Below are 56,205 nucleotides of genomic sequence, written 5' to 3' on the forward strand. Positions count from 1 at the left end.
GAGTAGGGAGTAGGGAGTAGGGAGTAGGGAGTAGGGAGTAGGGAGTAGGGAGTAGGGAGTAGGGAGTAGGGAGTAGGGAGTAGGGAGTAGGGAGTAGGGGTATTATTCCCTACTGACTACTGACTACTGACTACTGACTACTGACTACTCCCTATCCCTCAATTTCACGCCTTCGCCGTCCTGGCCCCTGCGCCAAGGGCGGCGGTGCGAAGGACGTAGTAGATGACCCCTGCAATGCCGACGCCGAAGAACCAGCCATAAACGCCCCACCATGCCGGTAGCAGGTTCGTGAAGTTCGGCAGGACCGAGGAGAAGATGGCGCCGATGCCGGCTGCTATGAAGGCGTTGACGTGCCAGCCGCCCTGGAAGCGGAACTCGCCATCTTCGCGGTACAGTGCCTCGACGTCGACCTCGCCCTTCCGGATCAGATAGTAGTCGACCATCATCACCCCGAAGATCGGCCCCATCGTCGCGCCGATGACGTTGACGAAAGATGCGGCACTGCCTTCCCACGGCGCGAAGGGATAGAGCACCAGCGCGATAACAGCCGCGATATAGCCGCCCTTCTTGAAGTCGATCTGCCGGGGAAAGACATTGGAGAAGTCGAAGGCCGGCGAGACGAAGTTTGCCACCACATTGATGCCGAGCGTCGCCACGGCAAAAGTCAGGGCTGCAAGCGCTGCCAGGAACCAGCTGTCGAATTTCGCCGAGATCTGGTCGGGATGCAGAAGCACTTCGCCATACACGTCGAAGGCAGCGATGGTGGTCACGCCGGCGACCAGCGAGAACAGGATGAGATTGATCGGCAGGCCCCAGATGTTGCCCTTGCGCAGCGATGCCTTGTCTGGGGCATAGCGGGCGAAATCGCAGAAATTGAGATAGAGCGCTGAGAAATAGGTGACCCAGATCGCCGCCACCGCAAACAGCGACGTCCAGGAGCCAGGGGTTCCGGGTACGCCGGCATCCTTTGTCTTGTCGAGCAGCACATCCATCGGGATGTCGCTGGTGAAGGCAAATCTCCCGGATTTTACACAGAGATAGATCGCCAGGATCAACATCATCACCCACACCGCCGGTCCGGCCCAATCCTGGAAGCGGCGCACCGTTTCCATGCCGTTCTGGATGATCAGCAATTGCAGTGCCCAGATGACCACAAAACAGATCACTTCCAGACCCGTGTGGCCGAGGAAATGCGTGTTGGCGTTGAAATCGGCGAACCATTGCGAGCGGATCAGCAACGCCACGATCGCGCCCGATGCCGCCGCCGTCTGCGCGCCGTACCAGAAGCAGGCGACGATGGCGCGCACCAGGGCCGGAATGTTGGCGCCCCAGATGCCGAAGGACGCGCGCGCCAGCACGGGGTAGGGCACGCCGGTCTTCACGCCGGCATAGCCGACCATGTTCATCAGCGCGTAGATGATCAGCGAACCGATGCCGATGGCGATGATGAAATTGACGAAGCCGCCGCAAAACAGGAACAGGCTTGCGGCGAGATAGTAGCCCCAGAGGCTGTGGACGTCCGACGTCCAGACGTTGAAGATCGAGAACGGCCCCCAGTTTCGGACTTTGGCCGGAGCCAAATCCTCATTGTATAGATCGGGTGATGCGCCTTGTATGGTCATTGCGATGTCCTCCCCTTGATGCCGCACGCGCCCTCACGCGTCGACTGCGCAGGTTATGCCTGACGCAGGGGAACCGGCAAGCAATCCATTTGCCGGCTTTGGCCTTAAAGATATTCAATGAGAACAGCGCTTATCGATCGGCTTTTGGCGAAGGTCGGCGCAATCGCGGCGATCTTGATTCGACCCGCAGACGGCAGGGATCAGGACGCTTTGCGGTTGAGGGCCGGTGATGCGTCGAAATTGGCGGCAAGCCAAGCTATCGCGCAGGTGACATCATCGAGCCTGTATTGGGCCACGGTCGGCCCACGCGGCTTGACCCGGATCGAGATGCCGCCGGCCTCGTTGATCGCCTCGAAACCGTTTTCGTCGGCGGTGTCGTCGCCGAGAAAGACCGGCCGCCGTCCGGCAAAGGGCGGGATTGCCATGAAACGCCGCAGGGCAGCGCCCTTGGCCGCTTCGAGCGGCATGAGTTCGACGCCGGCGTTGCCCGGGATAACCCGATAGCCCTTGGGAAGCTCGGTCAATGCCTGTTCGGCAAGATGCGTTGCCCTGGCCAGCAGATGCGGCGCCGCACGCGTATGGATGGCGAGGATCGGACCCTTGCGCTCGATATGAACAAGGCCGTCATCGAGTTCGGCCTCGATGGCGTCGGCAAGGGCAGCGATATCGGCGGGAGCATCCGCGGTAACGACCGGGCCGTCCGGCGTCAGCCGGTGTTCCAGCCCATAGAGACCGGCAACACGCAGCTTCAACGGATGAAACAGGCGGTCGGCGCCCTCGACCGAGCGGCCGGTGATAAAGGCGACGGCGCCGTCCAGCCGTTTGTCGACGGCGCCGAGGAGGTTGCGCAGTTCGTCGCTCACGGACACGGCGTCGGGGTGCGCGGCGTGCTCCAGCAACGTGCCGTCGATGTCGAGGAAAAGCGCCCATTGTCCTTCCGGCAGGTCGGGTGCGGTTGGCAGGCCCGGTGCTTTCGACAGGCTATTCATGACGCCACCTTCCGCATGCGGTCGAACAGCGAGACGATGTTGCTGCCGGTGTTTGCGGGCCGCTCGGCGACACTTGTCGCTCTTTCGAGGTCGCCGCGTTTGCGCAGGCGCGCCGCATCGAGCAGCATGCTGCCGGCCCAGCGAAAGACATTGTTGTCGCGCACTATTTCGCGCATCGGGCGCATGCGCTCGCGTTGTTCGTCCGGTGACATGGTCAGCGCCTGCAGCAGCACCTGGCTCATCATCGCCGCGTCGTAAGGATTGACGATCAGTGCTTCCAGCAGTTCGCGCGACGCGCCGGCAAACGTGCTGAGCAACAGCACGCCCTGTTCGTCGTCACGCGCGGCGACGAATTCCTTGGCTACGAGGTTCATGCCGTCATGCAGGCTGGTGACCATGCAGATGTCGGCGGCGCGATAGATCTCATAGACCTGTTGCTGCGAATGGTGCTCAGCCACCATGACCACGGGCTTGTAGCCGTCATGACCGTAGCGCTGGTTGAGCTCGTTGGCATAACGCAGGCATTCATCGTGCAATTGCTGGTACGCCGGCAGCGTGCCGCGGCTTGGGGCAGCAATCTGCAGGAACACTACCTTGCCGATCCACTCGGGGTGGCGCGTAAACAATTCGTCCAGCGCATGGAAGCGGTCGAGGATGCCCTTGGTGTAGTCCAGGCGCTCGACGCCGACGCACAGCTTGACGTCCGCCGACAGGCCGAACCGCTCACGCAGGCGGGCGCGGCTTTCCTCGACCGGTGGCAGTTTGGCCAGGAGTTCGGCCGGCCATTCGATGGAGATGGGATAGGCGTGCACCAGTGTCGTCCGCCCGCCATACGAGATCGCGGCGTCGGCGCGCTCGATCCGGCTTTCCAGGAACCTGTCTACGCTTTCAGTGAAATTATTGGCATGAAACTGGGTGTGAAAGCCGATGATCGAGCTCCCGAGCAGTCCATCAAGAACGCGTTCGCGCCATGGGCAGATGCTGAACACTTCGGAGTTCGGCCACGGGATGTGCCAGAAGGTGATGATGATCGCCTCCGGCAGGCGCTCGCGGATCATGCGCGGCAGGAGCGCGAAATGGTAATCCTGAACCAGCACGATCGGCCGCTCATTGCGCGCCTCGGCAACCACCATATCGGCGAATTTGCGGTTGACGGCCTCATAGGCCTCCCAGTCCGAGGCACGGAAGACCGGCCGTGTGAAGGCGATATGGCAGAGCGGCCAAAGCCCTTCATTGGCAAAGCCGAGATAATAGCCCTGATATTCGTCGTCGCTCAGCCACACGCGGCGCAGCGTATAGGACGGATTGTCCGGCGGCACCTGAACCCGATCGTTGCTGTCGACCGTCAGACGATCCGCAGTTCCGCCGCCATAGGCGATCCAGGTGCCGCTGCAGGCGCGGGTGATAGGCTCAAGCGCCGACACCAGGCCGCTGGCCGGCACCAGAAGCTCGACGCCGTCGTGCTTGATGTTGTGGATATAGGGTTCTCGGTTCGAGACGACGATGACCTGCGCGTCCGGCAGGTCGTCGGCAAGTATCTTGCGCAAGGTGTCGGGCGACCAGTTCACCAGCGCCGCGTCGGGAGATTGTCCGTTCTTCTCGAACTCCCGCAAGACCTTGCGCGTCGCTTCCGATGCGACGTCCTCGCCGGCAGTCGGTGCAACCGTCGAGCTATGGCTACGACGTTGCCTGGAGATCGATAACATAACGGCTAGAATCGAAAGGCCAAGGCTTGCAAGGATCAAGACCCAGAGCAGGGCCATGCCATAATCAGTCATTCCAATTCCAACTCAATTTTGGCCGCCAGGGCCTTTTTCTTCATGGTTCGATTTGAGTGTTCGCAGCCGACGATCGCCCGTGAGAACCTGTGTTTTTCGCAACGCACAAACCCTGGGTTCGGTTCCCGTTGAAGGCCGTTCAGATCATGTCCGCACGATCAGCGGAACCAGCCCTTCATGGCGGTCGGCGAGAAAGGCGACGACGCGGTCGCCGACGCGCTGGAAGGTAAGATCGACCCTCTTTTCGCCGACACCCAGATGCCTGAGCGTCAGCGTATCGATGCCGATCGGCAAACGGGGTCGAGTGACGTGGATTTCGCCGTTCCAGCCGTCGATTTCCAGACCGAGGCACGCCTGCATCAGCATGAAGGCCGAGCCTGCCGACCACGCTTGCGGCAGGCAGGCGACGGGGTAGGCGATCGGCGCTTCGCCCGGCGAGCGGGTGAAACCGCAGAACAGTTCCGGCAGTCGCATGTTGAAATGCACTGCCGATTCGAACGTACCGCTCATCAGCCGCACCACGCTGTCACGCTCGCCGAACCGCGCCAGGCCGGCGCCGCACATCGCCGTGTCATGCGGCCAGATGGAACCATTGTGGTACGACATCGGGTTGAACAGCACAGCATCGTCGGAAAGCGTTCGCACCCCCCAGCCGGAGTGGAAGGAAGCCGAAAGCAACTGGTCGGCGACCATCTTAGCCCGCGCCGGTTCGGGCAGGCCGACATAGAGCAGGTGTCCGGCATTCGAGGTGCGCACCTTGCACGGCTCTCCGGCGCCGTCGATCGCCAGCGCATAGAACCCGAGATCGTCCAGCCAGAAATCACGCTCGACGGCGATCCGCATCTCTTCGGCGCGATTTTCCCAGTGCTCGGCCTGCGCGAACTCGCCCCGGCGGCGGGCGAGAGCGGCAAGGCCCCTGAAGGCGGCGAAGACATAACCCTGCACTTCGACCAGCGCGATCGGCCCCTTGGGAATGCGCCCGTCGGCGTGGAAGACGGAGTCGAAGCTGTCCTTCCAGCCCTGGTTCGCAAGGCCGGATTCGGCAGCGCGCTGATAGGTGACGAAGCCGGTTGCGCGGCTCGCCTCTTCCGTCCACTTGGCGGCGGCGCAGAGAGACGGCCACAGGCTGGCGATGAAGTCCATGTCGCCGGTGCGTTCGGCATAGGCGCAGGCGAGGTGGATGTAGAGCGGCGTGGTATCGACGCCGCCATAGTAGCGGCCGAAAGGCAGTTCCTGCAGCGCCACCATCTCGCCCTTGCGCGTCTCGTGCATGATCTTGCCGGGCTGCGAGTCGCTGAAAGGCGATGTCTCGGTCGCCTGGTGCTGGGCGAGGAAGGCAAGCACGCCGCGCGCCAGGCCGGGGTTGAGCCATAGCATCTGCAGCGCCGAGATGACGCCGTCACGGCCGAAGGCCGTCGAAAACCAGGGGATGCCGGCATAGGGGTAGGGGCCGGTCGACAACTCGGTGGTCAGCAAGGCGACATCCGCGCGGGCGCGTTCGACCCAATCGTTGAAGACGCGACCCGAACTGTGCACCGTCGCGCCATGGCGGCGCTTGGCCCGCATGCCGAAACGGGCGCGCGCCGCGGCCGCCCGGAAGCGGTCGCGGTCGGGCGTTTCGGTCAGTTCCGCGCCGACCTCGACGTAAAGCATCTTGCTGCTGCGCTTGGTCACTGCGATGAGGAAATCCGCGCGCTCGGCGCTCAACTGGTCTGGCGGCTGCGAGAACGAGATCGCCGACACCCGCGCCAGCCCGTCCAGTCCGTCATAGCGCAGCAGCACCGAGGCAGGCGCGATCTCCGCTGCATGCGCCATTCCGCGCTTCGGCCGGGTCGAACCGCGCACCTCGAACATGTCGCGGAAATCGGCGGCAAAATGCAGCGAGACGCGGATTGCCGAATGCTCCTGGCTGTAGTTGGAAAGGGTGATGCGCTCGAACAGCCGGTCCTGCCACAACAGCCTGACGCGCTCGATATGGATGGCGCCCTGCGGGATGTCGCGGCCACCGACGCTTTGCATCGGCAAATTGGTCATATTGCTGGTGAACAGCACATTGTCCTGGCTGAGCGAGGCGCCGAGCAGCGATGTCTGCCGGCCGCCGACGGTGAGCCTGAACTCCGACAGCACCCGGGTGTCGTCACGGAAGAAACCGTCGCCCGCACCCCTGATATCGCCGTAGGCATCGGCCACGGCAAAACAGTCGCCTTGCTTTAGGGCAAACAGCCGGTGCGGCTCGCGCGGCGCGGTTTCGTCCAGGGAGGCAAGGGCCACGGCAGGGTCGAGCTTGCGCTCGTCAAGTTCGGTCATCAGTCACAAATCTCTGTTTCGGGCTCGGAACGTCCGCCGTCGTTCACGACGCTTTCGATTCAGCCGGGGCGCCGATGAGACGCGCATAGGCAGTGAGATAGTCGCGCGCCATCCTGTTGGCGGAGAACCGACTTTCGAAGACGGCGCGCACCTTTCGCCGGTCGAGTTGCAGCAAGGCCGGCACCGCGGCGACCGCGGCGTCGAGAGAATCGACGACAAATCCGGTAACGCCATGGTCGATGACTTCCGGCAACGCACCGCAGTTCCAGCCGATGGTTGGCGTACCGCACGCCATCGCCTCGATCGCGGCAAGGCCGAACGGCTCGGGCCAGTCTATCGGAAACAGCAGACCAGCGGCATTGCCGAGGAATTCAGTCTTCTCACCCTCGGCGATCTCGCCGACATAGTCGATGCGGTCGCCATCGATCAAGGGCTCGATCGTCTCATGGAAATAGCCGCGGTCATCGTCGCCGATCTTGGCCGCCAGCTTGAGCTTCATGCCCGAGCGCAAGGCGATGTCGATGGCCCGGTCCGGCCGCTTGTCGCGCGAAAGCCGGCCGAGAAAGGCAAGGTATGGTTCGCCCGCCGCCATCTCGAAGGTCGGCTGATAGAGACCCGTCGGCAGCCCGTGATGGATGGTGGCCAGCCAATTGGCATTCGCAAGCCCGGTCTTCTGGCTATGTGAGATCGAGATCAGCGGAAAGCGCGGAAAGCGCTCATAGGCTGGCGCCAGGTCGACATAATCGAGCCGACCATGCGGCGTCGTCACCGTCTTGTCCGGCATGGTCTCGAAGAACGAGAAATGCAGGAAATGACTGAGGTGAAAATGAATGATATCAAAGTCGTGGGCTCGGTTCCTCACATCGGCAAGCATCGCAAGATGCGCCGCCGTGTCCGATTTCAGTGGACGCGGATCGAGGCGTAGCGCGCGTTCGCGACCTGGTATCAGTCTGGCCGACGTCCGGCTGTCGCCGCTGGCGAACAGCGTCACCTCATGGCCGAGTTCGACCAGCCCTTCGGTCAGATAGGAAACGATGCGCTCGGTGCCGCCATAGAGAAGGGGTGGCACCGATTCGTGCAAAGGGGCGACATGGGCTATCCGCATGGTTTGAACGTGTCCCTCAAGGCAATCACGAGAGCGAAATGCATCAGCCGGCCTAACGTTCCGGACAAAAGCGGGCGTCGGCAACCCAAGCCCACCAGCGCAGATTTTTTGCAATAAGCGGAACAAACGCGCTATCCGCGAATTTAATAGGGTTGGTCCGCGCTGCGGCCGACCAGGGAGAGAACAAAATGGACCGCTTGCATTTCTTTACGCCCGTGCGCATTGCGCGCGGGCAGGGACACCCCGTCGAGGAAGTCGACAGCGTTGCCGAAGCGATGGTCTTTTTGCAGAAATGGCCATTGGGACGGCGTGGGCCTGTGTATCAATGCGCCGTGAATTGCTGCTCCGCGGCCCTGTCGGGCAGAATGTCGGCCGAAGCAGCCAGGAAGGCGTTTACGGGCTTTGCCCGCATCACCCGGCTGCTCGATGATGACATGGCCATGCCGATGGGCGGCGAAAGCATGGCGGAAGTCCACGCGCTGAGGCGCTAGACGCCGGTCCAGCCATTTGGCTATTGAACACCCGGGCTTTGGCGGCGCGGGCATCATCTTTTTCGCACCGGAGTATTCCGGCGCGACCCTTCACCTCATGGGCCACACTGTGCTTTCATGCGGCGTTTTGCATGACCGGTGGGTGACGACCATCCACGGCGGTCCGAACGTGGAGGGGTAGACAATGCCGAGACTGATCCTGGGAACACTCGGCGCTATCGTCATCGCCCTCATCTGGGCGGTCCTTGCCAGTTTGATGGGCGCGCCATCGATCGTGATCACGGTCGGCGCGGTTGCCATTGGGGCCGGCGTCTACACCTACGTCGACAGACGCTCGACTTGACGCGTCCCCGGTCTGCCGCGCGCTCGACCAATTGCACGCCGGTGTTGACGCGCGCGGCAGTCGCGGCGGGCATTCTTCAAGGATGAGCTTGCTGGCCGCATAGGGAGCAAAGGCGCAGACCGGGCGCCACACGTCGGACTGGGCTCCCCGAGAACTTGGGAGATCGTCAAAGATCTTTCCATCCGGCCAATGTAGATCGAAACGGCGAGTCCGTGGATTTGCCGTGGAACATCGTCGCCTCGAAACACTTCGGGCGTTGCACTGCCCCATCAGTGCACGTTCCCTTGTTCTGTTGGAACTGCCGGCTGCCGAAAGGTGGCCGGCTTTTTTGTATATAAGCGGAACCTGAAATTACGGGGCTTGTTCTGGATGCGGCAGCGAGCCCCTCGCTGCTGGTCGAGGGCCGTAACCCTTGGCCGGGCCCGCATCGCTCCGCCAGTGGTGCGGGCCCACCGTCTCCGGTTTTCGGCTGGACTCGCCGATCCATACGCTGGTCCGGCTAATGCATGTCGCTCAAAAGTGGACTCGGTTTTTGAGACAACGACACGCATAAAACAGAGATCTAAAGCGCGTCGCCTGAGCCCGTTCGGGCGCGGCGCGCTTTAAGCACAAATCATTCACAAAGCGTGGGTTCAACTGTTGCTACCCTTCTTGGCTAGATTGTGCGAATGATGACTGTCCTTTTCGCCGCCACCCCCTGAAACTCGGCTTTTGGATCGACGGTCTTCATCCGCCGGGGGCTTTTTGATCTGTAAGGGTTTTCTGGCGTTCTCGTGCGATGCGCCTGGCCCGCCCTGCCGGATCGTGTTCGGGTGTTTCTTCGATGTGGACATGATCACCGATCCTGCTGCCGGCCCTGATGAGTGGTGTTGACCTTGGTGTTGGCTTGCTGCCCTTGGCGCTCCGGATCCGGCGCTCCGTGAGTGCCGTGCTGGGCATCATCGTGGCTAACCTGTCGCCCTTCTCCCCGACCCTTCTGGCTCTGGTTCTCAGGCGGCACGGGCGGCATTTTGCTCGACATCTGCATCTCCTTGGGTTGGCATCGTGACTCCAAACCGTGATCGTGGGGGGAAGTTCCGTCTGCTTCGTCAGCACCTGTGCTTTTCGGTGCCGACGGAATCTGACTCCCAACGCGGATTTCAAGAAACGGCAGCGGCCCGCGTTACTGGTCGAGGACAGGCAATCTCTGGGCAGGTCCGCGTCGCCCCGCCAGTGATGCGGGCCTGCAATATAAACCCCAAGACTGGGCTGCTATCGCAGTTTATTGCGAGCTTCCGGCGACTTGCGTAGCGGGCTTCAGTGGCTCAATTTGGAGCGACCGAAATACAGTGCTGACCACGTTGCTGACATGATCGGTGACGAGCGCGGTGTCGCGCCTGGATCGCGGCCGCAGCCTCTGGTCCGATCTGCCTGCAGCTGATGGCAGCTAAAACGACGTCAAAAGACCTAAGTCTCTTTGATCGCTCTCGCTGCTCGCACGAGCGATGACCAGTCAGCTCCCATGGCTGCGACAAGGTCTCGAGCATCTTCGTCTGATATTCCGGTACGGTCTACGAGCTTCCGTGCCAGCAATTCGAATGCCAATTCTATGATCGTCATAGCTCAGCCCTTACGAGAGTACCCGTGACGATAGCTTGCAAATGGGTCTTCCGCATTTGCACATGTTAAGCGACCATCACGAATGTCTCAGGTACCGCAGAATGTCTGCAGGACGCGCTCATCCGGGCGTGGCGGCTCAGCATAGCGTTCCATTCCCGGCTGCTCATCGAAGGGACGGCTGACGACCGCCAGGATCTCCTCGAACGGTGTGAAGTCGCCGCCCAACGCCGCCTGGATCATCGCCTCGATGCGATGATTGCGGGGGATGAATTTGGGATTGACGGATTGCATGGCCGCCCGGCGCGTGGCCGTGTCGGCTGCTTCGCTTGCAATGCGCTGGCGCCACCGCGCCGACCAGGCATCGAATGCACCTGGATCCTTAAACAACTGCCGCGCCGTGCCTTGGCCGTCCGCAGCGTCGAGGTCATCGCCCAGGCGCCGGAAGCCGAGCGTAAAGTCCGCTTCGCCGCGAGCCAGCACATCCAGAAAGTCGGCAGCGAGCTGCAAGTCGCCTTCCGCTTCGGTCAGCAGTCCGAGTTTTCTGCGGAAGCCGCGCTGCAACACAGCCTCATAAGAGGCCTGGAACGACCTCAGCACCTCTTCCGCTTCAGACACTGCTTCATTCTCGTCCGTGCTCATGAGCGGCAGCAGGGTCTCGGCAAAGCGCGCAAGGTTCCATGTGGCCACACGAGGCTGGTTGGCATAGGCATAGCGACCGGCGCGGTCTATCGAACTGAACACCGCGCCGGGGTCGTAAGCGTCCATGAAGGCGCATGGGCCATAGTCGATCGTCTCGCCCGAGATCGACATGTTGTCGGTGTTCATGACGCCATGGATGAAGCCGACCAGCATCCAGCGCGCCACCAGATCCGCCTGTGCGGCGACAACGGCCTCCAGCAAAGCCCGGTACGGCCGTGCTTCCCCCGCCAGCTGTGGGAAGTGACGCTGAATGGCATAGTCGGCCAATATCTTGAGCGCCTCGGTGTCGTGGCGCGCGGCGAAATATTGGAACGTGCCGATCCTGATATGGCTTGCCGCCACCCGTGTCAGGACGGCGCCGGGCAGCCGGACCTCGCGATAGACCGGGTCGCCGGTGAGCACCGCCGCAAGGCTTCGCGTCGTCGGAATGCCGAGCGCCGCCATCGCTTCGCTGACGACATATTCGCGCAGGACAGGGCCGAGGGCGGCGCGGCCGTCACCGTTGCGCGAGAACCGCGTGGGTCCCGATCCCTTCAGCTGGATGTCACGGCGAATGCCGTTGACGTCCACCACTTCGCCAAGCAGCAGAGCGCGCCCGTCGCCGAGCTGAGGCACGAAGTTTCCGAACTGGTGGCCCGCATAAGCCAGGGCGATTGCCTGCAAGCCTTCCGGAAATTTGTTGCCGGCCAGCATCGCCACTCCATCCGGGCTGGTAAGCAGGTCGGCATCGAGCCCGAGTTCCTCGGCGAGGGGCCGGTTGAACCGGATCAGCCGCGGTTCGGATACCGGCTTCGGATGTGTTTGCGCGAAGAAGCGCTCCGGCAGTTGCGCATAGCTGTTGCTCAGGGCAGGAAGCCCCATCTGAATGACCGGGGTTTGTTCAGCAGTCGCAGGTGACGTCATGACGAGCTGTCTCTGAAGAGGAGGGGTTCAACAGATCCCGTTTCGAGGAGCCTGTGTTCATTTGTTCATATAGGGACGGAACGTCGTTGGTGCCATCCGGATCCATCAGGCCGGCACCGGATACAAGCTGGGAACCACCCGCCTCAACTATCGAGGTTCGGGCTGCCGTGGGACGACGGGCCGTGGCGGAATCCAGAGCTGACCCCCGCATCGCCACTGTCTCCGAACTGGGCACCCGGCAATCTAGTCAGTGCGGGCGTGCAATGCCGGGGCGGCGTCTGCCTTGGTTGGCAGCGGCTCTCTCGGGGCCGCTCCCGGCGACGATGTCGAACCCGGTTCGACTCGCTCCTCGGCGATGAGCCGGGCGCCACGCTCATAGGTCAGGTAGCGCCAGAGCCACTGGATCGAGACCTGAACGCGGTGCTGAAAACCGACGAGCAGGTAGACATGGATGAGCGCCCAGGCAGACCAGGCGAACCAGCCTTTCAGTTTCAGCCTACCCGATTCGAACACGGCAGCGTGGCGGCCGACAATGGCCGTGTTGCCTCGATTGCTGAAGACAAAAGCGGGCAGCGTATCGCCAGCATCTATCCGGCGTGCCAGTGCCTTGCCGAGGTGCTCGCCCTGCTGCTTGGCGACCTGGGCAAGACCCGGCAATGGCTGGCCGTTCCCATCGAGGACCAGTGCGACGTCGCCAAGCGCGAAGACATCGGGATGGCCGACGACCTGCAGGTCGGATTCGACCTTCACCCGACCGCCGCGGTCAAGCCCGACACCAAGCTGGGCGGCCAGCGGAGAAGCCGCCACCCCGGCGGCCCAGAGCGTCAAGGCCACCGGGATCACCTGGCCGCCGACGGTGAGCTGATGCGCTTCGATAGCCTCGACCCGGTTGCCGAGCGCGACCTCGACGCCCAGGCTTTCAAGGCGCAGACGTGCATATCTGGAAAGCTCCGGGGCGAATCCGGCGAGCAGACGCTCGCCGGCTTCTACCAGTATGATCCTTGTCTTCTCGGGCCGGATGTTGCGGAAGTCGCGCGCCAGTGTGTGCCGGCTGAGTTCGGCGATCGAGCCCGCCAGTTCGACACCGGTCGGGCCGCCGCCGATAATGGCGATCGTCATCAGCCGGGATTGCTCGACTGGATCGGTAGTCCGTTCCGCGTGCTCGAACGATAGCAGCAGCCGTGACCGGATCGTGCGCGCGTCCTCGATGGTCTTCAAGCCGGGACAAACCCGAGCCCAGCTCTCCTGGCCGAAATAGAATGGCTGCGAACCGGTGGCCAAGACCAGGATGTCGTAGGGGACCGTGGTCCCATCGGCCAGCACCAGTATCCTGGCCTCGGTGCCGATCTCGGTGACATCGCCGAAGAGGACCTGAACCGAGGGATAGCGGCCCAGGATCTTGCGGATTGGCTCGGCGATGTCAGGCGCCGACAAGGCGGCGGTTGCAACCTGATAGAGCAAGGGCTGGAACAGGTGGTGATTGTGGCGGTCGATGATCGTCACCCCGATTTCCGCCTTGCCGAGCGCCTTGGCAACCTCCAGACCGGCAAAGCCTCCGCCGACCACGACGATGCGCGGTGTCAGGCTCCGGCCGTGGCTGCTCTCGGTGGCGAATTGCATGCTTGATACTCCCCTATCCCTGTCCGGAAGTCATAGCCTGGCAGGAGTGCCACGCTGCTGGCTGGAGCTACTGCTCACTCCGGCGGCATCGGTCCAGGCAAGGCATCCGGCAATGACAGGCGTCGTGCTGACCACCAAGGCGCCGCGCGCGTGAAGGGCTACCAACCCGCGCCATGAGACGCGGTCGACCGCCCAGATGGTGCCGCTGGCGTCGACCCATTTGAGATGGGCGTCGGCGACTTCAACGGCCCGCATCATCGCCGCCGGTTCCATCCCGACACGAAAGACGATGATGGAATTGGCGGCGCCGTTGAAGAACGGGCCGGCGCCGGCTGCCAATCCCGCGAGCAGGACGATGCTGGTAAGCGCTGCCGAAGCACCGCGTGCCGGTCCGCCGCGGTTGGGCAGCACCAGCACCAACACAAGCGGCACGATGCCGAAGATGACCAGCCACGCAATATCCCAGGCGAGCGGCAAGTCGCTGTTCATCTTGATCCGGTGCAGACCCAGCAGCCAGTGAAACACGACGGCATCAACGACATGCCAGACGCCGAACCCGGCGAAGGCGAGCCGCAGGATCTCCGTGGTGGTCCCGGGCCGCGCGCCGGCCGCCCTCGCGGCCACCAGCAGCACCGTGCCGGCGACGGCGAGCACATACATGAAAAGATGGAAGAGGCCGTCGGCCATGATCTGGAAGCGCAGGTCGGAACCCGCCGGATCGGCGACGCCCGAGAGAAGATGATGCCATTGCAGGATCTGATGCAGGACGATGCCGTCGAAGAAACCGCCGAGCGCGAAGCCGAGCAGCAGCCAGCCGGCTCGCGTCCTCGGGTCGAGTGTCGCGGTGATCGCGTCCATGTCAGGACCACCGGCTCCAGGCCGGGGCGTTCAGTTGCCTGGGCACCGACATGTCCGGCGGCGTGGGGTCATGGAGACCATGACGCGCCTCGAGCCAGAAGGCGGATATCAGCCCACCAACCACCGTCGTCAGAACCAGGGTCGCAGCAATTATCGCCAGCATGGACGTCGATCCTCAGCCGCGCAGGGTCGGCCGCGCGGAACCTAACAGCGACTTCCGTGGAATGTTCCTACCGCCGGTTCGGTGGAGGGAACAATCAAGTTCCAGCACGGTTCGATGCTGGCGACGGACGGCTCAAGCGGAGAAGGTCATGAACGAATATACGGCGGCAGATCCGGACGGTCTCGACAGCCACCAGCCGACCGGCATCACCCGATGGCTGTTTTCGACCAACCACAAGGACATCGGCTCACTCTATCTGGTCTTCGCTTTCATCGCGGGGGTGATCGGCATGCTCTTGTCGGTGAGCATGCGAATCGAGCTGCAGCAACCCGGGATCCAGTTTTTCCCCGGACTGGCGTCGATGATCTACGGTTACCAGGGCGACGCGGCGATCGACGCCGGCAAGCAGCTTTACAACGTCTTCACCACGGCCCACGCGCTGATCATGATCTTCTACACTGTGATGCCCGCCCTGATCGGCGGCTTCGCCAACTGGATGGTTCCGATCATGATCGGCGCCCCCGACATGGCCTTCCCGCGCATGAACAACATCTCGTTCTGGCTGCTGCCGCCGGCATTGATGCTGCTTTTATTGTCGATCTTCATGCCCAGCGTCCCCGGCGGCTATGGCCCTGGGACCGGCTGGTTCCTGTACCCGCCGCTGTCGACCTCCGGCCATCCCGGTCCCGCCGTGGATCTGGTCATCCTGTCTCTGCACATTGCGGGCGCCTCTTCGATCCTGGGAGCCATCAATTTCATCACCACCATCTTCAACATGCGCGCGCCGGGGATGACCCTGCACAAGATGCCCCTGTTTGTGTGGTCGATCCTCATCACCGCCTTCCTGCTGCTGCTGGCTCTGCCGGTGCTGGCCGGCGCCATCACCATGCTCCTGACCGACCGCAATTTCGGAACCACGTTCTTCGCGCCGGACGGCGGAGGCGACCCGCTGCTGTACCAGCATCTCTTCTGGTTCTTCGGCCACCCGGAAGTCTACATCATGATCCTGCCGGTGTTCGGCATCGTCAGCCAGGTGATCTCGACCTTCTCGCGAAAGCCGATCTTCGGGTATCTCGGGATGGTCTACGCAATCGTGGCGATCGGGGTGATCGGCTTCGTCGTCTGGGCCCACCATATGTACACCAGCGGGATAGGCCTCGACACGCAGCGCTACTTCACCTTCGCCACGATGGTGATCGCAGTGCCGACCGGGATAAAAGTGTTCTCCTGGATTGCAACCATGTGGGGCGGTTCGGTCAGCCTGCGGACGCCGATGCTCTGGGCCCTCGGCTTCATATTCCTGTTCACCGTAGGCGGGGTGACGGGCGTTCAACTCGCAAATGCCGGCCTCGACCGTGAACTGCACGACACATACTTCGTCGTCGCGCATTTCCACTACATACTTTCACTGGGAGCGATCTTCGGCATCTTCGCGGGCTGGTATTACTGGTTTCCGAAAATGACGGGATATCTCTACAACCCGCTTCTGGCTGGGGTCCATTTCTGGACGACCTTCGTCGGCGTGAACCTCGTCTTCTTCCCCCATCACTTCCTTGGATTGGCTGGCATGCCGCGTCGTTATGTCGACTATCCCGACGCATTCGCCGGCTGGAACATGGTGTCCTCGTATGGATCGTACCTGTCGGCCGCGAGTGTCGTGATTTTCCTCTTCGGCATCTTGGAAGCTTTCTACCGGCAAAGAGCCGCCGGCATGAACCCATGGGGGCCAGGAGCTACCACATTGGAGTGGGAGCTGACCTCTCCACCCCCTTTCCATCAATGGGACAGGCTGCCGCAAATCAGATGAGGCCGGGTTGTCGAACTCCTTTGCGCAAGCCAGCCCGGTTCGCCGCTGAGGCGAACTTCAGCCTGCTGGTGGCAGACGTTGGCTGCAGCTGAGAACCGGATCGCTATCTGAAGCTGATTAACAGCACAGCGAACAAGCTTGCGAGCGCGACTGCCCAGCAGAATAACCAATTGGCGATCAGAAGAAGCGATTTGAGCACGGTGGCATGGCAGTAATCTTCGATGATCGATTGCATTCCAAGCCGCATGTGAACGCAGCTTACGAGAATGAAGCCAATAAGGGCTGGCGCGACATAGATCGATCCTACGACGCTGAGGACGGCGTCTCGAGGCTCACCGACCAGCATTATAACGACCGCGACGATGTAAATGACAAGGATCAACAGGGCAGCAGATGTCAGCCGCTCCAGCATGAACGTTTCGGTTCCGTGTTTCGCCGATCCAAGGCCCCGCACTCGAGCTAGCGGAGTTCTGATTGAGGGTCTGTCAGCCATGGCGTTTCCCCAAAACTACTTGGTTGCCTTGCGCGCAACTCAAGCTGTTGCTGTTTCGATGCCCGGGCCGTCGGTGCCGACGGATAGTGGGCAAGCACGGTCTCCAGTCGAACAAGGCGGGCTTTGTGGGCGTTCAGTTCGTATCCTGAACGCCATCCAATTTGCCTGGGTCTGCCATCTCTGCATAGCTCGCTTTCAAGCAGCGAGATACGAAGGCGGACCGCGTCGATCTCCTTGACGAGCGCGGCCTTCACCGATTTTCGACTCTGCATGGCTGTAGTTCCGGTGCAAGGATGGTTCCAAACCTGACGCGTCTGGAAATGTTCCCGGGTGCCGAAGGCGTGCTGAAGATTAATGCCTCAGTGCTGGACCCGCACAATGGGTCGCCATGAGCTAAAGCCGGGCACTAGCTCAACGGGCGCGATGTGCCCGGCGAATGCTTGTGAAAACGAGCGAATGCCTGGCCCGCCTCGTCCCGAGAGATAAGTAGCCCTCAGAACAGCGACCGCACGTGGCCGAGATGACCAGAGGGTGTTCTTGGGCCAACATATGTTAACGGCCACTTTTGTTTCTCTCTCCTGCAAAAATATTTGGGCTGAAAGAGCCGGGAACTAACCGATCCTCCGGATGTTGCGGAGTTAGTCAGGAGAAACGGACTATGTCGGACAAAGAAATTCATCGGGGCGCCTCGCGTTTTCGCCCTATCCGCGTCGTGGACGCCCGCGTGTTTCGCGGGCCGCACCTCTATAGTATGACGCCAATGGTCCAGATTCGGATCGACCTCGGAGCCCTTGAGGCGTTCCCGACAGACAAACTGCCCGGGTTTTCCGAACAAATCGTCCGACTGTTGCCCGGCCTTGCGGGCCATGGCTGCAGCTATGGCGCCGCCGGCGGCTTCGTCCGCCGCATGCAGGAAGGAACCTGGCTCGGCCACGTCGTCGAGCATGTCGCCCTGGAACTGCAGAGCATGCTCGGTCACCGGGTGACACGAGGAAAGACACGGTCGGTCAAAGGCAGTCCCGGCACTTATAACGTCATGTTCGCCTACAAGGATGAGCTTGTCGGGCTGCTCGCCGGACGCGTCGCGCTCGAACTGGTGGACAGCCTGCTGCCGGCCAATCTGCATGGTGTCGAGGGGCTCGGCGACATTGCGGAAACGCAGGGGCCATTCGAGTTCGCAGCCAGGCTGCAGCAGCTCAAGCGTCTGGCCGCCGAGCGTGCCTTGGGGCCTACGACTGCTTCCTTGGTGCGCGAGGCCGAGAGGCGGGGCATACCCGCCGCGCGGATCGACGACAGCAGCCTCGTGCTGTTTGGTCACGGAAAGCATCAGAAGCGGATCCGCGCCAGTTGCAGCGACCTCACTTCCGAGATTGCGACCGAGATCGCCTCGGACAAGGACCTGACCAAATTCCTGCTGCAACAGGCCGGCCTGCCGGTGCCACGCGGGGAGCTGGTGCGATCGGCGCAGGACGCAGTCGCGGCGGCAGCACGGCTGGGCTACCCCGTGGTCACCAAACCACTCGATGGCAATCATGGAAGCGGCGTCAACATCGGTCTGGCAACAGAAGACGAGGTCCGCTGGGGCTTCGAACAGGCGCGAGAACACAGCCGTAGCGTTATAGTCGAGCAGCATTTCGTCGGCTCGGACCACAGGATCCTGGTGATCGGCGGAAAGGTGGTGGCGCTCGCCGAGAGGGTTCCGGCCCATGTGGTCGGCGATGGCCGGAGTTCTGTCGCCGAGCTCGTCGAGGAGACGAACCGCGACCCACGAAGGGGAGAGGGCCATTCCTCGGTATTGACCCGCATCGAGATCGACGAATGTGTCGAGCATTTCCTGTCAAAATCGCAGCTCACCCTGGCGAGCGTTCCAGCGCCGGGTCAAATGGTGCTCTTGCGGCCCACCGCCAATCTCTCCACCGGTGGGACCGCGATCGACCGAACGGAAGAAATCCATCCCGAAAACGCGCTGATCGCCAGGCGGGCGGCACAGATCGTCGGCCTCGACATTGCCGGGATCGACTTCGTCTGTCCCGACATCTCACGGCCGGTGAGCGAAACCGGCGGCGGCATCATAGAGGTGAATGCCGGTCCTGGCTTTCGCATGCATCTCGAACCCTCGTCGGGGCGCGCCCGCAACGTCGCACGGCCCGTGCTCGATCTTCTCTTCAAAGGCGGCAAGGACGGCCGGATTCCGATCTTCGCGATCACCGGGACCAACGGCAAGTCGACCACTGCCAGAATGCTGGCGCACATCCTGCAGGCGAATGGCGCAACCGTCGGGCTCACCTCGACCACCGGCGTGTACCTGAACGGCGAACGAATCATCACAGGCGATTGCTCAGGCCCGCAGAGCGCCAGGATCGTGCTGCGCGAGCCGGGTGTCGATGTCGCGGTGCTGGAATGTGCACGCGGCGGCATCCTGCGCGAAGGGCTTGCCTTCGATGCATGCGATGTTGGCGCGGTGCTGAACGTCCACGGCGATCATCTCGGGCTGAGGGGCATCGACACAATCGAGGACCTGGCGGAGGTGAAATCGGTCGTGGTCGAGTCCGTCCGCCGCGGCGGATGGAGCATTCTCAATGCCGACGACGTCCATACGTCCGCAATGTCGCGCGATGCCGGCGGCAGGATCTGCTACTTCTCGCTGGCGAGCAGGAGCGAGTGGCCCGGTTTCTTGCGCAGCCACCTGGCGGAAGGCGGCCGCGCCGTGACGCGGGAGCCCAGCAGCGACGGCTGGGACATTTTCATCCACGAGGATGGGGAATCGATGTTCTTGATGAGCGTCGACGAAATTCCCGCGACCTTCGAGGGTTCGGCCGAATTCAACGTTGCCAACAGCCTGGCAGCCGTCGCCATGGCGCATTGCCACGACGTTCCGGCGGCAACGATCCGGGCGGCGCTGGCCGAGTTTGGCACCTCGTTCGAGCAATCTCCCGGTCGCCTCAACGTCTTCGACGGACATGGTTTCCGCACCATCGTCGACTATGCGCACAATCCGGAGGGGCTGAAGGCGCTCGGAAAGCTCGTTTCCCACATGAGGCGCGGCTATCAGCGCACGATCGGCCTGGTCGCCATACCGGGCGACCGCCGCGATTGCGACATACGCGAGATGGGCGCGATCGCTTCGCGGATATTCGACGTCATCGTCTTCAAGGAGGATGAGCAGGAGCTGCGCGGCCGAGCCCCCGGAGCGATCGCCGGCTTGCTGCGGGAAGGTGCCTTGAACGCCGGCTGCGCCCCAGGCCGCATTCACGCCGTCTGTCCCGAGAAGGAGGCCGTCGACGTGTGTCTCAGGCTTGCACGGGAAAACGACCTTGTCGTGCTGACCGTCGACGACGTTGAAGCCGTGTGGCGGCAGGTAACCGGCTTCGGAGGCGCGACGCCTTCGAGGGGAGGGCCCGATCAGACCCATATTCGCCATCTGAGGGCTGGCTGATGTGGTCGCTGATCCTGCACGGCGGCGCCAAGGAGATCGATCCGCAAGAGGAGGAGGCGCATCGCAACGGATGCATCGAGGCACTCGAGGCAGGTCGGGCCGTCCTGGCCGGCGGCGGAACGGCGGTCGATGCCGTGGAAGCGGCCGGTCGCATCCTCGAGGCGGACCCGACGTTCAATGCGGGATATGGAAGTGCCCTCAATTCGGACGGCGAGGTCGAGATGTGCGCTGGCCTGATGGAGGGCAGGGACTTCAATGTGGGTGCCGTCGCAGTGATCAAGGGCGTGCGCCATCCAATCAGTGTCGCGAAGGCAATGCTGCATGAGGAGCCGATCCTGCTGGCGTCGGAGGGGGCCCGGCGTTTCGCCGCCGACAAGCAGCTGGAGCTTTGCGATCCGGCGGATTTGATCACGCCGCAGCAGCGCGACGCCTCCAGCAAGTCGGAGGCGAAGGATACGATCGGTGTGGTTGCCCTGGATCAGTACGGGGACATCGCCGTGGGCACTTCGACCGGCGGACTGGACGGCAGTGCTCCGGGTCGTGTGGGGGATTCTCCGCAACCCGGTTGCGGCTACTATGCCGACAACCGGTTGGGAGCCGTCGCCTTCTCGGGAGACGGTGAGCATATTGCGCGAAAGGCTCTCGCGGCCCGTGTCATGCAGTCACTCTCGGCGCGGCAGGCATTGTCCTCGGGACAGGCTGAAGGCGGCCTGGAGCAGGTGCTGAATCCCGCGCTCAAGGAAGTCGAGGCGATCGGCGGCGAAGCCGGAGCCATCGTGCTTACCGCGACCGGCGTGTCTGGATGGGCGCATAACAGCAGGGAGTTCGCAGTCGCTTTCATGACCAGCGAGGACAACCACCCGCACGTTTTCCTGCGCAAGAAAGACGTGGGCAAATGACCGACAAGAAGAAAAAACGATCCTCGAACGGTAAAGCTGGAACGCTCGTCATCATCGGCGGCCACGAGGACCATGATGGCGATCGTGTCATCTTGAAGGAGGTAGCGAGCCTGGTTCCGAACGGCCGCCTGGTGCTTGCCACCATCGCGTCTCATGAGCCGGATGGCTATCTCGAGAAGTATCAGAGGTCCTTCGGTGAGCTGGGCATCAAGGATGTCATCGAACTCTACGTCAACGACCGCCTCGAGGCAGCTCATGAAAAGAAAATAAGTGCGCTCGCAAACGTGAGCGCGGTGTTCTTCTCCGGCGGCGACCAACTCCGGATCACCAGCCAGATCGGCGACACGCCCATCGACGAGCGGGTGCACGAAATCTATGAAGCCGGCGGCGTCATTGCCGGCACCTCCGCGGGCGCGTCGGTCATGAGCGACACGATGATGGTGAAGGGGCCGAACGCAGCCTCCTTTCGGATCGGCCACATTCGGATGGCGCCGGGACTGGGCCTGCTGCCGAATGTAATTATCGACCAGCACTTTGCGGAACGGGGCCGCATTGGGCGGCTCATCGGGGCGGTGTCGCAGAACCCGCGCGTCCTCGGCATCGGCATCGATGAAGACACCGCGATCGTGGTGAAGGGCGAGATGTTCAAGGTCATCGGCAGCGGCGCTGTCTATCTGGTCGATGCAGCCGGCGTGACGCATTCCAACATCGCGGAAGGTGAGCCTGATGCCGCCCTTTCCATCCATGATCTTAGGGTTCACGTGCTGAGCTCAGGCGACGGGTTCGATCTCGCGCTGCGACGGCCGGTAGGGCTTCCGTAAGACTTCGCCACACTCAAGCTGATGGTGCGGCGCGGTCCGCGTACCGCGAAAACCGCATATATGAAGCAGTTCTCCTATTTGAAGTCGCCCAACCAGAATTGTCGCATTGTTGCGGGTCCGGCAGGATTACAGACGGCCTCTCGTCGGCTCCAATCCCGCTAAGCTGAAGACCTTCGCTCGCCCGGCGTTCTGTCGGGCTAACCCCGCCGGCGACTGGCCTGAATGGCAGCAAAGGTTACCGGACGAAACCCCCATGCGTCGACGCCGACATCATGCTGGCGCGTCATCGGCTTCAGACGACCGTGCGAATGACCGTGCAGGTTTACCGACCTCTTGCCGATCTGGTTCCAGGTGCGAAAAGGATAGTGGCACAGAACCAGCAAGCTGCCCTCGACAAGAAGCTCCATGTAGTGGTGCACGCTCGCCCAGGCCGGGTCGCCAATGGTGGCGGCGCCATCATTGTTGCCAATTATCAGGTGCTTGGACCCGTTAAGAGACGACAGCAGTGAAGACACGGTCTCGGCTGGACCCTTGGCGAAATCGCCGAGGTGCCAGACCTCGTCGTTCGGGCCAACCGTTTCGTTCCAAAACGCAACCAGCGCCTGGTCATGATCGACCAACGAGGCGAAGGGACGCCGGTCGAGGCGCAGAATGCGCGGATCGTTGAAATGCGTATCGGAAGTGAAGAAGATCATGCGCCGCGGCCGGCTGCGACGCGCGACCGGCGATCGCGTCTAACTGCCGGAGCGCTCTTCGGCTTCATCATCGATCCCGATCGGGGCTTCCCTAAGCATCTTGAGTGCCTCTTCCTTCGTAAGGCCGCACTTGCGCGCGAAGTAGAGCGCCTCGATCGCCTTTTCGCGATCCGCCGTGGATTTTGCGTGCTGTTTGGGCTTTTTGCCCATCGTTCTCTGCCACCTTCCGAGGCCACCAAACCATCACAGTGCCGCGTTGTTCCCGTGCATCGGCTGACCTGCCGGACTGCGCGAATGCCGATGTCGCCGGCATCCCGCGAGCCCCGGACAGCGCGTATATCAGCCGGCTCGCGACAACGGCGGAGCGACTCCAACCCCGACAGCGTGAATTCAAACGAAAGCCCGCGCCGTGGGAGGGGCCGGCGCGGGCGATCGGGCTACCGATCTTGCAGCGCGGGGGTCGACCGCTGCATGGCTCGAACTGTGCAAGCGAGCATTTGTTCCGGGCCGCATGCAAAGCATCGGCGTTTCATTGCAATTCTGGGGGACACAACCAGCATTTCGCTTCAGTCCGCCGCCGATGTGGGAGGATGAATACCGCCTTGCGCTAATTCGTCCGCCCTGGACACGAAACCAACCGCGCATTGAGCGCGTAGCTTCGGCGATTTAAAAACACCTGCACTGGAATATTTCCGGGCGCATGGAACATCTCCGGCCGCTGATGTTTAGGCCGGAATGACGATGATCTCTGTTCTTACAATGATTTACTCTCTCGCCATCTTTATCGGCGCGAAGCGGCGCAACCTCTTGGTGAATGCGAAACTCGATAGAGTTTTGCGCAATATGGCTGGCGCAGAACTGAATCAACGTGGCCAGTAAACCGCAACACCGCCGGTTCCAGTTCACAGCCAGTGTCCTCGCGGCCGCTACCTCGGTTCGGGTGGCAAGCGGCTCGGCAGGACTGCAAGGGCCGCCCCCTCTGGGCTGGCTGGTGCGTGGTCGATCCGATTTCGTCGATGAGGGCGGAGCACGATGCTCCCGCAGTGCGCCGTGCTGGCTCGAATTGCGGGGCCGCGTCCACGATCCGCTCACGGGGCACGCACCTTTAGGTCCGGCCCACGCGAGTGGCTTCGGAGGACCTATCCATGAACGATGATGATCCTATAAATTCGCTCGCCAATGCAATTCGTCATCGCAGCGCAATTTTGTTTGTGGGGGCGGGGGTATCGATCAGCGTCGGACTTCCGTCTTGGGAGAAGCTCATCGAGCGAATGGCAAAGGAGCTCGGCGTCGACGATGAATTTTCCACGCGACGCGATCGTTTTCAGACCTTGGCCGAATACTATCGGATCAAGCATGGCAGCATCGGACCACTTCGCAGTTGGATGGACAGAAACTGGTCTGTCGCCAAGGAACGGATCGAGAAATCGGAATTGCACCGTCTCATCGTGACGCTCGATTTTCCCGTCATCTATACGACGAACTATGACCGGAACCTGGAACTCGCTTTTGAAATCCACGGTCGAGAGTACGTGAAAGTGGCCAACGCACGGCACGTTGCGCAGGCCCGTCGAGGCATAACGCACATCGTGAAATTTCACGGCGACTTTGACGAGGACTCTTCCCTTGTCCTCACCGAAACCGACTATCTTGACCGCCTGTCCTTCAATTCTCCCCTTGATGTCCGCTTTCGCTCCGACGCTCTCGGCAGCACGATCCTGTTCATTGGCTATAGCCTCTCCGATCCAAACATCCGGCTGCTGTTGCACCGGCTTTGGCAAACCTGGCACCGGTCTGGATATGAGAAAGATCGTCCCCCTTCGTTCATCTTCATGCCCAGCCGCAACCCTGTGGAGGAGGCCGTGCTTGGGCGCTGGGGTATTTCGGTGCTCGTTGGCGCAGGTGATGATCCTGAAGCCGGTCTGACGGATTTCCTCAGGCGTTTGGTGGAAGCGGTCGCGGTGACCTGAGGCGCGCTCCCCAGTGGACCGTGGTTGGGTTTTCGCAGGTGCGCGGTGACCGACGAACCGGGCGGTGGCCGACAGGCGCCAGATCGGCGACTGTTGGAGCCACGACTTCCACAATCAATCCCGCAGCGATCATCTTGGCGTGAAGTCGATCTCCGGCGTCAATTGCCGGCAATATGCACAAACCAAGTCAATCGTCGTTTGCACATCATCCAAGCAAACAACTTCGGACGGGGTATGCATGTAACGCAAAGGCACGGAGAGCACCCCACTTGCGACGCCGCCGCGGTTCTGCTGCATGACACGCGCGTCGGTAGGGCTTGAGCTGCCCACCGCCTGAAACTGATAAGGCAGGCCCTCTTTCTCGGCCACCGACTTCAGCAGATTGAACACCACCGGGTTGGTGTTCGCGCCTTGAGTGATTGCCGGCCCTTTCCCAAGGTCCAGTTTGCCCTGATCCTCGGCGCGAGCGCGCGGATAGTCCATCGCCACGCCCATATCGATTGCGAGGCCGGTTCGAGGCGCGATATTGAACGCCGAGGTCATCGCGCCTCGGGAACCGATTTCCTCTTGAACCGTACCCAGGATATAGAGCCCCACGCCGGGGTGAACGCCTCCCTCCTCAGAGAGGCAGCGCAGCACCTCGGCGCCGATGAGGAGGCCGACCTTGTTGTCGAACGCTCGTCCGACAGCAAGGTTGCCCTGGAGCGCTGCAAACTCGCCATGGATAGTCACCGCGCTGCCGACCTCTACGACCTTCAACGCTTCCTCTCGCGAACTCGCGCCGATATCGATCCACAGTTCCATCAGCGAGGGTGTTTGAGACGTGTCAGAGGCTTTGAAGGTCTGGATTGCTTTGCGACCCACGACCCCCAGGATCGGCTCTTTGCCGTGCACCCAGACACGCTGGCCGATTTCAGTGGCAACGTCCGTTCCACCTATGGTGCTGAAGAACAGAAAACCGTCATCGTCGATGTAGTGGACGATGAAGCCGACCTCATCCATGTGCCCGGCATACATGAAGCGCATAGACGCCTCAGGATTGATGATCGCTGTGACATTGCCCATGACGTCCGTCGTCAACCTGTGGGCATACGGACGAACATACTCGCGGAAAAGCTCCGCTACAGGTTGCTCAAAGCCGCTCGGCGACGGGGTCGCCACAATTTTCTTCAAGAACTTGAGTGATTCATCGCGCATGAAGCTGACTTTCACAGTTCATGGGTGGAGGGCCATTCGAGCATGGTCATACTCGTCGGGCTTCGCGCCAATTTTGGCCTTCTTCGGTGCGATCGCCCGCGAATTGGTCAGCCCAAGGCAGGTTGTGGAGCCAGGCTTCGCGCCGGGGGGTCCAAAGCTCGTATGCCGGGAGAAGGTCGTTTGGCGCATCATCGAGAGTGCCGATCATGATCTCGGCTTCGTCGTCGCGGAGGTTCACCACGCGCGACCCGCATGCCGGACAAAAACCTCTGCCGTTGAATGCAACAAGCTCGCCCTTGCACTGGTAAGCCGACCGCGGCCACACGGCAAAGGCACTGTAGGTGCTGCCGCTGGTTCTCTTGCAATCCTGGCAATGACACAAGCCAACGCGCAACGGCGCGCCGGTGACAACATACCTCACAGACCCGCAAAGACAGCCGCCGGTCCGCTCTATCTTTTCAACCTTGCCGTTCATGGTCGCCGGAGCCATGAGTGAGGGAAGCGTGTTGGACTCGGCTCTGCCGTTTGCATCCGAGGCGTCAAGTTAATCGGCAATGTCTTCAACAAGGCCCAACTCCAAAGCTCTGGCTGCCATCAGGTAGCAGTTGGTCAAGGCATGGTCGCGCAGCTCTTCCAGCGATGTTCGAGAACCTTGGACGAGATCGGCGAACCCTTCATTCTCGAGTCGCTCTGCCGTTTCCAACAGCGCAAGTTGTCCGCGAACGATCTGAAGACAGCTTCGAATTGGTCCATTCAGAACCAAGTCTTTCTCAAGCCTTCTTTCATGAATCAGCAGGACTGCTTGCGGGCAAAGGAACCTGCAGGCTTTCGGGAAAGCGGCAAGGACCGTTACCCCGGCAGAGTAAACCGTATTCTTGCCAATGATGTAGCCGTTGCGGCCCGAGTGTTTCAGAAAAAGCTTGAACTCTAGAGCTAGACGTCGCGCGCCGTCGGCGTCGCCTCCGGGCGTGTCGATTTCAACGTAGAGATCGTCTTCCCCGGAACGCACGGCTTTCAAATCGTCCAAGGCTTTGGTGACGACAGTGTCATCAATCAAGCCGTGTATACGCAAGTTTGGATCGAACAAAAGCCGGTGAAGGTCTGGAGCGGGCGGCGGGGAGACGGTGTGTTCGGCTGACTGGGGCAACAGATCCATATAGACATCCTCACTATGGGGCCGAACTTAGTTGGTACCCTTTTGTTCCCTTGAGGGAGTTCGAGCGGCGGTGATCACGACCGCGTCTCTCTGCGGCTGTTGAGCTCCCTCTTGCATTGCAGATCGTTTTCGCACCAGGCCCGGTAGAGGCACCTCAGCCGCTGGGTTGGCTCCATGGGCATATCGGGCATTTGCCGGAGCTGACGCAGTCGCTTTGCTGACTTCTGCCACGTCCGGGACCAGTCCTGTGGACGGTTGAACTCGACGGCCTCAATGGTTCCCGGCTGCTGCCTTCCGGACCCCCGCGGTCGGGCTGTTTTTCCTGGCCGTGCCATTTTTCCGGGGGGCTGAAACAAACAGCTTTGTTGGCAGTTCTAGCGTCCGGAGCACCGGCTCCGCGCGGCGCGGCCGAGCGGCCGGGGCTGTCCGGCAGGAGGTCCAGCAATGTCTCACGATATGCAAAGACGATTTGCAACGCGCTTGATCGCGGTTGCGCTGATGCTCTCGGCCAGTGGCGTGGCGCCTGTCCTGGCCCAGGATACCCCGACCGACTTCACGGCGATCATTCAGCAGAAATTGCCGGCCGTGGTCGCGATCACGACCCGGGAGGTTGTCCAGGAACAGACGACGGCGGGCGACTTTACAAGTCCGTTCGACGGCCAGGGCCTCGGACCCGTTCAGCCACAGGTGAGGGAGGCGCTTGGCTCCGGATTTGTGATCAGTCCCGACGGCTACATCGTCACCAACAACCATGTCGTTGCCGATGCGACAGAGATCCATGTCGTATTTTCCGACAAGGAAACGGCGCCGGCGCAATTGGTCGGCCGTGACCCCGCCACCGATATAGCGGTGCTGAAGGTCGACCCGCGGCCCAACATGACCACGACCAAATGGGGTGACTCGGATGCAATGCAGCCGGGCGCATGGACAATCGCGATCGGCAGTCCCTTCGGACTCGGAGGGACAGTCACTGTCGGCGTTCTGTCGGCCCGCTCGCGAGACATTCAAGCCGGGCCGTACGACGATTTTCTCCAGACGGACGCGTCGATCAATCGAGGCAACTCGGGCGGTCCGCTGTTCAACGCACGTGGCGAGGTGATCGGCGTCAACACCGCCATTGTCTCGCCGTCGGGCGGCAGCATCGGGATCGGATTTGCGGTGCCATCGCGCACCGCCCAGAGCATCGCCGACCAGTTGATTAGAACCGGCCGGATCGAGCGTGGCTTCATCGGGGTCCGCCTGCAGGACATCACGCCGTCGCTGGCTGAGGCCCTCGGGATGAAGGATGACAAGGGCGCGCTGGTTGCTTCGGTCGAGCCCGGCAGCCCGGCGGAGAAAGCCGGCTTGAAGCCGGGTGACGTGATCACCCGGTTCAACGGCAAGGGCATTGAGGGTGTCCATGACCTCACGCTTGCGACGGCTAGCCAGAAGCCTGGCAGCAAGGCCACTCTGACACGGAGTAACGGCGGCAAGGACCAGGAGATCGCGCTTGTCATCGGTGAGCGCAAGGATGCGGAGGTGAAGACCGGCGCTGTTCCCGACAAGAGGTCGGCGGCCGAAGGCCTCGGCCTATCGCTCAGCCAGATTCCGGATCAGGCGCGTCAGCAGCTCGGCATCAAATCAGGAACGACCGGCGTCTTCGTCGTGGAAGTGGTTCCCGATGGCCTTGCCGCCCGGAGCGGATTGCAGCCGGGCGATGTCATCATATCGGCCAACAATCGCCGCGTGACGGAGCCTTCGGACATCGTCGAGGAGTGGGCGAACTCTCGCCGGCAGAGCAAGCCCATCCTGTTTCGGCTGGAAAGGCAGGGGCAGTCCGTGTTCGTGGCGGTCGCCGGGAAATGACCGTCTCCAGGACGACCATGTGACTGCACCACGATCCGCTTGCGGATCCCGCTCCAAGGGTGTCGGACCCCAGGTGCACCGGGGAAGCATCGCCGCAGAAAGTCTGCGGGATGCGCTCATCGGCCGGGTGCGCAACGCGCACTGATTCTGCAGCGCCATCGTGCTCGAAGGCGCTCGCCATCCTCAGGCAGTTTCGCGCCTTGCCGTAAGCCGTGCCTGGAGAAGGACGACGACGAGCAAAAACAGCCCGCGGATCACCGACTGCCAGTAGGCTGACAGCGAAATCCAACCCATGCCGTTTTCGAAGTTCAGGACGTTGAAAAGGATCCCGAGCAACAGCACGCCGGCCAGCGTGGTCAACACCGAGCCCGAGCCGCCGGTCAGCAGCGTCCCGCCCACGACCACGGCTGCGATGGCAAACAGCTCCCAGCCGACGCCCTCGATCGGCTGGCCTGCGCCGAACTGAGAAGCGAGGACGACGCCGGCGAGCCCGGCCAGGCACCCGCTTGCGACATAGACGAGAAATTTGACGCGGTCAGTGCGCAGCCCCATCAGCCGCGAGGCATCCTCGCCACCGCCGATGGCCAGCACCGTCCGTCCCGTGCTGGTGTAGTTCAGGACCACTGAGCCGACGGCATAGGCAACCAGGGCGATGACTGCCGGAATCGGGAAAATCCAGAAATTCCCTTGGCCGATGGCGGTGAAACCCGAATCATAAGACACCGAAACGGTCTGGTTGCCGGCCAGAAGCAGCGCCGAGCCGCTTGCGGCCAGCATGGTGGCAAGCGTGGCGATGAATGGCATCAGGTTTCCGCGCGTAACCAGGAGCGCGTTGATCAGCCCGGCTGCCAGGCCGGCGCCAACGCCCGCTGCAAGGCCTGCCGCGATGCCGTGCGGGCTCGCCAGGGCGGAAGCGACGCTGCCCAAGGCGGCGACGGAGCCGACGGACAGGTCTATGCCGCCGGTCATGATCACGAAGCACATGCCGAGCGCGACGAGCGCGAACATCGAGTTGTAGCGCAGAACGCTCATCACGTTGAAGAGGCCGAGGAAGCGGTCGTAGCGCAGGAATCCGAACAGGACGAGGGCTGCAAGCGCGATGACGACACCGTAAGTGCCGATGATGCGAACCAGTCTGGCGCTGTTCATGGATTACACCCGGTGTTGCTGCTGCAGCCAGACGGCGAATGCGATGATGCCGGCCTTGACGACGAGCGCAGCGGCGTCGGGCACGCCATTGGCGAGCAGCGTGTAGCGCACCAACTGGATGGTCAGTGCGCCCAGCAGGGTGCCGATGATTGTGGCCTTTCCGCCACTCAACAGCGTGCCGCCCACCGCGACCGCCGCGATGGCGTCGAGTTCCATGCCCAGCCCCACGAGATTGGCGTCGCTGGAGGAGTTGATCGCAATGACGACGAGACCGGCCAGCCCCGCGCACAGGCCGCTGATCGCATAGACGGCGAGCTTGATCCTCGATACGGCGATGCCGGCCAGTTCAGACGCCTTTTCATTGCCGCCGACAGCCAGGATGCTTCGCCCGAACACCGTGCGGTGAAGGGCCCAAGCGGCCGCCGCAACCAGCACGGCCATGATGATGACCTGCGCGGGAATGCCGAGCGGGCGGGCAAGTCCGATCCACTGGAATTGCGGCACGCGGAAGGTCTGCAGATTGCCGTTGGTCATGACCTGCGCGATCCCGCGCCCGGCGATGAACAGCACGAGCGTTGCGACGATCGGTTGGATGCGGAAGCGCGAGACCAACCAGCCGTTGAACCACCCGAACAGGCCGGCGACGAAGATCGAGGCAACCATCGCGACGGCTACCGCCAGATAGATGTTTCCGACCGGGAAGATCGTGCCCATGAAGATCATCGGCGCCAATGCGCCGGAGATCGCCATCAGCGAACCAACCGACAGGTCGATGCCGCCGGTGGCGATCACCAGGGTCATCCCCACCGCGACGATCACAATCGTGCAGACCTGGGTTAGGTTGACGTTGAGTGTCTGCAGCGTCGCGAAATTGCGCGTATAGGCAAGGTTGAAGACCACCAGCAGCACAAGCGCGATCACCGTGCCGTAGCGCGCCAGGAAACCGAACACATCAAAGCGGCGGTTTCCAGCGTCGTTGGCTGCGGATGGTGTGGCCAGATCGCTCACGCTGCCTCCTTCGCCGCGCCGCCATGCGCCATCGCCGCGAGCACGTCCTCCTCGTTGGCTGCCTGGCCTTCCAGTTCGGCCACCCTCACTCCTTCGCGCAGCACGAATATGCGGTCGGCTCCTTCCATCACTTCCTCGAGTTCCGAGGAGATCATCAGCACGCCGAGCCCGTCATCGGCAAGCTTGCGGATGAGGCGCTGGATCTCGGCCTTGGCCCCGACATCGATGCCGCGCGTCGGCTCATCGAGAATGAGCAGCTTCGGGTTCATTGCCAGCCAGCGGGCAAGCAGCACCTTTTGCTGGTTGCCGCCCGACAACTCGCGGACCTTCTGGTTAGGCCCCGAGCATTTGATGTCGAGTTCACGAATGAAGCGCTCGACGATCTCCTTCTGCCGGGCCTCGTTCAGGATGCCATTGCGGCTGATTTTCGGCAGCAGTGCCAGTGTTATGTTCTCCGCGACGGTCATTTCCGGCACGATGCCCTCGGCCTTGCGGTCCTCAGTGCAGAAGCCCATCCCTGCGGCGATGGCATCGGCGGCACGTGCGGGATGGTAGGACGCGCCCTCCATCGTCATCTCGCCTGCGCTCCGGCGGTCGGCGCCGAATACGAGGCGGGCTGTTTCGGTGCGGCCGGCGCCGAGCAAGCCGGCAAAGCCGGCGATCTCGCCGCGGCGCAGGTCGAAGCTCACGTCACGCACCAACTGGCCGGCCGCCAGCCCTTGCGCGGTAAACAGCACATCACCGATCCTCGACCGATCGCGTTCACCGAACGCGGTCGCATGGCCTTCGACGGCTGCGACGTCGCGGCCGAGCATGGCCGCGACCAGCTCCAGCTTGCCGATGTCGCTCATCGCCGCGCTTCGCACCGTGCGGCCGTCACGCATGATCGTGACCCGGTCGCAGACCTCATACAACTCGTCGAGCTTGTGGCTGACGAACAGAACGGAGACGCCGTCGGCCTTGAGCTGACGGATAACGCTGAACAAGACCGAGACTTCACGCTCGTCCAGCGAGGAGGTCGGCTCATCCATGATCACGAGGCGGGCGGAAAAGCCGATGGCGCGGGCGATCGCCACCATCTGCTGCGTGGCGGTGTTGAAATCGCTGAGCGGGCGGCGCACGTCGATGCCGATCGAGAAGCGGCTGAGCAGGCGCTCGGCTTCCGCATGCATCGCGCTCCAGTCGAGCAGGCCGCGGCGGCGCTTCTCGCGTCCAAGGCAGATGTTCTCGGTCACCGAGCGCAGCGGTACGAGATTGATCTCCTGGTAGATGGTGCTGATGCCGCTGACCTGCGCCTGATGCGGAGACCCAACTTCGAACGGCTTCCGTTCGAACAGCACCTGCCCCGCATCCCGGCGGTAATAGCCGGTGAGCACCTTGATAAGCGTCGATTTGCCCGCACCGTTCTGGCCGATGAGTGCGTGGATCTCGCCCGGAAGAACCTGGAGCGAGGCATCGGCCAGGGCAGGGATGCCGGCAAAACGCTTCTGGATGTCACGCATGTCCAGGAGCAGCGCGGCTTGGTCCGGCTGAGCGGTCATCGTCAAACTCCCAAACCCTACCCGCCGAAGCGGGTAGGGCAACTGGAAAGAAAGTGGATATCAGAACGCAATATCGAAGTCTTTCTTCGCGTTCGTGGCGTCGAAGAAGGCATCCTCGTTCTTGATGAACGGCGGGATCTTCTTGCCGGCCGCATAGTCGGCCATCGTTGCGAAGGCCTTCGGCCCGAACAGCGGGCTGCAAGCGCAGATAGCGCCGATCTTGCCGTCAATGATCGCCTGGACGCCTTCCTTCTCGCCGTCGATCGACAAGATCAGCACATCCTTGCCCGGGGTCTTGCCGGCTGCTTCCAAAGCGGCGATGGCGCCCAGCGCCATCTCATCATTATGCGCGTAGATGATATCCGCATCAGGGTGCGCCTGAAGCAGCGTCTCGGCGACCTGCCGGCCCTTGTCGCGGGCGAAGTCGCCGGACTGCGACGCCAGGATGGTGAACTGCGAGTGCTTGGCGATGAAATCGTCGAAGCCTTTCTTGCGGTCGGTAGCGGCCGAGGCTCCGGTCGTGCCTTCCAGCTCGATGATCTTCGACTTGCCATTGGCGTTCTTGACCAGCCATTCGCCGACGCGGGTCGCCTCCTCGATGAAATCCGAACCGATGAAGCAGACATAATCCTCGCCCGGCTTGGCCATGGTGTGATCAACGTCGCGGTCGACCAGAAACACCGGTATGCCGGCATCGCGCGCGGCAAGAATGACCGGCACCAGGGGCTTGTCTTCGCGGGGCGGCAGGAAGATTGCGTCGACGCCCTGCGCGATCATCGAGTTCACGTCGGAGGCCTGCTTGGCCGACGAACCGGCGGCATCCGTGTAGACCAGCTGATGGCCAAGCTTGGCGGCTTCGTCCTGCATGCTCTTGGTCTCGGCAAGACGCCACGGATTGTTGCTTTCCGTCTGGGCGAAACCGACCTTGTACTTGTCCTTCTTGGCGAGCGGCGGGAGCGCCGCGAAGGCGCGTGAGCCGAGTGTCAGCGCGACCGCGCCGGCGGCGGAGCCAACCAGTAGTTTTCGACGGGTAATGATCATGCTCTTTCCTCCTTTATTGTCGCTTTCAGCGACTGTGTAATTTCCTCACGATATCGGCCCAGACGGCTTCGGCGATGACGCCGTCGGCAAGCTGGGTCAGGCGCTATGCCGCCTCCAAAATAAAGTCGGCGCAGCGGTCGCCCAGCATCATGGCGGGCGCCGCCGTATTGCCGGCATTGATGTTGGGGCAGGCCGACATGTCGGCAACCCGCAGATTGTCTATTCCGCGCACGCGCAGCGCCGCGTCCAGGACCGCCATCCGGTCGCTGTCCGAGCCCATCCGGCATGTCCCGGCCGGATGGTAGTTGGTCTTCACAAAGCGCTTGCAATGCTTTGTCATGGCTTCGTCGCTGAGATCATCCTGGCTTGGCACGGCAATGGCCTTGACCCGATCGGCGAGCGGCTTGGTCTGAAAAGCCTGCAGGAAATAACGCTGGCCGGAGATCATTTCCCTCATGTCGTCGGGATGTTTAAGGAGGTTCGGCGAAACGATCGGCATGTCCTTCGGATCCGCCGAACGCAGCCTTACGAAACCGCGCGACTTTGGCTTCACCACCACTGTCGTCACGGTAAGCCCATAGGTGTTCTCGACCAAGGTCAGGATATCGCGGTCCAGATAGACGTGCGGCACGCAGAAGGCCTGGATCGTCGGTTCGCCCTCGGGATCGGCCGGATTGACGAAGGCTCCGGCCTCTACCCCCGCTGACAGGATCGTGCCGGTGCCGAAGAGCTTGAAATGCAGGCCGTTCCTGATCATCCTCCAGCCTTGGCCCTGCCTGAAATAGCCGTATGGGCCGTTTGCGGTGGCGATGATCGGCACCTCTGGATGGTCGATCAGGTTTTCGCCGACCCCGGGCAGGTCGGCGACGCAGGAAATGCCGTGCCCGGCAAGCGCCTCGGCGGGGCCGATGCCGGACAGCATGAGCAGTTTCGGCGAGACGAGGGCACCGGACGAGACGATCACGTCGGCATCTGCATGGACGGTATGCTCGGCGCCCGACGCATCCGAATAGACGACGCCGGTGACCCGACCGTTTTCGATCAGCAGCCGGCTGACTGTGCAATTGAGTTTCAGCGTCAGCTTGGGATCATTCGTCAGCGGCTCGATGAAGGCATAGGCGGCGCTGCTTCGCTTTCCCCGCCGGTTCATGAACTGGTAGAAGCCGACCCCGCGCTGCGACGGTCCGTTGAAGTCATGGTTGTACGGCAATCCAAGGCCTTGGACGGCCTGGACGAACCAACGGGAAACATCATCGATGTGGCCTGGATCCGAGACCAGCAGCGGACCTTCGCTGCCATGCAGTTCGCCGCCGAGGCGGTTGTTTCCCTCCATGCCGGTGAAATGCGGCAGCACCGCCTGCCAGTTCCAGCGCACGCCGGCATTGTTGCCGCGCAGCAGTTCGTCCCACTCCTCATAATCGGCCGAGCGGCCTCGCATGTAGACCTGGGCGTTGACCGAGGTGCCGCCGCCCAGCACGTTGCCTTGCGAGATTTCATGGACGCGGCCGTCGAGATGGGCCTGCGGCTCGGTGCGGTGATAGCGCATGAATTTCGAGCCGTTGATCATCTTGAAGATGCCGGGCGGCATGTCGAGCAAGGGATGATGATGGGAATGGCCGGCCTCCAGCAGCAGGGTTCGCCGTCCCGCTTTGACAAGCCTTGCCGCCGCGACGCAGCCGGCTGCTCCGCCGCCCACCACGATATGGTCGTAGGACTGCGTCATGCTTCCGGCGCCTCACGGCTTTCGAATGTACCGCGGACATACTCCCAGGCCGCCGAGAGGTGGTTGAGCAGCGCCCGCTCGGCGCCGTCAGGATCTCGCTCAATGATGGCCGTGCAGATTTCACGATGGCTGAGGAAATTCACGCGGTTGCGCTCGGGCGACCGTGGCATGCGCATCCAATGCGGCGACAGCCAGGCGGTAAATGCCTTGTGCACGACAGGCAGCACCGGGTTGCGCGCGATATCATAGAGCGCTGCGTGGAACGCCACGTCCGTCGCATAGAATTTCTCGGAATCCGGGATCGCCGCCTCGTTCATCGCCAGCGCCGCCCTCAGGGCTGCGATGTCATCCTTGCGGGCATGGATGGCGGCGTTGCGCGCCAGCGACGCCTCGAGGAAGACGCGCATGTCGTAGAGGTTCTTCACGCCCGCCTGGTCGCTCAGCAGATGTCCTACGATGCCGTCGAGGGCGCCGAGCGCGGCATCCAGGCCAGGCCGGCGCGCCACGGGCCGGAACCGCGGACGCGCTTCCACCAGGCCGCGGCTGGCCAGGCGCGCAATCGCCTCACGCACAACGCCCCGGCCTACACCATACTCGATCATCAGTTCGCGCTCGGCCGGCAGGTAGCTGCCGTCGCCAAGCCTTCCGGACGTGATGTCGGCCTCTATGCCGGCCACCATCGCGTCGGCCGCGCGGGCGGCGAGAATAGCCGCGGGCATCTCAGGACGCTCTTCCGTATCCAGCAAGCCTTTTTCCTCCCAGATGGTCCTGTTATTAGAAGGTAAATCGGACCAAAGCACAAGCGGATTGATGCTTTTGTAGGACCAAAAATGACTGATTGGCTTCAGAATCGCTGAAAGATGAGCCACATTGTTGCCAGTCAGCGCTGCCGGTGCAATTATGGTCCGATGAAAAAGCCTGAATGGAGCGCAGCATGAGCCGCACCGAAATCAAGGAAGTCGAGACCCGGCTGTTCCGGGTCCCACTGCGTGAGGTGATGACCGATGCCAAGCACGGCGCGCACACGCATTTCGAGCTGGTCACCGTCACGCTGAGGCTTGCCGACGGCACCGAGGGCACAGGCTACACCTACACCGGCGGCAAGGGCGGCTATGCCATCAAGGCAATGATCGATCACGACCTCGCGCCGTTCCTCAAGGCACGCGACGCAACGCAAATCCACACGATCTACGACGGCATGCTCTGGCACATCCACTATGTCGGGCGCGGCGGCATCGCTTCTTTCGCGATCTCGGCGATCGACATCGCATTATGGGACCTCAAGGGCCGGCGTAGCGGCCTGCCGCTTTGGCAGATGGCGGGCGGGGCCGGGAAGAGTGCCAAGGCCTATCGCGGCGGCATCGACCTAAACTTTACCCTCGATCAGCTTTTGGCCAGCATCGATTCCTATCTCAATGCCGGCTTCACCGGGGTGAAGATCAAGGTCGGCAAGGACGACCTGGCCGAGGATGTGGCCCGGGTGAAAGCAGTTCGCGAGCGCATAGGACATCACATCACCTTTATGGTTGACGCCAACTACGCGCTCGACGTCCCGCGAGCGATCGAGGCAGCGAGAGCATTCGCCGCCTACGATCTGCTGTGGTTCGAGGAGCCCATCATACCCGACGACTATGAGGGTTACGCCAGCATTGCCAAGGCGACCGGAATGCCCCTGGCAATGGGAGAAAACCTGCATATCGTCGAGGAGTTCGAGCATGCCTTCGCTTGGTCGAATCTCGCCTACATCCAACCCGACGCCTCCAACTGCGGCGGGGTCACCGGCTGGCTGCGCGTGGCAGCGCTCTCACGGAAGGCTGGCATTCCGGTCTGCAGTCACGGGATGCAGGAACTTCATGTCAGCCTCGTTGCAGGTCAGACAAATGCCGGCTGGGTGGAGGCGCATAGTTTTGATATTGACCATTATACCACTGAGCCGCTGAGGCTTCAGGATGGTTTGGCGATAGCACCCGACGAGCCTGGAGTGGGCGTTGTCTTCGACTGGCGGAAATTGGCGGATTTTCGCCAATAGCGCCCCCTGAACGGCGGCACGGCCGCATGCATTTTGTCCAGATCCTGCTTCCTCGTTCCGGCAACGCGGAGAGCGCTTCGCCGAGGAAGACTTCGACCGTCTGAAGAACGAACTCGCCGCCGCCGCAGCCAGCGGGCATACCACTTATCGGATGCCACACTTACATTTGTAATTGCAGCGACGCTTCACCGGCTTTAACTCACGCGATCATAGCAGCGACACGACAAATGCAGGCGGCCGCCCGAAAACGGGCAGAAGCTGCAAGCATTGGGTGCGCCTGCAGGGAGGCGGCGATGGTTGCAACGCGTACGGACACTGCGCATGCGGTTATGGAGGACTTCATTCTATCACGGCACCGCTCACCGGTCCGCGAAGTTGGATTCTACGAGGCTATGAGTCAAACCCGACAAGCGATCGCCGCATCGCGCGAGGTGCTGAGGCGCTTTCGCGAACGTCAGGGCGACGACACTCCTCAAGCAAAGAATACAGACCGTGGTCCTGTCGCCGTGTCAGCCTTCGATGCCGACATCATACGCGCTGCATGCCGAGATCTGATCGCGGAGATGAACGTGCCCGAGTGTCAATGGCGCGAGCTGGCGCGAAGTCTGGTGCGCGAATTCGTGGCCTGCGAGCAGACCGAAGCCGGTTTGGTGGATTGGATCGTCCGCCGGCCAGCGATGACGGAGACGGACCAAGCCGGCTGACCGGAGCCAACTGGCGAGGCGGCGAATGAGCCAGGAGTCGGTCGACCGCAATTAACGCGAGCAAACAGTCCTCCCGGCGACTTGTTGCGCGGGAACTGCGGTGATCCGAGGATCGGAAACTTTGGCGAGCGGCTTGGACACATCTGATCCTCCTCGTTTTAGGCGTCCGGCCCCGTGTTCGTATTCGGAGACGAATGCGTCCAGCCGACTGTCTAAGGCAGACGGCGACGGCCATGTCGCGTTGCTCCCGGCCTTCGCACACAAAGGAGCCCAAGCCGGATGCTAACTGGCTGCATTAGGCCAATGGGAACAATTTGCGCGGGCCGAGCTTGGGCTAGCGTCGTACAGAGGTGCAAGTATGCAAGATAATTTTGACCGAGCTTCATCCGTCGCCGAGGTTGCGGAATCATTCGTGAGATCCCGGAGGCCGTTCTCTGTCGTATCGACCCGGGATGCGGTCACGATTGTCAGGAAACAGGCAGCTTTTTGCGAGCATACGGATGGCGAGCTTGCGGAGCTGGTGGCGGCAATTGCGGTCAGGCATGGTCGATTGGTCGCGTTCGATCTTGATCTCGACGACACAGGCTTGGAGATCGGTCGCGCAGCATAGCCAACGCCTCACGCAATGAGATAGCCACCGTCAACCGGCAGAATTGCCCCAGTGATGAACCCCGCGAGCGGAGAACACAAGAACAAGGCGGGGCCGGTCAGGTCGCCCGGCGTACCCCAGCGACCCATCGGAGTGCGTTTCATCAATTCCGCGTTGCGAACTGGATCGGCCCGTGGCGCGGCGGTCATGGCGGTCTCGATCCAGCCAGGCGCCAATGCGTTTACGCGGATGCCATCCCCGGCATAGGCGATGGCGAGCGACTTGGTAAGTTGCACGATGGCGCCCTTGGATGCGGCGTAAGCCGGGGCATGAGCCGCGCCGAAAAACGCGAACATCGAGGCGATGTTGACGATGGCGCCCCCGTTCGAGAGTGCCCCTCGGAACGCGCTCGCACTCCGCATGGAGCCGGTGAGATTGATATCGACCACCGTTTCGAAACCCTGGACAGTGAATTCGGCGGCGCGCAGGTTTACCCCTGCGCAATTTACGAGCGCTGCAACGGATGTGAACTGACTGGAATATCCTTCGACCGCAGTCATGTCCCGGACGTCGAGTACTGAATACGAGACGGCGGTGCCGTATGCACGAGCGGCCGCTACCTCGGCGGCCGTGGCCCCCGTCGCGTGGACAATTGCCCCGGCCTCGGCGAACGCCATGGCGATGCCGTTTCCGATACCTGTCGTGCCTCCGGTAATGACGACGGTCTTGCCCGCGAAGAAGGGCATGGCCCATATGGAGTCGGTCACCAATATCTCCTCGTTTCGCCTCTGTGGCGGACCGCGAACTCACCGCAGCGGAAGGCAAACGGGCGGATGTCTACCGTACGAATTGATCGACGAAATCGTCACCGAGACCCACGCTCGCATAGTGATTTCTGCACATGTCGATCTTGGTGAAAACGTCCTCGAAACCAATCTGCTTGTTATCCTTGTCCAGGTAAACCATGCAGCCGGAAATGTTGAAGAAGGTGATCATCTCGGGCACGTCGCTTGGAACCGTGAGCGTGTGGATTTCACCGGGCGGCTCGAAAACGTAAGATCCCGTCTCTGCCACCCAGTCGTGTTCAAGATAGTGCCAACGCCCCTTGATCACATAGCCATGCACGGGGGCCGGATGCAGATGACGGCTTAATATCCCGGCCCGGCGTACGCGGAGCAGATTGCACCACTGCCCTTGCATTGTGTTGAGCATAAGTGGTCGGAACCACACGCCCTCCGCCTGTGGGACCCAGACACGCTCGTCTTCGGGGACGGCAGCGATCGCGATCTCTTTCGGTGCCAGGGGATGGGCGGAGCCGTTGAAGGATTGATACATAGGAACCTCTGTCGCCAATTCATTGGAGTCCATATCAGCGCGATCCTAACAACTGGGCCGAGTTCTGCCGAGGCGCAATCGGGCGCCCACGCATTGGGAAAGTTGTCGGCGCGCGCCCGCCCGCTGCCGCGACCGCAAGCGGGAAGGGTTTCGGGATGGTCCGTTGGGCGTCGAAGACGATCAGTGGGTTCCTTCTTGCCTTATCATGCGGCTATCCGGGAGTGCACCGGGCTGGTCCTGGTCTGGAAGCCCCGGTTTCGGACTTCCAAGGCCAGCAAGGCGAGTTCGACCTCGTCCAATCGCGACGGGCGTGCATTTTCCGGCATGCCTTCGGCGGTGGCCAGGTCGATCAGGTACTCGTTCCAGGCCCAGTTCTTGAGCACAGCGCGTTTCTCGTCGGGTGCGAGCACCGGGTCATCCACAACCTCCATCGGAGAGGCGTAGAATGTCTCCGGCTCGGAAAGCGCCGTCTGTATGTGCGCTGCCTGTGCGCCGGCGCCATAGCCGTGGCTTGCCTGGAGCCAAGCCAACTGCAGCCGCTGCCAAACCAGGTCGGAAAAGGCCTGTTTCTCCTCCGATGCATGCTGGCGCGTGACCTTGGCCTGGGAAGCAGGAGGTGCAGCCTGCACGACATAGTTGAGGCCTTGACGCTCGGCATAACGGATCGCCGCTTCCAGCGTCGGAAAGTTCAGTTCAACCTGGGTCAGGGTGTCCCGGCCACCGGTATAGCCCATCAGCGGCTCGATGAACGGGGCTGTGCGGCGTTCGAAGACCAATCGCCAGGCCTTGCGGGGCTTTGCCGAGGTCATGGCCGGGCGGCATGGCTGGTAGATCCGCGCCGTTGCGCCGTCCGGAAACACTGACCGTCCCATTGACAAAGCCGGCCCGTCTAGACGAGGCCGATTGTCATTGTCCGGCCGGACGGACGTCTTGGTTAGGTTTCTGTTGTCGCTGCTTTGAACTGTCTCCATTGCCTGTCCTTCCCGTTATGAAGGGTCGCACGGGCAGCGGCCGTAAGGGCCGCCACCCATACTGCATCCGTCAGTTCTTCCCGTTGATTGCGATCCGCTTGGCCTTCGCCTGCGCCCGCTCGGTCTTGGGCAACGTCACGGTCAGCACCCCGTTCTTGAAGGCGGCGTTGACCTTGTCTTCTTCAACCTCGTAGCCGAGCGGAATGAGGCGCTCGAAGCGACCGTAGAAGCGCTCGGAGAACTGCCGGTCCTTGTCCTCGGTCTCGGAACGCTTCTCGCCTTTAAGCTTGAGCGCCCCATTTTCCAGCAGGACTTCTATGTCGCTCTCGTCCAGGCCAGGTATTTCCGCCATGACGCGGACTTCCTTGTCCGTGTCGGAGATTTCGACACTCGGCCAACTGGCGGCGAAAGAGGGACCGAAGGCCGGCAGTCTGGCGCCAAAGCTGCGGAAGGCGTCATCGAACAGCCGGTTTACCTCCCGGTGGAGGGAGACGAAGGGGTCTCGATCTCCGTCGGGGAAGAGACTGGGCGCCGAGTTTCCGTTGCCCCGGCCCCAGGGGATCAAGTCACGTACGCTCATTGTCTTTCTCCTTTCGTAGGTCTCTGAGCCGGACGGGACGCCCGGCTCAAGCGAAAGCCTTCATAGTGGATTGCTCAGGCGGCCAGCTTGTCGGTCTCGATCTTGGGAGCCTCGATCTTCGGCATGGGAGCCCCGCTGGAGATTTCGATCTTGCGCGGTTTCATCTCCTCGGGAACCTCGCGCTTGAGATCGATGCTCAGCAGCCCGTTCTCAAGGCTGGCGCCCTCGACTTTGACATGATCGGCCAGTTCGAACCGACGCTCGAAAGCGCGCCCGTTGATGCCGCGATAGAGATACTGGCCGTTCTCATCGCCGGATTGCGACCCGCTCAGAACCAGCATGTTGGGCTGGTGGGTGACGGTCAGCTGGTCCTGCGGGAAACCGGCGACCGCCATCGTTATGCGATACTGATCATCATCAACCTTGGCGATATCGTAGGGCGGCCAGTTGTCGAACGAGGCCACACGGCTCGCACTTTCAAGCATGTCGACCATGCGGTCGAAGCCGATGCTGGACCGGTATAGAGGGGTAAAATCGAGGTTTGTCTTCATAGCCACATCCTCCTTTGAGCAACATGGACAACAGAAGGCGCCCAAGAGCCTTGCCGCCTCCTGGTGTTGCCGGCCCCATTGGGCGGCCGGCGACCATCAATTTAGAATCGCGACTTGCACCTTCAAGAGCAAGAATAGGAAAATTTTCATCGGCAATCTGGGCGAACGCACCAATGCCACCCCTTCCGCCGGCGGGGTCACTCGCCGACGGGTCCATGGTGCAAGAACAACTACGTCGCCCTTAAATCCGATCGACGAATGGTACGAACGCGGCCACTGCCGCGCTGTCACTGCAGTCAGGACCGGCACGCTCATCCGATTGATCCAACTGTTGCAACGCATCCATGATCGTGTCGAAGCTGACCGGTTCACCCGCTCGCGGCAGCATGCGAAGCGCTGGCACGGATTCTACGGCGCAGGCATCCGATGCCCATGGCGAAAGAATGGCGCGCTTCTCCTGATCGTCCAGGGCAACATCGGCCAAAACGTCGTGGGGATGTTTGAAATGCCGCGCCGGATGCAGCAAGCGGTCCAGAAAACGTCAGGGCCCCACGGGTTCAATCGATGCAAAATAGCTCGAAATGGGTCCTTCCATGGATGGTCCTCCGCTTCAGACAATCTCATGCGTGTTTGGCGGCTCTCGCCAGCGGCTGTCGCGATCACGACCAGGCAGATCATCCAGGAACGACGCTCAACGACTTTCCCTAGGTGATGTCGATACCGAGACTCATCGTCCGGCACCCTGGGCGGCTCGATCACGACCGATGCGAACGAGCCGTTCGCGATCGAGGGTGGCGATGCTGCACTTCCCCAGATGTTCGGAGCATAGCGAGGGCTGCGGCCTTGGAGCGGCGAGGGGACTTGCCTACATCGCACATGTCGTCGATATGGAGGTCGATGAGTTCGCCGAAGGCTTCAGGCGCGCTAACAGGGCTTTGTCGGCGTCTCACTGCGATCGACTTGGTGTCGGTGCCCCGGCGCCGCGCAACGTCGCGTTGCAGGAAGGTCTTGCTGACGCAGCGTGTGCGGCAGGTTCTAAGGTTCTGATGTTAAACAGATGCTGAAAATCAAATCAAATGTTTATGAGGGTTCGTGTGCAAATACTGCACACGCAAGTTCCGCTTCTCTTCTTTTTTCGTTCCTACGAGGGAGCTGCCGAAAGGCCTTTTCGGACCCTCTTTTGCCGACGATACTATCCGCTCCAATGCGAATGCTCACCAGGATGTCCGTGAACCTGATTGTTGTCTGCGGCGTCCAGTTTGCGTCGTTTGCGTCGTCCAGTTTGTTGGGGGTCCTGGAAGCTTTTCGAGCTTTCTGCGTCGCGGGTCAGCCCGAATTGCGCTTGCTTATGGACTCGTTAAGCCTGTGGTCGGGAGGCTCGGACCGCACCGGCCCACGATATCGCGTCGGCGGCGCCGCACCTATTAGATCGCTTATGGCTGGCTGCTGCTCAACAGGGCGAACGTCTACGACGCCCGCCTTCCGCATGAGCCAGGCAGGACACAGTTCCTTCAGTACCGATTTGAGATAGTCGACCATGCAAAGGCAACGCGCGTTGCCGCCTGCCGGTTCCGCCGCCGACTTGGCGCTCACATACCGAGCGTTTGAGTGCTTCCGACAGGTCGAGCCGCCTCAGCGAACAACTCAGCCGCTGCTTGCACCTTATCGGCAGCCTCTTCGACCCGATCGAAGCGCGTCAACACACGACATTGGAGCATCGACAACCGCGCCGCATGGTAAAGCTCGCTGCGCTTGTGACCGTCCAAGTCCAAGGATTGAAACAGCATCGTCATGGCGAAACCCCTCCCTCCGGTGCCCGGCTCTCGTCGAAGGCCGGGCCGTTAGACTGCGATCAATAGTCGGTGTCATAATCGCTGTTGTCGTCCTGCTGAATGACGACGTGACGGCGGTGATGCATCGTACGGTTGATCGATCCGGTGACCACAAAGTCGCTGGACCGGTGATGATGCCGGCGCCAGGCGCGCTCGCCATTGTCGTAAAACGCCTGCTCGCCATGATGGCGGCGATGGAGACGGTGTCCGTTCCGATAGATGACCACACGGTCGTTATTGTTGTCGTCCCAATAATGGCGGTGGTGATGTCGCTGGGTCTGGACGACGATGCCTTCTTCTGCGGACGCGACCGCAGGCGCAGCCAAGCAAAGCGTCAATGCGCCAAGGATGATGGTCTTCATTTCGAGTTCTCCAAAAACCTAAAACGCCCTTCGGTAAGGAAACTTTGCTCAACGACTTTGGTTCCGGCATCGATCGAGACGTGCCCATGAGCACCGTGCGCAAACTCGCAGCGATCAGACGCCAACTCGCGCAAATAGCGGCGCTCGTCGCTGAGATCGAAACGGAGTTCGAGGATCGGAGTTCTGGAGATTGGGTCGAGACGGCGGTTGCCGCCGAGGCTCTCGGCGAGAAGATCGGAAAGGTTTCGGCCGGCGCGTCGGCGGCAGATGGAAAGCCGAGGTAGCGGCTATGCGGGAATATTTTCGGCAAACGTGACAAACGCGACGGGACGCATCGCGCTTGCGATGGACATAATGGCAATGAACATCGCTGCCAAGATATCTCGCTCTTCGAAAACGGCCAGCGCCGCTTACTTCAGATCAGCACTGAAGCTCCCGAGACCGACCTCGGAATTCGTCGCGGCGGAAATGCCTACCGCAAAGAACCGACGCTCGGCCGAGTCTGAGCGGCAGGCTCGAAGCACTGAAGATCGAAGCCAACATCGACAACCCTGCCACGGCGAAGATTCCGACGCCCGGCACCGATTCCTTCAAGGACCAGACCGGCGGCGGCCGGCACTTCGAGAAGATTGGGGTCACCAGTGCGCAGTCGGCCGTTACAACTGCAGGTCCAATCAGCCGGACATGCGCCGATTTCAACGGCATCACCAGCCAACTGATAGGCGCGAGCATCTCCAATTTCGTGAGGCTGTCGTCCGGCTTTGTGATCTGTTCGGGCTACATCGATGCCATCAACACCAACAACACCAACAACACTGGCGCAGGCAACGCCGCTAACAATGACATCCTATGGGGTGACGACGCTGGTTATTTGCAAATGGCACTTCTATCCCGGGGCCCATTGGCCAAGGATCGAATTTCGTGTCGTACCCTTGGCAGGTTCCCAGTACTGCCATTTCGACCGGCGTGCCTGTGGTGACGACATGGCGCCACGAAGGCGGGAGCCTCTATTCTCCGTCAATGGCGGCATCGAGGCGTCCGTGGCGTCGGGTAATACCATCAACGGTTTGACGACGCGCAAGATGTGCCTCGGCAAATCGGTTGGCGGCTATCTCGACCGCAAGATTTTTGAGCTTGCAACCTTCTCGACGGTACCGAGCGCACCCGAGAGGGACACCGTCATTGCCGATTTCATGGCCCACATCGGTGCAGTCTGATGGTTGCGGCAACCTTCTGGCCATGATGTGCAACCAATCGCGATGCGCTAGTTTATGAGTTTGAAGCCTGCGACTAGACCCACGCTGCGTTCAATCTGGGCAGTGTACAGCCCTTTGTTCGCCACGTTGTCCCAGATGTAGAACACGGCGACAGCGGCAAGGATCAACAGAAATATTCGCATGATCTGCGCCTCGGTAACGTGGTTTGCCCACGGCGCCTTAAGCGAGTTGAAGGTTTCGGCCCGAGTCCGCGCGCATCCTCAACACCAGCAGGCGCGTCGCTGCGAATGGCGTCAAAACAATAAGCGCCATCGTGGTGTTGACTAAGAGCGACAGCAAACAGATCGAGCTTTGGGCGTAGCAAACGGATTCCATGACGTTCCCCTTTCCATCGTTACTGGTGGCCTCCGTGCGGCAAGAATGATCCTGGTTCACGAGAAATACAAGCAGTTGCTAATACGTTGATATTTCCCCTAGGGTTGGGGCAACGATGCGAAATCGACGCCGGTCAGTTGTTTGGATAGCGATTGCCCTTGTCCTGGCGGCGTTGGCGATCACGGCGGCGATCATTGGCTTTCAGAATTTACGGCGCTCGTCACCGATCATGGTCTCGGCTGTCTCGGCCTTTAATAATGGGGGCTCGTCCCTGGCCCCACGGTTAAGGCGCCCTCGAAAAACCTTGGTGCTGTTGCTACCGGTAGGGATATCTGGCTCGAAGTCTCATGGAAGTTTTTCGGGGAGTTGCGGACGCTGGATACCGTAACTGTCGGCGACCTTCGGGCAAGGCGCCTGGTGCGCAGTCATGATGTGCCCTCAAGCGCCAATTCCGAGATCTGGCTCATATCAGCCGGCAGCGGCGACATATTGGAAAACACAACGTCGACCGACATCGGGTTCACTTTTGATGGCGGCAACCCGTCTGTCACGGCGCAGATTTACAGAGTGGTTGGAGCTTCTGAGATACCTGCCGCGATAGCTGCAGAAAGCGGCGACAGGATTACCATCACCATTCCAGCCGATGGCATCGCTTTTATCTCGCTCATCGCTTCCGGCACCACCTCCGGGTCCATGAGCAATGTCACCGAAGATTTTAGTGCCCTTTGTGGAAAGGATTTCCTTGGCATCCATGCATCAACAAGTTCGACCTCCGCTGAATCAGAGACTGCTACGTTTTCGGGAAACTCAACGGCAGATTTTGCTGCTGTCGCACTTAAGTCGGCCGCAGCGAGATAGCTAACCAGCCAGCGCCATTCCAAAGCAAACGCCTAGGCCGACAGCGAGGCCAAGGAACAGCTTGGCGGCAAGATCGAGGGCGAAGGCGCGGACTGGGCGCCACACGTCTGAGCGGGGCTCTCTGAGGGCGTTGGCGATATCATCGAACACCGTCTCCATGGAATGATTCTAAATCGGAACTCCGGGAATGGATCCTCAGTTTGTTCCACTGTCGCCCCATTGGGCAACCTGCACGGTTCGCCCGAAACCGTGCAGGCAGCAAAGGTGGCTTAACGCACCACTCTGAAGCCAGTCGACTCCAGCGACGCTAGTGCCGTCTCTGCAAAGGTCGCGCAATTGTCCAAAGGATCATTGTTTTCATAGAGCGTTGGCTTCATAGGCTGCTGCTATGCCTTCAAAAATGGCGGTTAGAACTTGGTCGCGGCCTCTGGCGGCGTCAGCGGCCGGTTCAACAGTCATCTTTGGTGTTTCTGGGTGTTTGCCTTCCATGAGGAACTCGAGGAGCGCCGACACCAGCCACTCGGTGCTGTCCCTGTCCAGGGTCCCGCGAGACTCGGCCGGGCTCGCATCACCTCGCCGGTCGGTGCGAGCCCACAATCGCGGCCATCTGGTCCGCTGCTTGAGCTTGGGCTTCATCAGAATGAAGGGCGACATGGTTCGTCCGAATGTAGAAATTTGCGTTGGGGGGAGGTGAGAATGAGGCTACCAGGAAATGTGTTGGCTGGGAGAACGCAGAGGTGCAGTGCGGTCCGCGAAAGCGATCAATGAGGTTGAATGCACAGAACGTGCCGCCAAGACAGCCAGGTTGAAATCGCTACGCTTGGGTCAGATCTTGCCAGAGGCCGACCCGCACTTTTCGTTCAACGAGGAACTCGACTGCTCGGTACTTGTCGCGGTGCTGGCTCGGGAACCGCATAATTATCCAAAGCGGCCCGAATCCCATTCTTTCCGGCGGCTGCCCCTGCGACGAGGCCTTTGATCTCCTCAAGCAGCGCCGTTAGGCTTTGTCAACAATCGGCTTTTTTCGCCGTGGCGACCCCACATGGCTCTCAACAACGCGCACGTGCTCGGCGTCGACAGTCACCAGTGGCCAGAGGCTGACGGTTACCTTGTCGCCGTCGATGCGCGTGACCGGGCCGACTAATTCCATATGCTGGCCGATCACGGCCTTCGAAGTCGAATCGACAACCGAATGCGGGAAGTCATAGGAGGAATCGTCACGCTTATGCGATCGGGTATCACCCGGCCCGGGGCGGGTGCGGCGTCAAGGATGAGAGGTTGCTAATAAATGAGCGTCCGTGGCCTGAAGTTTCTCGACAAGTGGGTAGCCAAACAACTGCCCATTGTGGGGCGGGGAGACCCCATCTCGGTTGGCGACTTGAAAGACCAGTTGATGACAGCTGCCGAGAAGGCCGGCATTCCTGCCGACCAGATCAACGGCGAGCTTGAAAGCGTCTTCGAATTGATTATCGAAGTGAATCGTCGTGGCGCCGAAAGGGCGGACTTAGCCTGAAGGCTTCCCCGACGTGCCGGCATGTTCTACATGCCGGACTGCCTGACAAGGGGCTCGCTTACCTAACCGGCCAGCGCCACGCCAATGCCATCTCAGAGCAAATGTAGATCGAAACCGCGAATCCGTGAATCCCCGGTTTGTTCTGGTCATGGCTTCTGCGCCGGTCCGGTCACACAGCGCTGGTGCGTTCACCCCTCCGGCTGGGTAGGGTCCGGTTCTTGGTGCCGCTCTCGTTGTTTTTCGAGGAACAGCTTGGCGAGTTCGCCCCACTCAGGATGATCCGTGGCTTTATGCTCTTCTACGAACTCGAGGAAAGCCTTGCGCAAAGCGTCAAGGTCGAAAACCCCAAGATGCTCGCCCATACCGTCGTCCATGCCCACGCCTCTCGAGGGTATTAGCTTGTCCTCTCGTTTGAGCCTTCAAGAGGGATCCCCTGAGTTTCGGCTTGGGATCGCCTACATGGTTAATTGCGTGATCGCTAATATGATCATATGCGGGGGGCTGGATCTTCCCGCGCGGTGGCCGGTGCGGCCCCCACACCCAAAGACTGCAGCGGCCATTTCTATGGATGGGTAGCGCTAGCCGATGCGACATCATGCTGCAGCGATATTTTAGAATCAGCTAATTGCGCAATCGCTAAATTAATGAAATGCGTGAGGAATGTATTTTCCACAGTTTCTGGTCGGCATGTCTGCCACTGCGATCATTGTGGCGATCTGGACCTACATCGAAGCCGGTTCAATTTGGACCGCGCTCGGCTGTGCGGTCCTTGCGCTGATCGTTCTGCAAGTCGGGTACGCCGGGCTGGTCGTTTGCTTGATATACTGGCGATCATCGGAAGCGGCTGACTCAACTAGTCGAATTTCGGTCGCTGCTCAAGAGAACGTCGACGGCATCTGATAGCCCGCGACCGTCTCGGCACGGTCACAACCTCTTTCTCACTGGCCTTTGCAAGCCGAACGCCGCCCTTCCGAACCTTTGCCGTCACAACAACTGCCTCGCCTTTGTTCTGTTCGGCAGAGCGAACCGCGAACCATTCGGCGATGTCGCGGTCTATAAACAGATACCCCACGCTGCCCCAGCGGCAATCAAGCCGCGAGCCCAAGGGGGGCAATCTCAATGTTGAAGAATATCGCCGCTTCGGCGGATGGCGAAGCTTTGCCTACAAACGTGGTCTCAATGCCGTGGCCCTGGGGCAGCAGTTTTGCCTCGCAGTGCCGCCAGCAAGTGGGCCTACAACGTGTTTGCGGTGACAGACACCTACCCCGAGCTTCGGGCTGAAAGCCTTATCATTGATCCAGACGCGGAACTGGAGGACGGGTGCGTTGTGGTCGCTATGTTTGGAGGCGGTCATCGCAACCCATGAGCTGGCGCAACAATCACGGGCGAGGCTATGGGGGTCGCTTTGCCGCCAAGGGAAGTCTGCACGAGACGTTCCTTCTCGATTCCCTGGTGTGCGGACGAGGGCCATCTTCTTGCATTCGCATCCTCGGCCGGGTGTTCGGCTACCGGCGCTTCCCGCGCTACAGAACCTGGAACGATCCAGTTTAATTCTCGAATAATTTGGCTCGCTGCCTCACGGTGGCGGGCTTTTTTGTTGCTCAGCCCCAACGTCTCGACGCCGGGCTGCGGAACGCAAACGTCGTGATGTCGTCACGGGAAATCCCGATGTCGCTGAGCATGTCGTCTGGTGACGCGCTCAACTCGTCCGTTGCCTTCAACAGCGCCTTCTGCTCGGCTCGATGACGGACCCAATCGGCAAGGGGACCAACTGCGACAAGAGGAAGATTCACAAGCATAGGAAGGTTCACAAGCATCGTACCACTCCCTTTACCGCTGCAGGAAACTGTACGTAGCCTACGCCGACACGTCGATGCGTCTGTGACAAACCTCACAGATCGATCCGAACGGGCAAAAACTGCCCGGATGCCTGACGGTGGCGGGCTTTTCATATATTAGCAATGCATAAAATTCGAGAAGGTTCATGGCATGGTTGTTAGCAAACTCGGTGCTATCGTGCGACGCAGGGCTCGGTGGATGGTGTGCTGGAATGCGCGGGGCTGGATGGATCAGGGGTCTGATGGAAGCTGACGCTCGCGATCTGCGGAGCGAGATCAGTCGGCTCCAAATAGACTTGATCGCTGCCGCCAACTCTCAGGGTAAATCCAGGCTGCATGACGTCGCGCACACACTGCGATGCCAGAAGGCGCGGCTGGAACGTCTGGAGGAGTGCCTCGCTTCAATGACGTCGAATGTCCGGCCAGAGGCATCCGCAACCCCGCCCCATGAAGGCCGGCCGTAAAAGGCAGCTCATCATTTCCGAAAGAGAACCCGCTGCCTCAGGTGGCGGGCTTTTTATTGCTCAGCCCCTACGTCTCGACGCCGGGCTGCGGAACGCAAACGTCGTGATGTCGTCACGGGAAATCCCGATGTCGCCGAGCACGTCGTCTGGTGACTGGCTCAACCCGTCCGTTGCCTTCAACAGCGCCTTCTGCTCGGCTCGATGACCCACCCAATCGGCAAGGGGAGCAACGGCGACAAGAGGAAGATTCACAAGCATAGGAAGGTCCCGACGCCATCATCAATTCCGTCATTGTGGATGATAGCCAGCAGGTCAATCTCGAGGTCCGCGTGCTGGAAGCCAAGCGCAATGCTGGCCGCGACCTCGGTGTGTCGATCAAGAGCACAAATCGCAGCGGCACGACCCGTACAGGCACGCGCGTTGCTGCCGTCGACGAAGATGATGTGGTGCTGGGGCCCGGCAGCCTGATCACCGGCCTGCTGTCGAACACCAATCCCTTCGCGGCGCTGATCACCCGCGTCATCGACAGCAACATCAAGGTCGACCTGATCATTGAAGCGCTTGAGGCCAAGGGGGTCGTGCGCACGCTGGCAGAACCCAATCTCACCACTCTGTCCGGTGAGCCAGCCAGCTTCAACGCCGGCGGCGAAGTGCCTATCCGTGTCGTGGGCAATGATGGCCAGATAACCATCACGTACAAGCAATTTGGCGTAAATCTGCTGTTCACGCCAGTCGTACTCGACGACGGCAAGATCCATATGAAGCTGGCGCCGGAAGTGAGCGACCTCACCGGTTTCACCACCGCCGGCGACCCGATCTTCACCAACCGCAAGCTGGAAACCGTCGTCGAACTCCGCGACGGCCAGAGCTTCGCGGTCGGCGGGCTCCTGTCCAGCAAGACCACCAAGCTGCAGAACCAGGTGCCGTGGCTGGGCCAGGTGCCGGTCATCGGTGCGCTGTTCCGCAATTCGAGCAACCAGAAGGAAGAGACCGAACTGGTGGTTATCGTCACGCCGCACATCGTCCGGCCGGTGAAGCCTGGCGAGCAGCTGGCGACCCCGTTCGACAAGACACGGCCGGCCAATGACCCGGAGTTCTTCATCCTTGGTCAGCTCGAGGTGAACAAGGACATGATCCGAAAATATGAAACGGGCGACGGCGTCACCGGCCCCTATGGCCACATGCTGGACTTCAAATCGAAGGACAAGATGCTCTATGTCAAGAAATAGCGCCTTGATCCTCTTTCTGTGCGCCGGCGCCCTATCGGGCTGCGCTGCGGACTATCTGAACCACTACGACACGGTCACCCTGGCCGCCGGCGACACGCAAAAATTCAATTCGCTGCTGCAGACGGTCGATCCGTTCAATCCGAACTCGAAGAACACACATATCGAAGGCGACGGCACGCGGGCTGCGCTTGTTGCCCAGAGCTACAAATTTCCACCGCCACCACCGCCACCGCCTGCGATAACGGTCAATGTCGGCGGGTCGGGTGTGACCAACGGAGCGAATTGAACAGAAGGATGCGGTTGCGTTGCGCTGGGTGAGCGAGGGCCCTGGTGCAAAGGAAGCAGAGAGTAAGGTCATGTTGGGGACCATTAGGGCGTTCTGGAATGATCAACGCGGCATAGCGATGATCCTTGTCGCAATCATGCTGCCTGTGCTCGTTGGCTTCGCGCTTCTGGCGATCGACATGAGCCGGGCCAATAGTCTTCACAACGATATGCAGAAAGGCGCCGATGCATTTGTGCTGGCGGCAGCGGCCGAGCTGGATGGCAATACGGATTACCAGGGCCAACCGGGCTCGCGACAATCTTCTGAAGACAAATGCCACGAAATTTTCTACCGCTGACTATCACAAGCTGGTTCCCGCCGACCTGACCGTCACCTACCTGTCCGGCATTCCCGCCAGTGACAGCATCGGGCTCAACGCCGCCGGCGTGGACGAAAACGGCGTTAACTGGAGCACCACAGATCCGAAGGCGGCGAGATTCGCTGAGGTAACCGTCAACTCCATCGCGTTTGCTACAATCTTCCCGGCGAGTTTTGTCGGAAGCAATGACACCATGAACCGGCAGACGCAGGCGGTGGCACGGTTTAACAACGCCCTGTGTCAATTCACACCGATGTTCATTTGCAATCCCTATACGTCTATCGGCGCTCTCCAGACAGCCGTGTCGGGAACCACTAAGCCGATGATTTGACTGAAGGAGCAGACCGGCGGCTCCAGCGCACAATATGGTCCCGGCAACTATGGGTTCTTGTCATCGCCGCAGGGCGACAAATCGACGGCCACGCTTACTGAAATGTTCGCGGTGACCAGCCCGCCTGCCTGCTATAGTCAGAACGGCGTAAAAAGCCCGCCCGGGCAACATTCCTCCAGTAAATGCCGGAATCAACACCCGTTTCGACATTTACGACAATGGCGAGCCATATAAGACCGATCCCACACCTAACCCGCCGGCGCCCATTCGCAGGCAGGCGTGCTGGGCGATGGCAGCTGGGACTTCGCAGGTTACTGGACCGTCAACCATGGGAGCGCCAGCACTGCCGGGGTGATTACCTCGTGCGGCGCAAATCCCAGCGGATACTGTGTCTACAAGTTTGAAATTGCCAATCCCGCCCTGAAGAGCGGGCAGGAGGCGACTGCCCCTCAGTGCAACACGACGACGCAGGGTGCCGACAGAAGACTGCTTTACGTGGCAATCATCGACTGCGTGGCCAACACAGTCCAAGGTGGTGGGCAGACTTTGCCAGTGCAGGCTTTTGCCAACGTGTTCGTAACCGAGCCGGCGGGCGGTGTGCCCAACGCCGACATTTACGGCGAGACCGAGGACATCAGCACGGTCGTCGGTCAGAATACGCTGAAGAAGCTTCAGCGCAATGAAGCCCAGCTCTACCGGTAGAGCAGATGATCAGGCTTAGGCAAATCACCCGGCGTTTCAGAGGCGACGAGAACGGCGCTGCACTGGTCGAGGTGGCGCTCATCGTACCCTTAATGCTGCTTTTGTCGGCGGGTGTGTTCGAATTGTCCAACATCCTGAACACGCGCCTTCTGCTCGAGGCTGGTGTAGAGGACGGCGCGCGTTACGTGGCCCGCTGTAACGACAGCAACTGGGCCAATGCGTTACCCTGGGAACGAACCTGGCTGTAAATGGCACTGTGACCGGCAGCATCGCGAGGGTAAAAGGCTGGACCAATGGACAGGTCACGGTCACCAAGAGTTTCGCTGACGCGGTCGATGTCTCCACTGGCACCGAACTATACCTCAGCAGCACCAGCACATTGGATGTCGTAGAGGTCAGCACTTCATTCCCATACAGCGATCTAGGGCTTTGGAGCTATCTGGGCTTCCGGGCTCTCACAATAACCGTGTCGCATCAGGAGCGAGTCTTCGGATGGTGACGGCTAAGACAAAATTCGGCGCGGATCAGTCCGCGCGCTACAATGGTTGAAATGGCCGTTGCCATGCCGTTGCTGCTGACGCTGCTGCTCGGCTTTGTCGACTTTGGCTATCTCTTGTACCAATGGAACGCGGGCAACAAGGCCGTACAGATGGGCGCCATACTGGCGCAGGTTTCGACGCCGGTCGCGAGTGGGATAGGGTGCGAAAATCGTAAAGTCCCCCTTCATTGGTACCTAGTCAAGCTCTCGACCAGCACCGTCTTTAGCTCTTCCCCGATGCCTGTCCGGCGGCGATGCGGATCGCATTGGCCGGGCGATCGAAGAGCGATCCATGTGGACTTCCGCGAGCTGGGCGCTTTGCTCAGATGTGTCATCGCCAGCCAGCCGAACAGCGGATACGGCTGCCTTCTCACAATGATGCCGGGCAATCTGCTGGTCGAGATGTACCGGCTACATGGCCCCAGGCTGCTCGAGCGGAACGTCCGCAGTTTCCTTCAGCTCAAGGGCAAGGTGAATCAAGTCATCCGGAAAACGATCCATCGATGAGCCTCAGATGTTCCTCGCGTTCGACAATGGCCTGGCTGTCACGGCGACCGGTCTTCGCATTCTGGATCATGGCGATGGCACGGCAGATCTCCTGGCAGCCGACGACTTCCGGATCGTCAACGGCGGCAGACGACCGGTTCGATCTTCCGCGCGTGGCGCAAGGAGGATGTGGACGCGAGCCGCCTCCAAGTGCCGCTCAAGATTATCGAGATTCTGGACGATGGTGACATCGAGGAGATCGCGCCGCGCATCTCCCAGTCGGCCAACAATCAGAACAAGGTCGACATGGCCGACTTCTCGTCCAATCATCCCTTCCACCGACGGATGCAGGAGCTTTCGGGTCGATCTGGGCGCCCCCGGCGGGCGGTATGCAACGTCAGTCACGCTGGTTCTAGGAACGTGCGCGCGGTAGCGACGAAAGCTTCCTGCGCAGGCGTTTGACTGCGGCGTCGGCGCTGGCGCACCGGAGAAGTCTGCTGTTCGGGCTTCGTGCCGGCCGCTGCTCGCGCCAACTGTGGCTAAGTTCGCCGTCCCATCCGCTCGTCACGCCCTTCAGCATCGAACGCCTGGCTACCCTTCTCAGTCCATAATCGTTGTGCTTGCTCGCCTTCTGGGCTCTGGACCTTCGCGGTCATCCAGAGCATCGCGCCGTAGTTGGCAGCGCGATCGTAGTTGGTCAGATCAACGATGCCTGCCTTGACGAGGAGGCCGATCGGTAATGCGATGGATTTTTGCACGAACATACACGAACAAACATATTAATTCGTGTTGCAGCCATGTTGCAGGGACAGCAAGGAATGGGCCGAGACATGCCCGGAAAGAAAGGATTTAAGCGACACAGAGCCGGAAAGTTCGTGCAACATGGAACTACCCCAACCATAATCGCCAGAAATCGAAATAAGCTCCCGGATGGGTTGGGCCGCCTTGGAGATGGCGCAGACCATCGAATAAGATGGGTCTCGCCACCTACCTTGGACCGCGTCCGCAAATTGAAAAAACGCGAATATGTTGGGCGCGAAGCTCGTTACTTCTGGCGAAACGCGGAGTGGAACGACACAACCAGGGGGCCTAAAATGTAGTCCAGTGCGGTGCGTTCCTCGGTGACGATCATGACTGACGCCGGCATGCCCGGATAAAGCGCAATCTGTGGGGCCCCGGCCAATTCCGCGGGATCGACCGCTACGTCGGCAAGATAGTAGGGAAGCCCGGTCTTGCTGTCGGTGACGCGATCCGCCGAAATGCGGGTGACCCGTCCATGAATGACCGGTATCGAACGCTGCTTGTAGGACGTGAACCGGACCTCGGCCGTCATGTCGGCGCGCAGGCTGGATATGTCCTCGACCTTCACCTGCGCCTGAACGATCAACGAATTCCTAGTCGGCACGATGTCGAGGATGGTCTGGCCGGGGGCGACGATCGCGCCGGTCGAGAAAACGGTGAGATTCATCACCTGGCCGTCATAGGGCGCCCGCACTTCGGCGCGGTCGACCGTGGCCTGCGCGGCGAACATTTTCGGTACCAGGTCGGCGAGGTTGGACTGGGCGTCGATCAGCATGGTTGAGAGTTTTGCGCGGCGCTCGTTGGTGAGCTGCGCAATCTGGCTTTCAAGCTCGGCCTTACTCTGGCGGTTTCCGGCTATATCGCCGAGAGTCTGGTCGATCAGGCCCTGCAGGTCGGAGGCGGAGCGGTCGAGCTCCAGGACACGCGTGCGCGTTGTCAGGCCGGCCTTCAGCAACTTGTTGAGGCCTGCCTTTTCATCAATTGTCGACTTGAGCTGC

General features: G+C 61.1%; 57 protein-coding genes and 1 pseudogene (1 of these 58 only partly in view). 23 read left to right on the top strand and 35 right to left on the bottom strand.

The window, feature by feature from the left end:
* Positions 1-164: 164 nt before the first annotated feature.
* The 5 genes from NKI10_RS28060 to NKI10_RS28080 all read right to left on the bottom strand — a co-directional run bounded on the left by NKI10_RS28060 (position 165) and on the right by NKI10_RS28080 (position 7,801).
* Positions 165-1,622, bottom strand: coding sequence for an NCS1 family nucleobase:cation symporter-1 (locus NKI10_RS28060; RefSeq protein WP_023688556.1), 1,458 nt, complete (start codon positions 1,620-1,622; stop codon positions 165-167).
* Positions 1,623-1,822: 200 nt separating this feature from the next.
* Complete coding sequence (otsB, locus tag NKI10_RS28065) at positions 1,823-2,611, bottom strand: trehalose-phosphatase (protein ID WP_352657017.1); 789 nt, start codon at positions 2,609-2,611, stop codon at positions 1,823-1,825.
* Positions 2,608-4,389 carry an alpha,alpha-trehalose-phosphate synthase (UDP-forming) gene (locus NKI10_RS28070; protein ID WP_352862412.1) on the bottom strand — a complete coding sequence of 594 codons (1,782 nt, stop codon included), beginning with the start codon at positions 4,387-4,389 and terminating at the stop codon, positions 2,608-2,610. Before NKI10_RS28070 ends, otsB begins: the two co-directional genes overlap by 4 nt.
* 144 nt (positions 4,390-4,533) lie before the next feature.
* On the bottom strand, positions 4,534-6,696 hold the full coding sequence (locus NKI10_RS28075; protein WP_023672688.1) for an amylo-alpha-1,6-glucosidase: 2,163 nt from the start codon (positions 6,694-6,696) through the stop codon (positions 4,534-4,536).
* A 43-nt stretch (positions 6,697-6,739) separates the two neighbouring features.
* On the bottom strand, positions 6,740-7,801 hold the full coding sequence (locus tag NKI10_RS28080; RefSeq protein WP_352657013.1) for a glycosyltransferase family 4 protein: 1,062 nt from the start codon (positions 7,799-7,801) through the stop codon (positions 6,740-6,742).
* A 188-nt stretch (positions 7,802-7,989) separates the two neighbouring features.
* Between NKI10_RS28080 and NKI10_RS28085 the strand changes: the two genes are divergently transcribed.
* Both NKI10_RS28085 and NKI10_RS28090 read left to right on the top strand, forming a co-directional pair.
* Positions 7,990-8,292: a DUF982 domain-containing protein gene (locus NKI10_RS28085; protein WP_352657011.1), complete on the top strand. Its 303-nt coding sequence runs from the start codon at positions 7,990-7,992 to the stop codon at positions 8,290-8,292.
* Between the two features lie 184 nt (positions 8,293-8,476).
* Positions 8,477-8,635, top strand: coding sequence for a hypothetical protein (locus tag NKI10_RS28090; protein ID WP_352513694.1), 159 nt, complete (start codon positions 8,477-8,479; stop codon positions 8,633-8,635).
* Between the two features lie 632 nt (positions 8,636-9,267).
* Here NKI10_RS28090 and NKI10_RS28095 read toward each other — a convergent pair.
* The 5 genes from NKI10_RS28095 to NKI10_RS28115 form a co-directional block, all read right to left on the bottom strand.
* Entirely contained in the window at positions 9,268-9,468 is a 201-nt protein-coding gene (locus NKI10_RS28095; RefSeq protein WP_352657009.1) for a hypothetical protein, read from the bottom strand.
* A gap of 2 nt (positions 9,469-9,470) precedes the next feature.
* The gene (locus NKI10_RS28100; RefSeq protein WP_023688550.1) at positions 9,471-9,656 is read right to left on the bottom strand and encodes a hypothetical protein; all 186 of its coding nucleotides are present in this window, start codon (positions 9,654-9,656) and stop codon (positions 9,471-9,473) included.
* A gap of 665 nt (positions 9,657-10,321) precedes the next feature.
* Positions 10,322-11,794: a protein adenylyltransferase SelO gene (locus NKI10_RS28105; RefSeq protein WP_352862413.1), complete on the bottom strand. Its 1,473-nt coding sequence runs from the start codon at positions 11,792-11,794 to the stop codon at positions 10,322-10,324.
* Between the two features lie 285 nt (positions 11,795-12,079).
* Entirely contained in the window at positions 12,080-13,456 is a 1,377-nt protein-coding gene (locus NKI10_RS28110; protein ID WP_352862414.1) for an NAD(P)/FAD-dependent oxidoreductase, read from the bottom strand.
* A gap of 30 nt (positions 13,457-13,486) precedes the next feature.
* Positions 13,487-14,314, bottom strand: coding sequence for a DUF2243 domain-containing protein (locus tag NKI10_RS28115; RefSeq protein WP_023734367.1), 828 nt, complete (start codon positions 14,312-14,314; stop codon positions 13,487-13,489).
* 311 nt (positions 14,315-14,625) lie between these two features.
* Here NKI10_RS28115 and ctaD point away from each other — a divergent pair, with 311 nt between their 5' ends.
* Entirely contained in the window at positions 14,626-16,284 is a 1,659-nt protein-coding gene (ctaD, locus tag NKI10_RS28120; protein WP_352862415.1) for a cytochrome c oxidase subunit I, read from the top strand.
* 103 nt (positions 16,285-16,387) lie between these two features.
* On the opposite strand, the gene sdhD is transcribed toward ctaD, so the two are convergent.
* Positions 16,388-16,777: a succinate dehydrogenase, hydrophobic membrane anchor protein gene (sdhD, locus tag NKI10_RS28125; protein WP_027050929.1), complete on the bottom strand. Its 390-nt coding sequence runs from the start codon at positions 16,775-16,777 to the stop codon at positions 16,388-16,390.
* A gap of 658 nt (positions 16,778-17,435) precedes the next feature.
* On the opposite strand from sdhD, the gene cphA reads away from it, so the two are divergent.
* Genes cphA through NKI10_RS28140 form a run of 3 tightly spaced genes read left to right on the top strand, consistent with a single transcriptional unit; the run spans position 17,436 to position 21,933 of the window.
* Complete coding sequence (gene cphA, locus NKI10_RS28130) at positions 17,436-20,213, top strand: cyanophycin synthetase (protein ID WP_050586853.1); 2,778 nt, start codon at positions 17,436-17,438, stop codon at positions 20,211-20,213.
* Entirely contained in the window at positions 20,213-21,112 is a 900-nt protein-coding gene (locus NKI10_RS28135) for an isoaspartyl peptidase/L-asparaginase family protein (RefSeq protein WP_023682456.1), read from the top strand. The genes cphA and NKI10_RS28135 overlap by 1 nt, the downstream gene beginning before the upstream one ends.
* The gene (locus NKI10_RS28140; RefSeq protein ID WP_023682457.1) at positions 21,109-21,933 is read left to right on the top strand and encodes a cyanophycinase; all 825 of its coding nucleotides are present in this window, start codon (positions 21,109-21,111) and stop codon (positions 21,931-21,933) included. Before NKI10_RS28135 ends, NKI10_RS28140 begins: the two co-directional genes overlap by 4 nt.
* A 197-nt stretch (positions 21,934-22,130) precedes the next feature.
* Here the strand turns inward: NKI10_RS28140 and NKI10_RS28145 are convergent, their stop codons facing one another.
* Together NKI10_RS28145 and NKI10_RS28150 are read right to left on the bottom strand one after the other, a co-directional pair.
* Entirely contained in the window at positions 22,131-22,628 is a 498-nt protein-coding gene (locus NKI10_RS28145; protein ID WP_023682458.1) for a hydrolase, read from the bottom strand.
* A gap of 39 nt (positions 22,629-22,667) precedes the next feature.
* The gene (locus tag NKI10_RS28150; RefSeq protein WP_023672674.1) at positions 22,668-22,838 is read right to left on the bottom strand and encodes a hypothetical protein; all 171 of its coding nucleotides are present in this window, start codon (positions 22,836-22,838) and stop codon (positions 22,668-22,670) included.
* Between the two features lie 935 nt (positions 22,839-23,773).
* Here NKI10_RS28150 and NKI10_RS28155 point away from each other — a divergent pair.
* Complete coding sequence (locus NKI10_RS28155; RefSeq protein WP_023682459.1) at positions 23,774-24,598, top strand: SIR2 family NAD-dependent protein deacylase; 825 nt, start codon at positions 23,774-23,776, stop codon at positions 24,596-24,598.
* Positions 24,599-24,727: 129 nt separating this feature from the next.
* Here NKI10_RS28155 and NKI10_RS28160 read toward each other — a convergent pair whose 3' ends face one another.
* The 3 genes from NKI10_RS28160 to NKI10_RS28170 all read right to left on the bottom strand — a co-directional run bounded on the left by NKI10_RS28160 (position 24,728) and on the right by NKI10_RS28170 (position 26,951).
* Entirely contained in the window at positions 24,728-25,795 is a 1,068-nt protein-coding gene (locus NKI10_RS28160; protein ID WP_023682460.1) for a M42 family metallopeptidase, read from the bottom strand.
* A 46-nt stretch (positions 25,796-25,841) separates the two neighbouring features.
* Complete coding sequence (locus NKI10_RS28165) at positions 25,842-26,270, bottom strand: GFA family protein (protein ID WP_050485925.1); 429 nt, start codon at positions 26,268-26,270, stop codon at positions 25,842-25,844.
* A gap of 69 nt (positions 26,271-26,339) precedes the next feature.
* A complete protein-coding gene (locus NKI10_RS28170) occupies positions 26,340-26,951 on the bottom strand; it encodes an ATP-dependent Clp protease proteolytic subunit (protein ID WP_352862416.1) in 612 nt (203 codons plus the stop codon).
* A gap of 480 nt (positions 26,952-27,431) precedes the next feature.
* Between NKI10_RS28170 and NKI10_RS28175 the strand changes: the two genes are divergently transcribed.
* Positions 27,432-28,796, top strand: coding sequence for a Do family serine endopeptidase (locus NKI10_RS28175; protein WP_352862417.1), 1,365 nt, complete (start codon positions 27,432-27,434; stop codon positions 28,794-28,796).
* Positions 28,797-28,979: 183 nt separating this feature from the next.
* Here NKI10_RS28175 and NKI10_RS28180 read toward each other — a convergent pair whose 3' ends face one another.
* The 6 genes from NKI10_RS28180 to NKI10_RS28205 form a co-directional block, all read right to left on the bottom strand.
* A complete protein-coding gene (locus tag NKI10_RS28180) occupies positions 28,980-29,945 on the bottom strand; it encodes an ABC transporter permease (RefSeq protein WP_352497368.1) in 966 nt (321 codons plus the stop codon).
* Positions 29,946-29,948: 3 nt separating this feature from the next.
* The gene (locus NKI10_RS28185) at positions 29,949-30,953 is read right to left on the bottom strand and encodes an ABC transporter permease (protein WP_502897590.1); all 1,005 of its coding nucleotides are present in this window, start codon (positions 30,951-30,953) and stop codon (positions 29,949-29,951) included.
* Positions 30,950-32,494, bottom strand: coding sequence for a sugar ABC transporter ATP-binding protein (locus NKI10_RS28190; RefSeq protein ID WP_023682466.1), 1,545 nt, complete (start codon positions 32,492-32,494; stop codon positions 30,950-30,952). The genes NKI10_RS28185 and NKI10_RS28190 overlap by 4 nt, the downstream gene beginning before the upstream one ends.
* A gap of 60 nt (positions 32,495-32,554) precedes the next feature.
* Positions 32,555-33,535: an ABC transporter substrate-binding protein gene (locus NKI10_RS28195; protein ID WP_023672664.1), complete on the bottom strand. Its 981-nt coding sequence runs from the start codon at positions 33,533-33,535 to the stop codon at positions 32,555-32,557.
* Between the two features lie 103 nt (positions 33,536-33,638).
* Positions 33,639-35,258: a GMC family oxidoreductase gene (locus tag NKI10_RS28200; protein ID WP_023815751.1), complete on the bottom strand. Its 1,620-nt coding sequence runs from the start codon at positions 35,256-35,258 to the stop codon at positions 33,639-33,641.
* A complete protein-coding gene (locus tag NKI10_RS28205; protein WP_023748427.1) occupies positions 35,255-36,004 on the bottom strand; it encodes an FCD domain-containing protein in 750 nt (249 codons plus the stop codon). The genes NKI10_RS28200 and NKI10_RS28205 overlap by 4 nt, the downstream gene beginning before the upstream one ends.
* Positions 36,005-36,192: 188 nt before the next feature.
* Between NKI10_RS28205 and NKI10_RS28210 the strand changes: the two genes are divergently transcribed.
* Both NKI10_RS28210 and NKI10_RS28215 read left to right on the top strand, forming a co-directional pair.
* Positions 36,193-37,287: a mandelate racemase/muconate lactonizing enzyme family protein gene (locus tag NKI10_RS28210; RefSeq protein WP_352862418.1), complete on the top strand. Its 1,095-nt coding sequence runs from the start codon at positions 36,193-36,195 to the stop codon at positions 37,285-37,287.
* A gap of 293 nt (positions 37,288-37,580) precedes the next feature.
* Positions 37,581-37,991 (top strand): hypothetical protein, encoded by a 411-nt coding sequence (locus tag NKI10_RS28215; protein WP_352862419.1) that lies wholly within the window; start codon positions 37,581-37,583, stop codon positions 37,989-37,991.
* Positions 37,992-38,609: 618 nt separating this feature from the next.
* Here the strand turns inward: NKI10_RS28215 and NKI10_RS28220 are convergent.
* The 8 genes from NKI10_RS28220 to NKI10_RS28255 form a co-directional block, all read right to left on the bottom strand.
* On the bottom strand, positions 38,610-39,347 hold the full coding sequence (locus NKI10_RS28220; protein WP_245263955.1) for an SDR family oxidoreductase: 738 nt from the start codon (positions 39,345-39,347) through the stop codon (positions 38,610-38,612).
* Positions 39,348-39,417: 70 nt separating this feature from the next.
* Positions 39,418-39,915, bottom strand: coding sequence for a 2,4'-dihydroxyacetophenone dioxygenase family protein (locus NKI10_RS28225; protein WP_023710477.1), 498 nt, complete (start codon positions 39,913-39,915; stop codon positions 39,418-39,420).
* Positions 39,916-40,118: 203 nt separating this feature from the next.
* Positions 40,119-40,886: an NADH dehydrogenase ubiquinone Fe-S protein 4 gene (locus tag NKI10_RS28230; RefSeq protein WP_352520024.1), complete on the bottom strand. Its 768-nt coding sequence runs from the start codon at positions 40,884-40,886 to the stop codon at positions 40,119-40,121.
* Positions 40,887-40,956: 70 nt separating this feature from the next.
* A complete protein-coding gene (locus tag NKI10_RS28235; protein ID WP_352862420.1) occupies positions 40,957-41,466 on the bottom strand; it encodes an Hsp20/alpha crystallin family protein in 510 nt (169 codons plus the stop codon).
* 74 nt (positions 41,467-41,540) lie between these two features.
* Positions 41,541-42,017: an Hsp20 family protein gene (locus tag NKI10_RS28240; RefSeq protein ID WP_023672654.1), complete on the bottom strand. Its 477-nt coding sequence runs from the start codon at positions 42,015-42,017 to the stop codon at positions 41,541-41,543.
* A 241-nt stretch (positions 42,018-42,258) separates the two neighbouring features.
* Positions 42,259-42,543, bottom strand: a complete 285-nt coding sequence (locus NKI10_RS28245; protein ID WP_348626206.1) for a hypothetical protein — start codon at positions 42,541-42,543, stop codon at positions 42,259-42,261.
* Between the two features lie 1,063 nt (positions 42,544-43,606).
* Positions 43,607-43,810 (bottom strand): hypothetical protein, encoded by a 204-nt coding sequence (locus NKI10_RS28250; protein ID WP_023706890.1) that lies wholly within the window; start codon positions 43,808-43,810, stop codon positions 43,607-43,609.
* A 59-nt stretch (positions 43,811-43,869) separates the two neighbouring features.
* Positions 43,870-44,211, bottom strand: a complete 342-nt coding sequence (locus NKI10_RS28255; protein ID WP_352862421.1) for a hypothetical protein — start codon at positions 44,209-44,211, stop codon at positions 43,870-43,872.
* An 86-nt stretch (positions 44,212-44,297) separates the two neighbouring features.
* Between NKI10_RS28255 and NKI10_RS28260 the strand changes: the two genes are divergently transcribed.
* From NKI10_RS28260 to NKI10_RS28270, 3 genes are all read left to right on the top strand, one after another.
* On the top strand, positions 44,298-44,495 hold the full coding sequence (locus NKI10_RS28260) for a hypothetical protein (protein WP_352862422.1): 198 nt from the start codon (positions 44,298-44,300) through the stop codon (positions 44,493-44,495).
* Between the two features lie 501 nt (positions 44,496-44,996).
* Positions 44,997-45,428 carry a hypothetical protein gene (locus NKI10_RS28265; protein WP_352862423.1) on the top strand — a complete coding sequence of 144 codons (432 nt, stop codon included), beginning with the start codon at positions 44,997-44,999 and terminating at the stop codon, positions 45,426-45,428.
* A 741-nt stretch (positions 45,429-46,169) separates the two neighbouring features.
* A complete protein-coding gene (locus NKI10_RS28270; RefSeq protein ID WP_352862424.1) occupies positions 46,170-46,661 on the top strand; it encodes a hypothetical protein in 492 nt (163 codons plus the stop codon).
* Positions 46,662-47,018: 357 nt separating this feature from the next.
* Here the strand turns inward: NKI10_RS28270 and NKI10_RS28275 are convergent, their stop codons facing one another.
* Positions 47,019-47,315: a hypothetical protein gene (locus NKI10_RS28275; protein WP_352862425.1), complete on the bottom strand. Its 297-nt coding sequence runs from the start codon at positions 47,313-47,315 to the stop codon at positions 47,019-47,021.
* Between the two features lie 634 nt (positions 47,316-47,949).
* Here NKI10_RS28275 and NKI10_RS28280 point away from each other — a divergent pair.
* On the top strand, positions 47,950-48,174 hold the full coding sequence (locus tag NKI10_RS28280; RefSeq protein WP_352862426.1) for a hypothetical protein: 225 nt from the start codon (positions 47,950-47,952) through the stop codon (positions 48,172-48,174).
* Positions 48,175-48,362: 188 nt separating this feature from the next.
* Here the strand turns inward: NKI10_RS28280 and NKI10_RS28285 are convergent, their stop codons facing one another.
* Positions 48,363-48,548: a hypothetical protein gene (locus tag NKI10_RS28285; RefSeq protein ID WP_352862427.1), complete on the bottom strand. Its 186-nt coding sequence runs from the start codon at positions 48,546-48,548 to the stop codon at positions 48,363-48,365.
* Positions 48,549-48,834: 286 nt separating this feature from the next.
* Between NKI10_RS28285 and NKI10_RS28290 the strand changes: the two genes are divergently transcribed.
* The gene (locus NKI10_RS28290) at positions 48,835-49,074 is read left to right on the top strand and encodes an exopolysaccharide production repressor protein (protein ID WP_023706903.1); all 240 of its coding nucleotides are present in this window, start codon (positions 48,835-48,837) and stop codon (positions 49,072-49,074) included.
* 701 nt (positions 49,075-49,775) lie between these two features.
* Here the strand turns inward: NKI10_RS28290 and NKI10_RS28295 are convergent.
* The gene (locus NKI10_RS28295) at positions 49,776-49,991 is read right to left on the bottom strand and encodes a DUF1127 domain-containing protein (RefSeq protein WP_023748441.1); all 216 of its coding nucleotides are present in this window, start codon (positions 49,989-49,991) and stop codon (positions 49,776-49,778) included.
* Between the two features lie 778 nt (positions 49,992-50,769).
* On the opposite strand from NKI10_RS28295, the gene NKI10_RS28300 reads away from it, so the two are divergent.
* The 8 genes and pseudogenes from NKI10_RS28300 to NKI10_RS28335 form a co-directional block, all read left to right on the top strand.
* Positions 50,770-51,705 carry a type II and III secretion system protein family protein gene (locus NKI10_RS28300; protein ID WP_352862428.1) on the top strand — a complete coding sequence of 312 codons (936 nt, stop codon included), beginning with the start codon at positions 50,770-50,772 and terminating at the stop codon, positions 51,703-51,705.
* Between the two features lie 4 nt (positions 51,706-51,709).
* Positions 51,710-51,991: a hypothetical protein gene (locus NKI10_RS28305; RefSeq protein WP_352862429.1), complete on the top strand. Its 282-nt coding sequence runs from the start codon at positions 51,710-51,712 to the stop codon at positions 51,989-51,991.
* Between the two features lie 70 nt (positions 51,992-52,061).
* The gene (locus tag NKI10_RS28310; RefSeq protein WP_352862430.1) at positions 52,062-52,328 is read left to right on the top strand and encodes a TadE/TadG family type IV pilus assembly protein; all 267 of its coding nucleotides are present in this window, start codon (positions 52,062-52,064) and stop codon (positions 52,326-52,328) included.
* Positions 52,249-52,680 carry a hypothetical protein gene (locus NKI10_RS28315; RefSeq protein ID WP_352862431.1) on the top strand — a complete coding sequence of 144 codons (432 nt, stop codon included), beginning with the start codon at positions 52,249-52,251 and terminating at the stop codon, positions 52,678-52,680. The genes NKI10_RS28310 and NKI10_RS28315 overlap by 80 nt, the downstream gene beginning before the upstream one ends.
* Before the next feature lie 279 nt (positions 52,681-52,959).
* A complete protein-coding gene (locus NKI10_RS28320) occupies positions 52,960-53,382 on the top strand; it encodes a hypothetical protein (RefSeq protein WP_352862432.1) in 423 nt (140 codons plus the stop codon).
* A gap of 5 nt (positions 53,383-53,387) precedes the next feature.
* Entirely contained in the window at positions 53,388-53,630 is a 243-nt protein-coding gene (locus tag NKI10_RS28325; protein ID WP_023706912.1) for a TadE/TadG family type IV pilus assembly protein, read from the top strand.
* A gap of 293 nt (positions 53,631-53,923) precedes the next feature.
* Positions 53,924-54,427 (top strand): TadE/TadG family type IV pilus assembly protein, encoded by a 504-nt coding sequence (locus tag NKI10_RS28330; RefSeq protein ID WP_352862433.1) that lies wholly within the window; start codon positions 53,924-53,926, stop codon positions 54,425-54,427.
* 138 nt (positions 54,428-54,565) lie between these two features.
* Positions 54,566-54,868 (top strand): annotated as a pseudogene (locus NKI10_RS28335) (AIPR family protein); the annotation flags it as partial.
* Between the two features lie 77 nt (positions 54,869-54,945).
* Here the strand turns inward: NKI10_RS28335 and NKI10_RS28340 are convergent.
* Together NKI10_RS28340 and NKI10_RS28345 are read right to left on the bottom strand one after the other, a co-directional pair.
* On the bottom strand, positions 54,946-55,164 hold the full coding sequence (locus NKI10_RS28340) for a conjugal transfer protein TraD (protein ID WP_352862434.1): 219 nt from the start codon (positions 55,162-55,164) through the stop codon (positions 54,946-54,948).
* Between the two features lie 287 nt (positions 55,165-55,451).
* Positions 55,452-56,205 carry the 3' portion of an HlyD family type I secretion periplasmic adaptor subunit gene (locus tag NKI10_RS28345; protein WP_352841284.1) on the bottom strand. 584 nt of this gene lie beyond the right edge of the window, so only the last 754 of its 1,338 coding nucleotides appear in the window; the start codon falls outside the window, past its right edge; the stop codon is at positions 55,452-55,454.

The organism is Mesorhizobium sp. M0802 (assembly GCF_040320115.1).
Lineage (GTDB): Bacteria > Pseudomonadota > Alphaproteobacteria > Rhizobiales > Rhizobiaceae > Mesorhizobium.

Bases quoted from the DNA above. Each gene is read 5' to 3' on its own strand.
- NKI10_RS28310 (WP_352862430.1), top strand. From the start codon at position 52,062: ATGTTGGGGACCATTAGGGCGTTCTGGAATGATCAACGCGGCATAGCG.
- NKI10_RS28100 (WP_023688550.1), bottom strand. From the start codon at position 9,656: ATGTCGAGCAAAATGCCGCCCGTGCCGCCTGAGAACCAGAGCCAGAAG.
- NKI10_RS28210 (WP_352862418.1), top strand. From the start codon at position 36,193: ATGAGCCGCACCGAAATCAAGGAAGTCGAGACCCGGCTGTTCCGGGTC.
- NKI10_RS28170 (WP_352862416.1), bottom strand. From the start codon at position 26,951: ATGGATCTGTTGCCCCAGTCAGCCGAACACACCGTCTCCCCGCCGCCC.
- NKI10_RS28230 (WP_352520024.1), bottom strand. From the start codon at position 40,886: ATGGAGACAGTTCAAAGCAGCGACAACAGAAACCTAACCAAGACGTCC.
- NKI10_RS28280 (WP_352862426.1), top strand. From the start codon at position 47,950: ATGAGCGTCCGTGGCCTGAAGTTTCTCGACAAGTGGGTAGCCAAACAA.
- NKI10_RS28070 (WP_352862412.1), bottom strand. From the start codon at position 4,389: ATGACTGATTATGGCATGGCCCTGCTCTGGGTCTTGATCCTTGCAAGC.
- NKI10_RS28195 (WP_023672664.1), bottom strand. From the start codon at position 33,535: ATGATCATTACCCGTCGAAAACTACTGGTTGGCTCCGCCGCCGGCGCG.
- NKI10_RS28180 (WP_352497368.1), bottom strand. From the start codon at position 29,945: ATGAACAGCGCCAGACTGGTTCGCATCATCGGCACTTACGGTGTCGTC.
- ctaD (WP_352862415.1), top strand. From the start codon at position 14,626: ATGAACGAATATACGGCGGCAGATCCGGACGGTCTCGACAGCCACCAG.
- NKI10_RS28225 (WP_023710477.1), bottom strand. From the start codon at position 39,915: ATGTATCAATCCTTCAACGGCTCCGCCCATCCCCTGGCACCGAAAGAG.
- NKI10_RS28250 (WP_023706890.1), bottom strand. From the start codon at position 43,810: ATGACGATGCTGTTTCAATCCTTGGACTTGGACGGTCACAAGCGCAGC.
- NKI10_RS28150 (WP_023672674.1), bottom strand. From the start codon at position 22,838: ATGGGCAAAAAGCCCAAACAGCACGCAAAATCCACGGCGGATCGCGAA.
- NKI10_RS28105 (WP_352862413.1), bottom strand. From the start codon at position 11,794: ATGGGGCTTCCTGCCCTGAGCAACAGCTATGCGCAACTGCCGGAGCGC.
- NKI10_RS28315 (WP_352862431.1), top strand. From the start codon at position 52,249: ATGGCAATACGGATTACCAGGGCCAACCGGGCTCGCGACAATCTTCTG.
- NKI10_RS28190 (WP_023682466.1), bottom strand. From the start codon at position 32,494: ATGACCGCTCAGCCGGACCAAGCCGCGCTGCTCCTGGACATGCGTGAC.
- NKI10_RS28265 (WP_352862423.1), top strand. From the start codon at position 44,997: ATGCCATCAACACCAACAACACCAACAACACTGGCGCAGGCAACGCCG.
- cphA (WP_050586853.1), top strand. From the start codon at position 17,436: ATGTCGGACAAAGAAATTCATCGGGGCGCCTCGCGTTTTCGCCCTATC.
- NKI10_RS28260 (WP_352862422.1), top strand. From the start codon at position 44,298: ATGAGCACCGTGCGCAAACTCGCAGCGATCAGACGCCAACTCGCGCAA.
- NKI10_RS28115 (WP_023734367.1), bottom strand. From the start codon at position 14,314: ATGGACGCGATCACCGCGACACTCGACCCGAGGACGCGAGCCGGCTGG.
- NKI10_RS28090 (WP_352513694.1), top strand. From the start codon at position 8,477: ATGCCGAGACTGATCCTGGGAACACTCGGCGCTATCGTCATCGCCCTC.
- NKI10_RS28080 (WP_352657013.1), bottom strand. From the start codon at position 7,801: ATGCGGATAGCCCATGTCGCCCCTTTGCACGAATCGGTGCCACCCCTT.
- NKI10_RS28275 (WP_352862425.1), bottom strand. From the start codon at position 47,315: ATGTCGCCCTTCATTCTGATGAAGCCCAAGCTCAAGCAGCGGACCAGA.
- NKI10_RS28145 (WP_023682458.1), bottom strand. From the start codon at position 22,628: ATGATCTTCTTCACTTCCGATACGCATTTCAACGATCCGCGCATTCTG.
- NKI10_RS28075 (WP_023672688.1), bottom strand. From the start codon at position 6,696: ATGACCGAACTTGACGAGCGCAAGCTCGACCCTGCCGTGGCCCTTGCC.
- NKI10_RS28330 (WP_352862433.1), top strand. From the start codon at position 53,924: ATGGTTGAAATGGCCGTTGCCATGCCGTTGCTGCTGACGCTGCTGCTC.
- NKI10_RS28295 (WP_023748441.1), bottom strand. From the start codon at position 49,991: ATGCTTGTGAACCTTCCTATGCTTGTGAATCTTCCTCTTGTCGCAGTT.
- NKI10_RS28160 (WP_023682460.1), bottom strand. From the start codon at position 25,795: ATGCGCGATGAATCACTCAAGTTCTTGAAGAAAATTGTGGCGACCCCG.
- NKI10_RS28240 (WP_023672654.1), bottom strand. From the start codon at position 42,017: ATGAAGACAAACCTCGATTTTACCCCTCTATACCGGTCCAGCATCGGC.
- NKI10_RS28290 (WP_023706903.1), top strand. From the start codon at position 48,835: ATGTATTTTCCACAGTTTCTGGTCGGCATGTCTGCCACTGCGATCATT.
- otsB (WP_352657017.1), bottom strand. From the start codon at position 2,611: ATGAATAGCCTGTCGAAAGCACCGGGCCTGCCAACCGCACCCGACCTG.
- NKI10_RS28085 (WP_352657011.1), top strand. From the start codon at position 7,990: ATGGACCGCTTGCATTTCTTTACGCCCGTGCGCATTGCGCGCGGGCAG.
- NKI10_RS28285 (WP_352862427.1), bottom strand. From the start codon at position 48,548: ATGGACGACGGTATGGGCGAGCATCTTGGGGTTTTCGACCTTGACGCT.
- sdhD (WP_027050929.1), bottom strand. From the start codon at position 16,777: ATGGCTGACAGACCCTCAATCAGAACTCCGCTAGCTCGAGTGCGGGGC.
- NKI10_RS28060 (WP_023688556.1), bottom strand. From the start codon at position 1,622: ATGACCATACAAGGCGCATCACCCGATCTATACAATGAGGATTTGGCT.
- NKI10_RS28200 (WP_023815751.1), bottom strand. From the start codon at position 35,258: ATGACGCAGTCCTACGACCATATCGTGGTGGGCGGCGGAGCAGCCGGC.
- NKI10_RS28110 (WP_352862414.1), bottom strand. From the start codon at position 13,456: ATGCAATTCGCCACCGAGAGCAGCCACGGCCGGAGCCTGACACCGCGC.
- NKI10_RS28140 (WP_023682457.1), top strand. From the start codon at position 21,109: ATGACCGACAAGAAGAAAAAACGATCCTCGAACGGTAAAGCTGGAACG.
- NKI10_RS28135 (WP_023682456.1), top strand. From the start codon at position 20,213: ATGTGGTCGCTGATCCTGCACGGCGGCGCCAAGGAGATCGATCCGCAA.
- NKI10_RS28155 (WP_023682459.1), top strand. From the start codon at position 23,774: ATGAACGATGATGATCCTATAAATTCGCTCGCCAATGCAATTCGTCAT.
- NKI10_RS28095 (WP_352657009.1), bottom strand. From the start codon at position 9,468: ATGTCCACATCGAAGAAACACCCGAACACGATCCGGCAGGGCGGGCCA.
- NKI10_RS28215 (WP_352862419.1), top strand. From the start codon at position 37,581: ATGGTTGCAACGCGTACGGACACTGCGCATGCGGTTATGGAGGACTTC.
- NKI10_RS28235 (WP_352862420.1), bottom strand. From the start codon at position 41,466: ATGAGCGTACGTGACTTGATCCCCTGGGGCCGGGGCAACGGAAACTCG.
- NKI10_RS28325 (WP_023706912.1), top strand. From the start codon at position 53,388: ATGATCAGGCTTAGGCAAATCACCCGGCGTTTCAGAGGCGACGAGAAC.
- NKI10_RS28255 (WP_352862421.1), bottom strand. From the start codon at position 44,211: ATGAAGACCATCATCCTTGGCGCATTGACGCTTTGCTTGGCTGCGCCT.
- NKI10_RS28165 (WP_050485925.1), bottom strand. From the start codon at position 26,270: ATGAACGGCAAGGTTGAAAAGATAGAGCGGACCGGCGGCTGTCTTTGC.